The 57,671-nt window shown below is 68.1% G+C and carries 49 protein-coding genes and 1 pseudogene (2 of these 50 running past the window's edge); 39 read left to right on the top strand and 11 right to left on the bottom strand.

Annotated features, from left to right (window positions below; translation table 11 throughout):
- From cobN to ACI2LP_RS10255, 16 genes are all read left to right on the top strand, one after another.
- Positions 1-2,883: the 3' portion of a cobaltochelatase subunit CobN gene (gene cobN / locus ACI2LP_RS10330; protein ID WP_404724081.1), read on the top strand. 705 nt of this gene lie to the left of the window's left edge; 2,883 of the gene's 3,588 nt are visible here — the last part of the coding sequence; its start codon lies off the left edge, out of view; the stop codon is at positions 2,881-2,883.
- 34 nt (positions 2,884-2,917) lie between these two features.
- Positions 2,918-3,625: an RraA family protein gene (locus ACI2LP_RS10325; RefSeq protein ID WP_404724080.1), complete on the top strand. Its 708-nt coding sequence runs from the start codon at positions 2,918-2,920 to the stop codon at positions 3,623-3,625.
- A gap of 848 nt (positions 3,626-4,473) precedes the next feature.
- Complete coding sequence (locus tag ACI2LP_RS10320) at positions 4,474-5,064, top strand: carbonic anhydrase (protein WP_404724079.1); 591 nt, start codon at positions 4,474-4,476, stop codon at positions 5,062-5,064.
- 161 nt (positions 5,065-5,225) lie between these two features.
- Positions 5,226-6,680: a SulP family inorganic anion transporter gene (locus tag ACI2LP_RS10315; protein ID WP_404724439.1), complete on the top strand. Its 1,455-nt coding sequence runs from the start codon at positions 5,226-5,228 to the stop codon at positions 6,678-6,680.
- A gap of 572 nt (positions 6,681-7,252) precedes the next feature.
- Positions 7,253-7,606, top strand: coding sequence for a hypothetical protein (locus ACI2LP_RS10310; protein WP_404724078.1), 354 nt, complete (start codon positions 7,253-7,255; stop codon positions 7,604-7,606).
- On the top strand, positions 7,606-8,637 hold the full coding sequence (gene pstC / locus ACI2LP_RS10305) for a phosphate ABC transporter permease subunit PstC (RefSeq protein WP_404724077.1): 1,032 nt from the start codon (positions 7,606-7,608) through the stop codon (positions 8,635-8,637). The genes ACI2LP_RS10310 and pstC overlap by 1 nt, the downstream gene beginning before the upstream one ends.
- Before the next feature lies 1 nt (position 8,638).
- Positions 8,639-10,018, top strand: a complete 1,380-nt coding sequence (pstA, locus tag ACI2LP_RS10300; protein ID WP_404724076.1) for a phosphate ABC transporter permease PstA — start codon at positions 8,639-8,641, stop codon at positions 10,016-10,018.
- 87 nt (positions 10,019-10,105) lie between these two features.
- Positions 10,106-11,824, top strand: a complete 1,719-nt coding sequence (gene pstS, locus ACI2LP_RS10295) for a phosphate ABC transporter substrate-binding protein PstS (protein WP_404724075.1) — start codon at positions 10,106-10,108, stop codon at positions 11,822-11,824.
- Positions 11,821-14,385: a hypothetical protein gene (locus ACI2LP_RS10290; RefSeq protein WP_404724074.1), complete on the top strand. Its 2,565-nt coding sequence runs from the start codon at positions 11,821-11,823 to the stop codon at positions 14,383-14,385. The genes pstS and ACI2LP_RS10290 overlap by 4 nt, the downstream gene beginning before the upstream one ends.
- Positions 14,386-14,482: 97 nt before the next feature.
- Entirely contained in the window at positions 14,483-15,481 is a 999-nt protein-coding gene (locus ACI2LP_RS10285; protein WP_404724073.1) for a hypothetical protein, read from the top strand.
- A gap of 104 nt (positions 15,482-15,585) precedes the next feature.
- Positions 15,586-17,160: an Ig-like domain repeat protein gene (locus ACI2LP_RS10280; RefSeq protein WP_404724072.1), complete on the top strand. Its 1,575-nt coding sequence runs from the start codon at positions 15,586-15,588 to the stop codon at positions 17,158-17,160.
- Between the two features lie 171 nt (positions 17,161-17,331).
- Positions 17,332-19,215 (top strand): hypothetical protein, encoded by a 1,884-nt coding sequence (locus tag ACI2LP_RS10275; protein WP_404724071.1) that lies wholly within the window; start codon positions 17,332-17,334, stop codon positions 19,213-19,215.
- A gap of 109 nt (positions 19,216-19,324) precedes the next feature.
- Positions 19,325-20,215 (top strand): hypothetical protein, encoded by an 891-nt coding sequence (locus ACI2LP_RS10270; protein WP_404724070.1) that lies wholly within the window; start codon positions 19,325-19,327, stop codon positions 20,213-20,215.
- A 14-nt stretch (positions 20,216-20,229) separates the two neighbouring features.
- Positions 20,230-21,528 carry an Ig-like domain-containing protein gene (locus tag ACI2LP_RS10265; protein ID WP_404724069.1) on the top strand — a complete coding sequence of 433 codons (1,299 nt, stop codon included), beginning with the start codon at positions 20,230-20,232 and terminating at the stop codon, positions 21,526-21,528.
- Positions 21,525-22,472: a sortase gene (locus ACI2LP_RS10260; protein WP_404724068.1), complete on the top strand. Its 948-nt coding sequence runs from the start codon at positions 21,525-21,527 to the stop codon at positions 22,470-22,472. Before ACI2LP_RS10265 ends, ACI2LP_RS10260 begins: the two co-directional genes overlap by 4 nt.
- 209 nt (positions 22,473-22,681) lie before the next feature.
- Positions 22,682-23,431 (top strand): phosphate ABC transporter ATP-binding protein, encoded by a 750-nt coding sequence (locus ACI2LP_RS10255; protein ID WP_404724438.1) that lies wholly within the window; start codon positions 22,682-22,684, stop codon positions 23,429-23,431.
- Between the two features lie 93 nt (positions 23,432-23,524).
- Here ACI2LP_RS10255 and ACI2LP_RS10250 read toward each other — a convergent pair whose 3' ends face one another.
- The 3 genes from ACI2LP_RS10250 to ACI2LP_RS10240 all read right to left on the bottom strand — a co-directional run bounded on the left by ACI2LP_RS10250 (position 23,525) and on the right by ACI2LP_RS10240 (position 26,713).
- The gene (locus tag ACI2LP_RS10250; protein WP_404724067.1) at positions 23,525-24,877 is read right to left on the bottom strand and encodes a rhodanese-like domain-containing protein; all 1,353 of its coding nucleotides are present in this window, start codon (positions 24,875-24,877) and stop codon (positions 23,525-23,527) included.
- A 44-nt stretch (positions 24,878-24,921) separates the two neighbouring features.
- Positions 24,922-26,016, bottom strand: a complete 1,095-nt coding sequence (locus ACI2LP_RS10245; RefSeq protein ID WP_404724066.1) for a sulfite oxidase — start codon at positions 26,014-26,016, stop codon at positions 24,922-24,924.
- Positions 26,017-26,353: 337 nt separating this feature from the next.
- The gene (locus tag ACI2LP_RS10240) at positions 26,354-26,713 is read right to left on the bottom strand and encodes a hypothetical protein (protein ID WP_404724065.1); all 360 of its coding nucleotides are present in this window, start codon (positions 26,711-26,713) and stop codon (positions 26,354-26,356) included.
- Between the two features lie 167 nt (positions 26,714-26,880).
- On the opposite strand from ACI2LP_RS10240, the gene ACI2LP_RS10235 reads away from it, so the two are divergent.
- Both ACI2LP_RS10235 and ACI2LP_RS10230 read left to right on the top strand, forming a co-directional pair.
- Entirely contained in the window at positions 26,881-26,955 is a 75-nt protein-coding gene (locus ACI2LP_RS10235) for a 50S ribosomal protein bL37 (protein ID WP_099504217.1), read from the top strand.
- 2,143 nt (positions 26,956-29,098) lie between these two features.
- Positions 29,099-29,363: pseudogene (locus ACI2LP_RS10230) on the top strand (phosphohydrolase); the annotation flags it as partial.
- A gap of 207 nt (positions 29,364-29,570) precedes the next feature.
- Here the strand turns inward: ACI2LP_RS10230 and ACI2LP_RS10225 are convergent.
- Entirely contained in the window at positions 29,571-30,011 is a 441-nt protein-coding gene (locus ACI2LP_RS10225; RefSeq protein WP_404724064.1) for a VOC family protein, read from the bottom strand.
- 403 nt (positions 30,012-30,414) lie between these two features.
- On the opposite strand from ACI2LP_RS10225, the gene ACI2LP_RS10220 reads away from it, so the two are divergent.
- Together ACI2LP_RS10220 and ACI2LP_RS10215 are read left to right on the top strand one after the other, a co-directional pair.
- Positions 30,415-30,711 carry a GYD domain-containing protein gene (locus tag ACI2LP_RS10220; protein WP_404724063.1) on the top strand — a complete coding sequence of 99 codons (297 nt, stop codon included), beginning with the start codon at positions 30,415-30,417 and terminating at the stop codon, positions 30,709-30,711.
- 834 nt (positions 30,712-31,545) lie between these two features.
- Positions 31,546-32,784: an LPXTG cell wall anchor domain-containing protein gene (locus tag ACI2LP_RS10215; protein WP_404724062.1), complete on the top strand. Its 1,239-nt coding sequence runs from the start codon at positions 31,546-31,548 to the stop codon at positions 32,782-32,784.
- 1,091 nt (positions 32,785-33,875) lie between these two features.
- Here ACI2LP_RS10215 and ACI2LP_RS10210 read toward each other — a convergent pair.
- From ACI2LP_RS10210 to ACI2LP_RS10195, 4 genes are all read right to left on the bottom strand, one after another.
- The gene (locus tag ACI2LP_RS10210) at positions 33,876-35,897 is read right to left on the bottom strand and encodes a hypothetical protein (RefSeq protein WP_404724061.1); all 2,022 of its coding nucleotides are present in this window, start codon (positions 35,895-35,897) and stop codon (positions 33,876-33,878) included.
- Positions 35,898-36,722: 825 nt separating this feature from the next.
- Entirely contained in the window at positions 36,723-36,965 is a 243-nt protein-coding gene (locus ACI2LP_RS10205) for a hypothetical protein (protein WP_404724060.1), read from the bottom strand.
- Positions 36,943-39,099 (bottom strand): tetratricopeptide repeat protein, encoded by a 2,157-nt coding sequence (locus tag ACI2LP_RS10200; protein ID WP_404724059.1) that lies wholly within the window; start codon positions 39,097-39,099, stop codon positions 36,943-36,945. The genes ACI2LP_RS10205 and ACI2LP_RS10200 overlap by 23 nt, the downstream gene beginning before the upstream one ends.
- Positions 39,100-39,119: 20 nt before the next feature.
- Complete coding sequence (locus ACI2LP_RS10195) at positions 39,120-39,596, bottom strand: hypothetical protein (protein ID WP_404724058.1); 477 nt, start codon at positions 39,594-39,596, stop codon at positions 39,120-39,122.
- Between the two features lie 412 nt (positions 39,597-40,008).
- Between ACI2LP_RS10195 and ACI2LP_RS10190 the strand changes: the two genes are divergently transcribed.
- The 4 genes from ACI2LP_RS10190 (at position 40,009) to ACI2LP_RS10175 (ending at position 44,266) form a co-directional block, all read left to right on the top strand.
- A complete protein-coding gene (locus ACI2LP_RS10190; RefSeq protein WP_404724057.1) occupies positions 40,009-41,169 on the top strand; it encodes an ImmA/IrrE family metallo-endopeptidase in 1,161 nt (386 codons plus the stop codon).
- A complete protein-coding gene (locus tag ACI2LP_RS10185) occupies positions 41,169-41,669 on the top strand; it encodes a DUF4411 family protein (protein WP_404724056.1) in 501 nt (166 codons plus the stop codon). The genes ACI2LP_RS10190 and ACI2LP_RS10185 overlap by 1 nt, the downstream gene beginning before the upstream one ends.
- Positions 41,670-42,548: 879 nt before the next feature.
- The gene (locus tag ACI2LP_RS10180) at positions 42,549-43,706 is read left to right on the top strand and encodes a helix-turn-helix domain-containing protein (protein ID WP_404724055.1); all 1,158 of its coding nucleotides are present in this window, start codon (positions 42,549-42,551) and stop codon (positions 43,704-43,706) included.
- On the top strand, positions 43,688-44,266 hold the full coding sequence (locus tag ACI2LP_RS10175) for a flavoprotein (RefSeq protein ID WP_404724054.1): 579 nt from the start codon (positions 43,688-43,690) through the stop codon (positions 44,264-44,266). The genes ACI2LP_RS10180 and ACI2LP_RS10175 overlap by 19 nt, the downstream gene beginning before the upstream one ends.
- A gap of 216 nt (positions 44,267-44,482) precedes the next feature.
- Here the strand turns inward: ACI2LP_RS10175 and ACI2LP_RS10170 are convergent, their stop codons facing one another.
- Positions 44,483-44,866, bottom strand: a complete 384-nt coding sequence (locus tag ACI2LP_RS10170) for a GntR family transcriptional regulator (RefSeq protein WP_351455711.1) — start codon at positions 44,864-44,866, stop codon at positions 44,483-44,485.
- A 348-nt stretch (positions 44,867-45,214) separates the two neighbouring features.
- Between ACI2LP_RS10170 and ACI2LP_RS10165 the strand changes: the two genes are divergently transcribed.
- From ACI2LP_RS10165 to ACI2LP_RS10135, 7 genes are all read left to right on the top strand, one after another.
- Positions 45,215-45,502 (top strand): hypothetical protein, encoded by a 288-nt coding sequence (locus ACI2LP_RS10165; RefSeq protein ID WP_404724053.1) that lies wholly within the window; start codon positions 45,215-45,217, stop codon positions 45,500-45,502.
- Positions 45,499-46,485: a DUF2637 domain-containing protein gene (locus ACI2LP_RS10160; RefSeq protein ID WP_404724052.1), complete on the top strand. Its 987-nt coding sequence runs from the start codon at positions 45,499-45,501 to the stop codon at positions 46,483-46,485. The genes ACI2LP_RS10165 and ACI2LP_RS10160 overlap by 4 nt, the downstream gene beginning before the upstream one ends.
- Positions 46,482-47,195: a hypothetical protein gene (locus ACI2LP_RS10155; RefSeq protein ID WP_404724051.1), complete on the top strand. Its 714-nt coding sequence runs from the start codon at positions 46,482-46,484 to the stop codon at positions 47,193-47,195. The genes ACI2LP_RS10160 and ACI2LP_RS10155 overlap by 4 nt, the downstream gene beginning before the upstream one ends.
- On the top strand, positions 47,192-48,016 hold the full coding sequence (locus ACI2LP_RS10150; protein ID WP_404724050.1) for a phosphoadenosine phosphosulfate reductase: 825 nt from the start codon (positions 47,192-47,194) through the stop codon (positions 48,014-48,016). The genes ACI2LP_RS10155 and ACI2LP_RS10150 overlap by 4 nt, the downstream gene beginning before the upstream one ends.
- Positions 48,017-48,082: 66 nt before the next feature.
- Positions 48,083-48,325 carry a hypothetical protein gene (locus tag ACI2LP_RS10145; RefSeq protein ID WP_404724049.1) on the top strand — a complete coding sequence of 81 codons (243 nt, stop codon included), beginning with the start codon at positions 48,083-48,085 and terminating at the stop codon, positions 48,323-48,325.
- Between the two features lie 94 nt (positions 48,326-48,419).
- Positions 48,420-50,663, top strand: a complete 2,244-nt coding sequence (locus tag ACI2LP_RS10140; protein WP_404724048.1) for a cell division protein FtsK — start codon at positions 48,420-48,422, stop codon at positions 50,661-50,663.
- A gap of 195 nt (positions 50,664-50,858) precedes the next feature.
- Positions 50,859-50,990: a hypothetical protein gene (locus ACI2LP_RS10135; RefSeq protein WP_404724458.1), complete on the top strand. Its 132-nt coding sequence runs from the start codon at positions 50,859-50,861 to the stop codon at positions 50,988-50,990.
- A gap of 16 nt (positions 50,991-51,006) precedes the next feature.
- Here the strand turns inward: ACI2LP_RS10135 and ACI2LP_RS10130 are convergent, their stop codons facing one another.
- Positions 51,007-51,282, bottom strand: coding sequence for a hypothetical protein (locus tag ACI2LP_RS10130; protein WP_404724047.1), 276 nt, complete (start codon positions 51,280-51,282; stop codon positions 51,007-51,009).
- Positions 51,283-51,370: 88 nt separating this feature from the next.
- Here ACI2LP_RS10130 and ACI2LP_RS10125 point away from each other — a divergent pair, with 88 nt between their 5' ends.
- The 8 genes from ACI2LP_RS10125 to ACI2LP_RS10090 all read left to right on the top strand — a co-directional run bounded on the left by ACI2LP_RS10125 (position 51,371) and on the right by ACI2LP_RS10090 (position 56,335).
- Complete coding sequence (locus ACI2LP_RS10125; RefSeq protein WP_404724046.1) at positions 51,371-51,559, top strand: hypothetical protein; 189 nt, start codon at positions 51,371-51,373, stop codon at positions 51,557-51,559.
- A 15-nt stretch (positions 51,560-51,574) separates the two neighbouring features.
- The gene (locus ACI2LP_RS10120) at positions 51,575-51,775 is read left to right on the top strand and encodes a hypothetical protein (RefSeq protein ID WP_404724045.1); all 201 of its coding nucleotides are present in this window, start codon (positions 51,575-51,577) and stop codon (positions 51,773-51,775) included.
- On the top strand, positions 51,772-52,020 hold the full coding sequence (locus ACI2LP_RS10115) for a hypothetical protein (protein WP_404724044.1): 249 nt from the start codon (positions 51,772-51,774) through the stop codon (positions 52,018-52,020). The genes ACI2LP_RS10120 and ACI2LP_RS10115 overlap by 4 nt, the downstream gene beginning before the upstream one ends.
- 16 nt (positions 52,021-52,036) lie before the next feature.
- A complete protein-coding gene (locus ACI2LP_RS10110; protein WP_404724043.1) occupies positions 52,037-52,549 on the top strand; it encodes a hypothetical protein in 513 nt (170 codons plus the stop codon).
- A gap of 90 nt (positions 52,550-52,639) precedes the next feature.
- On the top strand, positions 52,640-53,536 hold the full coding sequence (locus ACI2LP_RS10105) for a bifunctional DNA primase/polymerase (protein WP_404724042.1): 897 nt from the start codon (positions 52,640-52,642) through the stop codon (positions 53,534-53,536).
- Positions 53,533-54,696, top strand: a complete 1,164-nt coding sequence (locus tag ACI2LP_RS10100) for an AAA family ATPase (protein ID WP_404724041.1) — start codon at positions 53,533-53,535, stop codon at positions 54,694-54,696. Before ACI2LP_RS10105 ends, ACI2LP_RS10100 begins: the two co-directional genes overlap by 4 nt.
- The gene (locus tag ACI2LP_RS10095; protein WP_404724040.1) at positions 54,693-54,887 is read left to right on the top strand and encodes a helix-turn-helix transcriptional regulator; all 195 of its coding nucleotides are present in this window, start codon (positions 54,693-54,695) and stop codon (positions 54,885-54,887) included. Before ACI2LP_RS10100 ends, ACI2LP_RS10095 begins: the two co-directional genes overlap by 4 nt.
- On the top strand, positions 54,857-56,335 hold the full coding sequence (locus tag ACI2LP_RS10090; protein WP_404724039.1) for a tyrosine-type recombinase/integrase: 1,479 nt from the start codon (positions 54,857-54,859) through the stop codon (positions 56,333-56,335). Before ACI2LP_RS10095 ends, ACI2LP_RS10090 begins: the two co-directional genes overlap by 31 nt.
- Positions 56,336-56,383: 48 nt before the next feature.
- Here ACI2LP_RS10090 and ACI2LP_RS10085 read toward each other — a convergent pair whose 3' ends face one another.
- Positions 56,384-57,671 carry the 3' portion of a tetratricopeptide repeat protein gene (locus ACI2LP_RS10085; protein ID WP_404724038.1) on the bottom strand. Its footprint extends 1,061 nt past the window's final position, so only the last 1,288 of its 2,349 coding nucleotides appear in the window; its start codon lies beyond the right edge, outside the window; its stop codon occupies positions 56,384-56,386.

Genomic DNA, 57,671 nt, shown 5'->3' with positions numbered 1-57,671 from the left:
GGCGCGCTGAGCGGTCTGGACGTACCGATCCTCCAGGCCCTGTGCCTGACCGGCTCGCGCAGCACCTGGGAGGAGAACGACGAGGGCGTGTCGCCGCTGGACGCGGCGAGCCAGATCGCGGTGCCGGAGTTCGACGGCCGTCTGATCACCGTCCCGTTCTCGTTCAAGGAGATCGACGAGGACGGTCTTCCGGCGTATGTCGCCGACCCCGAGCGGGCCGCCCGGGTGGCCGGAATCGCCGTACGCCACGCGCGTCTTCGCCATATCCCGGCCGCCGAGAAGCGTGTCGCGCTCGTGCTCTCCGCGTATCCCACCAAGCACTCCCGTATCGGCAACGCGGTCGGCCTGGACACCCCCGCCTCCGCGGTCGCCCTGCTGCGCCGGCTGCGGTCGGAGGGCTACGACTTCGGTACTCAGGAGGTCCCCGGCCTTGCGTCGGGCGACGGCGACGAGCTCATTTACGCCCTCATCGAGGCGGGCGGCCACGACCAGGACTGGCTCACCGAGGAGCAGCTGGCGCGCAACCCGGTCCGTATCCCGGCGGCCGACTACAAGCGCTGGTACACCACGCTGCCTCAGGAACTGCGCTCGTCGGTTGAGGAACACTGGGGCCCGCCGCCCGGCGAGATGTTCCTGGACCGCAGCCGCAATCCGGAGGGCGACATAGTCCTCGCGGCCCTGCGCCGCGGGAACCTCCTCATCCTCATCCAGCCGCCCCGCGGCTTCGGCGAGAACCCGATCGCGATCTACCACGATCCCGATCTGCCGCCCTCGCACCACTACTTGGCCGCCTACCGCTGGATCGCGGCCACGCAGTCCGACGGCGGCTTCGGCGCCGACGCCATGATCCACCTGGGCAAGCACGGCAACCTGGAGTGGCTGCCCGGCAAGAACGCGGGCCTGTCCGCCGCCTGTGGCCCCGACGCCGCGCTCGGCGACCTCCCGTTGATCTACCCCTTCCTGGTCAACGACCCGGGCGAGGGCACCCAGGCCAAGCGGCGCGTCCATGCCACCCTCGTCGACCACCTCGTACCGCCGATGGCCCGTGCCGAGAGCTACGGCGACATCGCGCGCCTGGAACAACTCCTGGACGAATACGCCCAGATCTCCTCCATGGACCCGTCGAAGCTCCCGGCGATCCGTGCCCAGATCTGGACCCTCATCCAGGCCGCCAAACTCGACCACGATCTGGGCCTGGAGGACCGCCCGGACGACGACGGCTTCGACGACTTCCTGCTCCATGTCGACGGCTGGTTGTGCGAGGTCAAGGACGCGCAGATCCGCGACGGACTCCATGTACTGGGCAACGCCCCTTCGGGAGCGGACCGCGTCAACCTCGTCCTGGCCATCCTGCGGGCCCGGCAGATCTGGGGCGGCACGGCGTCGCTGCGGGGGCTGCGGGAGGCGCTGGGCCTGGACGAGTCGGCGGCCACGCGTACGACGGCGGACGAGGCGGAGGAAAAGGCCCGCGCCCTGGTCCAGGCAATGGACGACGCCGGGTGGAACCCCGAGGCAGTGCCCACCGAGTACGGGGCGGAGGTCACCGCGATCCTGGACTTCGCCGCTCGGGAGGTCGTCCCCCGCCTGTCCGCCACCAGGGCCGAGCTGGACCACACGGTTCACGCGCTGAACGGCGGCTTTGTGCCGGCCGGCCCCTCCGGCTCCCCGCTGCGCGGCCTGGTCAACGTCCTCCCGACGGGCCGCAACTTCTACTCGGTGGACCCGAAGGCGGTCCCGTCCCGGCTGGCCTGGGAGACGGGGCAGGCCCTGGCCGACTCCCTGCTCCAGCGCTACCGCACGGACAACGGCGACTGGCCGCCCTCCGTCGGTCTCTCCCTCTGGGGTACGAGCGCGATGCGCACGAGCGGCGACGATGTCGCGGAGGCGCTGGCGCTGCTGGGCATCCGCCCGGTCTGGGACGAGGCATCGCGCCGCGTCACGGGCCTGGAGCCGATCCCGGCGGCGGAGTTGGGCCGGCCCCGTATCGACGTGACGCTGCGCATCTCGGGCTTCTTCCGGGACGCGTTCCCGCACACGATCGCCCTGCTGGACGACGCGGTGCGCCTCGCCGCCTCGCTGGACGAGCCCGGCGACATGAACTTCGTACGGGCCCACACGCAGGCGGACCTGGCGTCCCACGGCGACGAACGCCGCGCCACGACCCGTATCTTCGGCTCCCGCCCGGGCACGTACGGCGCGGGGCTGCTCCAGCTGATCGACTCCCGCGACTGGCGCACCGACGCCGACCTCGCCGAGGTCTACTCGGTCTGGGGCGGCTACGCGTACGGCCGTGAGCTCGACGGCCGCCCCGCCCGCGCCGAGATGGAGACGGCGTACAAGCGCATCACGGTCGCGGCGAAGAACACCGACACCCGCGAACACGACATCGCGGACTCGGACGACTACTTCCAGTACCACGGCGGCATGATCGCCACGGTCCGCGCTCTGCGCGGCACGGCCCCCGAGGCCTACATCGGCGACTCCACCCGCCCGGAAACGGTCCGCACCCGCACCCTGGTCGAGGAGACCTCCCGCGTCTTCCGCGCCCGCGTGGTCAACCCCAAGTGGATCGAGGCGATGCGCCGCCACGGCTACAAGGGCGCCTTCGAACTCGCCGCGACAGTGGACTACTTGTTCGGCTACGACGCGACGACGGGCGTGGTCGCCGACTGGATGTACGACAAGCTCACCCAGACATACGTCCTGGACCCGACGAACCGCGCATTCCTCCAGGAGGCCAACCCCTGGGCCCTGCACGGTATCGCGGAGCGGTTGCTGGAGGCCGAGTCGCGCGGCATGTGGGCAAAGCCGGACCCGGAAACCCTCGCGGCCCTGCGCCAGGTCTTCCTGGAGACGGAAGGCGACTTGGAGGGCGAGGACTGAAGGGTGAGGGCCGAAGTGTGAGAGGAAGGACACCATGGATCCTCAAGAGCTTCGGCGGCGGTTCGAGACCCTGACGACCGCCCATCTGGCGGACGCATGCATTCGCGCTCGCATCCCGGTGCGTTGTGCGCCTGCGGCTGTGCACGCCGTGGTGCCCGGGAGCCGCCTGGCCGGCCGTGTGTCCACTGCCCGGCATGTCGGCAGCGTCGACATTTTCCTGGAGGCGTTCGAAGGGGGCGCGCCCGGCGACGTGCTGGTGGTCGACAACGGCGGACGACTCGATGAAGCGTGCGTCGGCGATCTCGTCGTTCTGGAGGCTCAGGCTGCCGGTCTGGCGGGAATCGTGATCTGGGGCCTGCACCGGGACACGGCCGACATTCGGGCAATCGGTCTGCCGGTCTTCAGCCTTGGAGCGATCCCCACCGGCCCGCTGAGCCTGGACGCCCGTCCCGACGTTGCGTTGGAATCCGCCCGCGTGGGCGACTGGACCGTGAGCCGTGAGGACGTCGTCCTGGGCGACGACGATGGCGTGCTCTTTGTGCCGACCGCCCGCGCCGCGGACATCTTCACGCTTGCGGAGTCGATCCGCGACACCGAGCGGCGACAGGCAGAACAGATCCGTGCGGGTGTCTCGCTGCGCAGTCAGGTGCAGTTCGACACCTACCTCGCCCGGCGCCGGCAGACGCCTTCCCTGAGCTTCCGCGAGCATCTGCGAGAAGTGGGCGGGGCGATCGAGGAATAGGGCGGCATCGGGTCCTGCCGGACGCGAACAGCGCCTCAACTGGGGTGACCCCGGGTAGCGTCGGTATGTGTCTGCTGTCAAGTGGTGTGACGCTCACGAATGTTTAACGAATCGCTGACTTTTGCGCCGTCGTGCTGTCACAGTGACTGATGAGACTGGTGTTACTGACCAGTTGGACCAATCGCTGAGATGAAGCCAAGGACGAAGTCGGGGAGGGACCGTGACAAGGCGTACCGCAGCACCGGACGCACTCGCCGCACTGTGCTCCCTGGTGCTCACGGTCCTTCTGCTCTGCCAGTCGGCCGTATCTGCCGCCGGGGGAGTGGAGTTGGGTGCCGGAGGGGCTTCCCGGGAGGCCGACTCCTCACCCGAGTCACCGGACGAACCCGAGTCACCGGGTGACCCCGAGCCGTCCGGTGACCCCGAGTCGACCGGCGCATGGGACCCGCCCGGAAAGCCCAACTCGCCCAACGATCCCGGCTTAGGCGTCTCACCCGTCGACGTGTCCTGGGACGACCCCAATCCTCTGGACAAGCCGCCCCCCTCCCGCAACGGCGGTCGGCCGGGCAGCCTGCCGACCGCCCACGCCCCGCCCACAGGCAATCGCCCCTCATCGGCCACAGCGCGTGAGGACAGCTCCACCGCCTCCCGGGTGCTCCGCCGCCCCCCGACCCATGGGGCCTCACCCCTCGGTCCACCCGGACAACCTCCCGCAGCACGGCTCCCCGTTCTGCAGGTGTTCCGCCTCTGATCGTTTCGTCGCCCGCACGGTTTCCCCCACTCCGTACCTGCGATTCGACATGACGACTCACCACCGCGCGCCCTGGGCGCGCTGGAGGAACACCCCCATGCACATTCTCATGAAGAATGCCCGCGCCTTCCGGGAACGGGCCGCCGCCCGCGCCGACGAGTTCGGCCGCCTCGCGGACGGTCAGTCCCCGCAAGCACTGTTCATCACCTGCTCCGACTCGCGGGTGATCCCCTCGCTGATCACCGGAGCCCGCCCCGGCGAGCTCTTCGAACTCCGCACGGCGGGCAGCATCATCCCCGAACACGACCCCGACCGTCACTCGAGCGAGGCGGCCACCATCGAGTACGCCGTCGAAGTGCTCGGCGTCGCCGACATCGTCGTCTGCGGCCACTCCCACTGCGGTGCCGTCGGTGCGATAGTGCGCGGCGAGGACCTCTCCGCCGTCCCCGCAGTCCGCGGCTGGCTGGAAAGTACGTCACCTCCACCCCTCTTCACCGACTCGTCCCCGGCCATCGCCGAGGCCGTCCAGCACCATGTGCTGCGCCAGCTCGGGCGGTTGCGCGACTACCCATGCGTCGCCCGCCGGGCCGCGGAAGGACGGCTGATGCTGCACGGCTGGTTCTACGAGATAGACACCGGCTCCGTGCTTGCCCACCGGCCGCACGACGACGCGTTCCTTCCGCTGTGAGCGCCGCCGACACCCGCGAACGCGACGCGCGCGAACCCGACGCCCGCGAACGCGATGCCCGCGAATCCGACGCCCGCGAATCCGACGCCCGCGAACGCGGGAACCGCGGACGCCACCGCCGGGCGGCGGCGCAGCGCGCGGAGCGACCCTCCGCCTCGACGCTGCGAACCGATCTCACCGCGTCCGTCGTCGTCTTCCTCGTCGCCCTGCCGCTCTGCGTGGGCGTGGCCGTCGCCTCCGGCGTCCCGGCCGAACTCGGCCTGGTCACCGGCATCGTCGGCGGGCTCGTCACCGGACTGCTCCCCGGGAGCAGCCTCCAGGTCAGCGGACCCGCCGCGGGGCTGACCGTCCTCGTCCTCGAAGCCGTCAACGAATTCGGACTCGGTGCCCTGGGCGTCTTCGTCCTCACGGCGGGCGTGCTCCAGCTGGTCATGGGCGCGCTGCGCCTCGGCCGCTGGTTCCGCGCCATCTCCATCGCCGTGGTGGAAGGGATGCTCGCCGGGATCGGTCTCGTACTGATCGCCGGCCAGCTCTACGCCATGGCCGACGCTAAGGCGCCCGGCTCGGGCCCCGCCAACCTCATGGGTCTGCCCGCGCTGCTCATCCGTACGGCCGGCTCGCCCGAGGCGCTGACCGCCTTCGGTCTCGGCGCGGTCACCGTCGCGATGATGGCCCTCTGGAAGCATCTGCCGCCGAAGGTCCGGCTGGTCCCCGCACCGCTGGCCGCCGTGGCACTGACCACCTCCGTAGTGGCCCTGTTCGGGCTGTCCGTGAAGCGGGTCGAGGTACAGGGGCTGCTGGGCGCGATCCGGCCACCGTCCGCCGACGACCTCGGCAGGATCGCGGACGCCGGAGTGGTCGGGGCGATGGGCACGGTCGTCGCCATCACGCTCATCGCGTCTGCGGAGAGCCTGTTCAGCGCCGCCGCCGTCGACCGGCTGCACACCGGCCCCGGCACCGACTACGACAAGGAGCTGATGGCCCAGGGCGCGGGCAACGCCGTCTGCGGAGCCCTCGGGGCGCTGCCGATGACCGCGGTCATCGTGCGCAGCGCGGCCAATGTGCAGGCGGGTGCCCAGACCAAGGCGTCACGGGTGCTGCACGGCGTATGGCTGCTGCTCTTCGCGGCGCTCGTACCGGCCGCGCTCGGTCTCATCCCGGTCGCCGCGCTCGCCGGCATCCTGGTCTTCTCCGGCTGGAAGCTCATCCCGCTGAAGGAACTCGGGCCGCTGTGGCGCGAGCACCGCGGGGAGGCCCTGATCCTGGTGGCGACCGCGGTCGCCATCGTCGCGACCAACATGTTCGAGGGCGTGCTGGCCGGACTGCTGCTCGCCGTCGCCAAGTCGGCGTGGGAGACGTCGCACGTCCAGGTGCAGGTCGACGAAGGCGCCGACCGGAGCAAGCCCCTCCGCGTGGTCGTCTCGGGCAACGCGACCTTCCTCCGGCTGCCCCGGATCCTCGACACCCTCGAGGGACTGCCGAAGGACCGGCACATCGAGCTCGACCTGCTCGAGCTGCGCCATGTCGATCACGCGTGCAGTACGGCCCTCACCAACTGGGCCGACCGGCACAACAAGGAGGAGGGAGCCACCAAGGTTCTGATGCCCGCGGTCTGACCCACCTCGGCACGGCCCGGTCCGTACGGCGCCCCGACCGGTCGCCGTAAGGACCGGGCCAAGCCCAGGGCACCTCCGCCTCGCCCGTTTTCACGCGGCGAGGCGGAGCCATGTCCGGCCTGTTCGATCCGCCGGGCGACCGGCGTGGCGACGCCGTGGCGACATGAGCGCAGTCCCGAGGGCTCCTACCGGCTCAGGCGCCCCAGCACTCGCCGGAACCGCACAGCGTCACCAGAATCTTGATCACGATTACCTTGGGTTCATCGGAGCTTCCCATTCACCTTCCCTCCGTTCGGCCTTCACCTCGCTGTGCACACAGGCCCTACACAACCCGCCACTGTCAGGGGCGGTTGGGGCGGTCTTTCGGCCAGTGGCGAAAAGCGCAGAGGCGGAAGACGGAGGGGTGGGTGGTTTCGATGGTTCGGCCGCGGTTCTTGTACGCAGTACGAGTATCACCACAGAGACCGGAAGAAGGGGAGAAACCGGTCGGGTGGCGTCTGGTCGGGGCGAACAACCGTGAACTGGGTCGCAGTGCTGAGGCGTTCGGCAGCCTCCCGACGTGTCAGGCCGCGGTGAGTCGGCTCCGGGAGCAGATCGCGGACGCCCGCGGGTTCCTCACCATGTCGGACATGACGGGCAGTTGGACATGGCGACTCGAACTGGAGGGGCGGGCTGTCGCCGTCGCCGGGCGGGCCTACCAGCGCCATCGCGAGTGCCAGTACAACTTCAGCCAGTTCCTGGCCGCGGTCCCGGTGGCCCAGCTGACCGAGGGGATGCCGAACCGGCCCCGGCCGCGCGGGCTGCCGCTGCGCGGTCCCGCGCGGTCCAGGTCCACGCGTGAAGGGCCGGACGGCGAAGGTCACACCTTTTCGCGTACGGCCGGCGGCACGGTCGCGACCGGTATCGGCGCCGGGACGAGTGCGTGATGACAGTTGCCGTACCTGGGCTCGGACGTCCGTCCGAGTCGGGCCCGGACCCCGTGGACGCGCCGCGTGCGCTGCGCGGCAGGGGTGAGCCGGCGGACCGCCTCTTTCGTGGGGCGGCGCGCGGGAGCGGGGCCGTTGTGCTGGCCATCATGCTGCTGGTCGGTGTCTTCCTCACCTACCGTGCGTCTCAGGCCCTCGATGTCGCCAAGGGCTCGTTCCTCACCACGTCCGCGTGGGAGCCGGATGCCCACCGCTTCGGGATCGCCGCGGTGCTCACCGGCACCGTGCTCATCGGCCTCGTGGCGATCAGCATCGCGGTGCCACTTGCGCTCGGCACCGCGCTGTACATCTCGGAGTACGCGCCGCGGCGGCTGAAGCGGACGTTCGTCTCGCTCGTGGACCTCATGGCCGCGGTGCCGAGTGTGGTGTACGGGCTGTGGGGCGCCTTCTTCCTGCAGGGGCATGTGGTGGGGCTCTCCCGCTGGATCGCGACGTACCTCTCCTGGATCCCGGTCTTCAAGGTCGACGGGAGCGATCCGCACGACCCGCTGGAGACGACGACCGTCTACACGTCCTCCACCTTCATCGCGGGCATCGTCGTGGCGCTCATGGTCACGCCGATCGCCTGCTCCGTGATGCGGGAGACGTTCTCCCAGGCGCCTCCGGGAGAGCGCGAGGGCGCGTTCGCGCTCGGGGCGACCCGGTGGGGAATGATCCGCGCGGTCGTGCTGCCGTTCGGCTGGGGCGGCGTGATCGGCGGCACCATGCTCGGGCTCGGCCGGGCGCTGGGCGAGACGATCGCCGTCTACATGATCATCTCGCCGGTCTTCGCCGTACAGCCGCACATCCTCCAGAACGGCGCCAACTCGGTCTCGGCGCTGATCGCACTGCGCTACGGATCCGCGAGCGCCTTCGGGATGTCGGCCCTGATGGCCGCGGGACTCGCTCTGTTCCTGATGACCCTTGTCGTGAACTTCATCGCGTCCTCGATCGCGGCCCGCAGCCGCTCGGGCAGCGGGACGGAGGCCTGAGATGACCGACCTCCTGGACAAACGGCCGGCAGGGACCGTGCGGCCGGCCACCGAAGGACGGGACGAGTCCCCGGAAGTCCGCCGCAACACCTCTTCGGTGCACGGGTCGGATGTGCTCGCCCTGGCGGGCGCCGCCGTCGGGTCCCTCGCCCTGACGGTGCTCCTGTTCACCTGGATCGCTCCGTTCGACTCGATCCTGGGCTTCGCGGTCGTCGCCTACGTGCTCTCCCTCGGCGTCTACGCCGTACTCGTCTCCTTCGACGAGAACAGCGTGGCGGTACGGGACAAGGTCGCGGCGGTGCTGTGGCAGAGCCTCGCCACGCTGCTGCTCGCGGCGCTGGTCCTGGTGGTCGTGTACACCCTGTGGCGCGGCAAGTCCGCTCTGGTGCACCTCAACTTCTTCACCGAGGACATGTCGCGCACCGGTCCGCTGCAGCCGCTCACCGACGGCGGCGTCGTGCACGCGATCGTCGGCACCCTGGAGCAGATCGCCATCTCGCTGGCGATCACTGTGCCGCTCGGGCTGGCGTGCGCGGTGTTCCTCAACGAAGTGCCGGGCCGGTACGCCCGGTTCGTACGGACCATCGTCGAGGCGATGACGGCGCTGCCGTCGATCGTGGCCGGCCTGTTCATCTACGCGACGGTGATCCTCATCCTCGGCGTCGACAAGTCCGGGTCCGCCGCTGCCCTGGCGCTCAGCGTGATGATGCTGCCCATCATCATCCGCGCCTCCGACGTGGTCATCCGGCTGGTGCCGGGCTCGCTGCGCGAGGCGTCCTACGCGCTGGGCGCGAGCCAGTGGCGCACGGTCTGGACCGTGGTGCTGCCCACCGCACGCTCAGGGCTCACCACCGCGGTGATCCTGGGCACGGCGCGGGGGATCGGCGAAACCTCGCCGGTGCTGCTCACCTCCGGCTTCACGGCCGACCTGAACACCAACGCGCTCAGTGGTCCACAGGTCTCGCTGCCGCTGGCGACCTTCCAGTTGGTGGGATCTCCCCAGCCCAGCCTGATCGCCCGCGGGTTCGGCTCCGCGGCCCTGCTGATGGCTCTCGTACTGCTGCTGTTCATCGTGGCCCGGGTGGTCGGCGGACGCGGTCCCGGTGAGCTGACCCGCAACCAGCAGCACCGGCGCGTGGTTGCCTCGCGCCGCGACGTGGAGCGCATGAGCAGGCGCGCACGGCTCGGGCCGGAAACGGCCGTGGTGTCCGGGGGCTTCCCGAACGCCGCACCGGACTCCGCACCGGACTCCGCACCGGACGCGGTGCCGTACGCCGCGCCGGACGCCAGGCCGGCCGCCGGGCCGGATGTCGCGCCGGACCCAGGGTCCGGCCCCGAGCCGGGCGCCCCGTCCGGTGCCCCCGGCCGCCCCTCCGGCTGAGACCCGTCGAGCCCGCACGGCTCCCACCCCGCCCCCGCGGATTCCGCACCGCCCTGTACCGACGACACCGACCAGGAGTCACCAGCCATGCCCGGATCGCCTCCGGCAACGTCCGCACGCTTCCGCCTGAGAGTCGTGACCGCCTTCGCCCTCTTGGCCGCCCTCCTGTTCGGCGCCGCGCTGCCGGGTGCCGAGCCCGCCGCTGCCGCGACGTACGTCCCGATCTCGGGTGCCGGATCCACCTGGAGCCAGAACGCCCTCGACCAGTGGCGGGCCAACGTCAAGCAGTACGGCATGACGGTGAACTACAACGGCACCGGGTCCTCCGACGGCCGTAACCAGTTCCGCAACGGCACCGTGGACTACGGCGTCTCCGAGATCCCGTACGGCATCAAGGACTCGGGCGTCGTCGACCCGCCGCCGTCCCGCAAATACGCGTATATGCCGATCGTGGCCGGCGGTACCTCGTTCATGTACAACCTCACGATCGGCAACCGGCGGGTGACCAACCTCCGGCTGTCCGGAGAGGTCATCGCCAAGATCTTCACCGGGCAGATCAAGACCTGGAACGACCCGGCGATCAAGGCCGACAACCCGGCGCTCGCCTCGGCGCTGCCCGCCCGCCGGGTCGTCCCGGTGGTCCGCTCCGACGGCTCGGGCACCACCGCGCAGTTCACCACCTGGATGAGCAAGCAGTACGGCTCGATGTGGGACGCCTACTGCCGCCGGGCGGGCCGCACCACTCCGTGCGGCGCGACGTCCAACTACCCGCTCGTACCGGGCAGCGGCTTCGTCGGCCAGTCGGGCTCCAACGGCGTGTCCGGCTATGTCGCCCAGGGCGGCAACGTCGGCACGATCACCTACGTCGAGTACTCGTACGCGGTGTACACGACCGGATTCCCGGTGGCCAAGGTGCTCAACGCGGCCGGGTACTACAGCGAACCGACCGCGAAGAACGTGGCCGTGGCCCTCACCAAGGCGCGGATCAACGAGAACAGCTCGTCGCCGGGCTATCTGACGCAGATCCTCGACGACGTCTACAACGACCGGGACCCGCGCGCCTATCCGCTCTCCAGCTACAGCTACATGGTCATCCCGACGGCGCTGGAGTCGAACTTCAACGCCCAGAAGGGCAAGACCCTCGGTGCCTTCGCGTACTACTTCCTCTGCCAGGGGCAGCAGCACGTGGACAATCTCGGCTACTCGCCGCTGCCGGTCAACCTCGTGCAGGCCGGTCTGAAGCAGGTCCGCAGGATTCCCGGGGTCGACGTCGAGAAGATCAACATCAAGGACTGTCACAACCCCACCTTCTCCAGCGACGGCAGCAACACCCTGGCCAAGACCGCCCCGTACCCGCCCGCCTGCGACAAGAAGGGCGGGGCGCAGTGCAACACCGGCACGGGCGGCGCGAAAACCCCGACCAACGTCAACGGCTCCGGCTCCTCGGGCGGTTCGTCCGGGTCCGCCCAGGGGGCCACGGGCAGCGGCAGCACCGGCTCCGGCGGGTCGGCCTCCGGGGCGGGCGGCAAGGGTACGGGCGGGACGACGTCCGGCACCGGCAGCGGTGGCGCCACCGGTGGCCCCGGCGGGGCCACGATCGACCCGGACACCGGACAGGTCATCGGGGACAGCGGCGCCGCGGCCGGAGGCGGCAGCGGTGACGCGTTCGCCATGCCCGTCACGACCGCCCGCAGCATCAGCGGGGGCATGCGGAGCGCGCTGATGGCCGTGGCGGGAGTGATGCTCCTGGTGCTCACGGTCGGGCCCCCGCTGCTCAACAGACGGCTGAAGCGGGGCAGGTCATGATCGCCGCACTCCGCCGGTTCGTCCGGACCACGTCCGCTGTCGCGCTCGTCCTTCTGACGCTGATCGTCGCTGTCGTCCTGGCGACAGCTCCCGGTCCGGCCGACGCCGCCGACCGGAGCAGCTCCGGCGCCGGGTCCGCGGTGACCGTCTCCGGGCGAGGTCCCTACGCGGACCTGAAGGTGACCGTCAGCCAGACCCGGAACCTGGTCAACCAGGTGGTGAAGATCTCCTGGAAGGGCGGCGCCCCCACGGTCTCGGACACCACCTATGCGGCCAACTACCTCCAGGTCATGCAGTGCTGGGGGGACAGGGCCGGCGGACCCGACCCCGAGCAGTGCCAGTTCGGCGGCTCGTCCGCGCTCGGGGCCGGCTCGGGCAGCCAGGCCGCCGGCGCGTACACCAACACCCGGCAGCTGACCTACGGCGCACTGAAGGACCCCGACCAGCAGCTTCCGCCGGCGACCGGCAGCGGCATCTCGTACGTCCCGTTCAAGTCGGCGACCGGCGATGTGATCACGAAGGGGAACTGGAACGAGTTCTACGACGTGAACACCACGAACGAAGCCCCCTACGCCCGCAGCGGTCCCGACGGCAGGGGCGAGGTGTACTTCGAGGCCCAGACGGCAGTGGAGGCACCCGGCCTGGGCTGCGGCGAGGTGCCGGCCGGGGCCTCGAACGCGACCGCCGGCCGGCCCTGCTGGCTGGTCATCGTGCCGCGCGGCGAGAGTGAGGTGGACGGCAGCTCGTACCGCTCCCAGCCGAGCGGGCTCCTGCAGTCCTCACCGCTCACCGCGAGCAACTGGAAGCACCGTCTCGTCGTGCCGCTGCGCTTCGAACCGATGGGCCGCTTCTGCCCGCTCGGCGCCGACGAGCGGAGCACGCTCGGCGACGAGATCGTCGCCGAGGCCATCGCCCGCTGGCAGCCGGCCCTGTGCCAGTCCGCGAGCAGGACGATCTACGGCTACGCACAGGTGACCGACGACACCGCCCGCGCCAAGCTGGTCTCCGGCAAGCCCGGACTGGTCTTTCTGGGCCGCCCGGCCACCGGCGGCCAGGTGCCGGCCGGCCTGCGTCCTGTCTACGCACCCCTGGCACTGTCCGGGCTGACCATCGGCTTCTTCATCGAGAGCCAGGCCGGCTTCAACGCGCCCGACGCGGTCACAGCGCGCGACGGAGCACGGCTGAGCGGGCTCAACCTCACCCCGAGGCTGGTCGCCAAGCTGCTCACCGAGTCGTACCAGGACGGAAATTCACGCTTCGCGCCGAGCACCGCCGACAACCCGTTCAACCTCGCCCGCGACCCGGAGTTCCGGAAGTTCAACCCCGCCTACAAGGACCTGGACTTCGGCGGCAGCCTGGGCGACGCGCTCGTACCCGAGGCGCTCTCCGACGCGGCCTGGCAGCTGTGGAACTGGGTGGAGAAGGACCCGGCCGCCCGGGAGTTCCTGAGCGGCACCGCCGACAACAAGGGACGGTACGGCGACGCGGCCTTCTCGGGCATGAAGATCAACCCGCACTACAAGAACCTCAAGCTGCCGCTGAACGACTTCCCGAAGAGCGACCCGTACTGCCAGCAGTTCGAGGACCACCAGGACCACCCCCTGTGCATCCAGGACAAGCATCCGTACGCCTCCGACATGCACGCGGCCGCCCGCGCCGCCGCCCGTGGTGACACGCTGGCCCGGGCAAGCTGGGACAACACCACCACGCCGCCCGGCTACAAGAAGAACCCTCCGCAGCCCATGGGACGGCGGGCGGTCCTGGCCGTGACCGACACGGCGACGGCGAGCCGCTACGGGCTGGTGACGGCGAAACTCCAGAACGCCGCGGGCCACTTCGTGGGCCCGGACACGGTCGGTCTGCTCGCCGGCCAGGCGGCGATGAAGCCCAGTGGCGTCACCGGGGTGGTGAGCCCGAACCCGGCCACCACCGACAGGAACGCCTACCCGCTCACCCTCCTCAGCTACGCCGCCACCGTGCCCGAACAGCTGACCAAGAAGGAGGGCCAGGACTACGCGGCCCTCCTGAAGTACGCGGCGGGCAACGGACAGCGGCCGGGTGTGGCGGCCGGAACCCTCCCGGAGGGGTACGCGCCGCTGCCCAAGACCGTGCGCGCACAGACCCTCGCCGCCGCCGACGCCATCGCGTCCCGGGCGGGCACCTCGCCGTCAACTCCCGGCCCCGGCGATGACCTTGGCAGCTCCACCGCGGGCTCGGGCTCGTCCGGCGGCGGCACGGCAGGCAGCGGCGGTGACGCAAGCACCGGAGGCAGGTCGGCAGGCGGGCAGTCGAGCGCGGCCGGCGCGGCCGGGTCGTCCCCGTCCGCGACCACAAAGCCGTCCGGTTCACCGTCCGCGGCGACAGCCGCCGCCTCCGACGGCCCGATCCTCCGCACTCCGGCCTGGGCACTCGGCGCCGTGCGCTACGCCCTGCTGATCGCCCTCATCGTCGGGCTCGCCGCCGCGGTCGGCGGCCCTCTCCTGCCGAGGGTGGTGCCGCGGCTGTCGGCAGGCCTGTCGGCCTGGCGACAGGCCAAGAAGCCGGGCGCCGAAGGGAGGTGATGCCCGAACCCGAACCAGCGACAGGTCCGCGCCAACGAACTGTCTGAACATCGCGCCGGGCACCACCCGGCGAAAGCCTATCCGAGAGGTAACGCACGTGAACAAGAGAAAGATAGCCGTCGCCGCCGTCGGCATCACCGGTCTCCTCACCGGCACCGTCTGCGCCAGCCAGGCCGTCGCCGACCCCTCCGGGCCGCCGCCCTACCGCCAGCTCTCCGGCGTGGGCTCCGACACCACGCAGGGCGTGATGAACGGCCTCGCCAACGTCATCACCATCAACGGCACCAAGGTCATCGGCTCGTACGACGCCGTCGGCTCGGCGCAGGTCACCACGAAGGACCCCGCGACCACCCCGGGCTGCACCATCAACCGCCCGAACGGTTCCGGCGCGGGCCGCACTGCCCTGCTGAACTCGCTGCAGGCGGGCAACGGCTGTCTGGACTTCGCGCGCTCCTCCAGCCTCAACCTGGGCGCCGCGAACCCCGGCCTGACCTACGTCCCGTTCGCCGTGGATGCGGTGAGCTATGCGATCACGCCCACCAGCACCGTGCCGCGCAAGCTCGCCCTGGCCGACCTCAAGGCCATCTACCACTGCGACCCCAACTACGTGGGAACCGCTCCCAACTTCAGCCTCACCGTGTACCTGCCGCAGGCCGGCTCCGGTACGCGCAGCTTCTGGGAGTCCACGATGGGCATCACCGACGCCGACGTGGTCGCGGGCGTCTATCCCTGCATCAAGGACACCAAGGGCGGCGCGCCCGTCGAGGAGCACGACGGCCGTGTCCTCGACGACAAGTCGATCACCCCGTTCTCCATCGCGCAGTACAACGCCCAGAGTTCGCAGACCATCGCCGACCTCCGCGGCCGGGCGATCCTGGGCACCATCGACAACCTCTCGCCGAACACACTCAACAGCAGCTTTGCCGTGAAGCGCGACGTCTACAACGTCATCCCGACCAGCAAGATCGGGACCGCGCCCTACAGCACCGTCTTCGTCGGCTCGAACTCCCTCGTCTGCCAGCAGTCGGGCCTGATCAACACCTACGGCTTCGCGACCAACGCGAACTGCGGCGACACCAGCAAGCAGACCCCCTGAGGCTGCCTCCTGACCTCGCACCACAGCACCTCAAGCACCTCAACCCCCCATGCCTGACTTCGCTTTCGTCACTTTCGAATCCTTCCGAGAAGGAGAGCACGACTGTGTGGAAGAACAAGCTCTCGCGGACCCTGGCGGGCGGTCTCGCGAGCCTGGTCGCCGCGCTGGCCGGCGGCCTGATCCTGGCCCCCTCGGCGCACGCCGCCGACATCGGCACCGCGGTGGTCACTCCGGCCACCGGCTCCGACACCTCCAGCATGACGCTGACCACGTCGGGCGCCTGCCCGGCCAACGCCACCAACATCATCGTCTCGGTGACCGGTTCGGGCTTCCCGGCCGGCGGCCAGAACGTGGTCGGCAACTCGCCGATCGACACCTACGGATCGACCGCGGACGGCGGGCTCGTCATCCCGCTGTCCCAGACGATGCGTGACTACGCCAACACGGCCGGCTTCACCAACCTGACGGGCAAGTACAGCTTCCTCGTCACCTGCCGTACGGCCTTCAACGGCACCAGCCTCGGCGACTTCCCCGGCGCGGTCTGGTTCACCTCCAACACGGCGTACCAGAACACCGATCCCGCCGTGAAGACCGACACCACCACCTCCCTCGCGGTGTCCCCGGCCAGCCCGGCCACCGCGGGCACGCCCGTGACCCTGACCGCGACCGTCGGCCCCGCCGGCGCGGCCGGCTCGGTGCAGTTCCGCGACAACGGCGCGGCGCTGGGCAACCCGGTGACCGTGTCCGGCGGCCAGGCGCAGCTCACCACGAGCAGCCTGAGCACGGGCAACCACTCGCTGACGGCCGCCTTCACGCCGAGCGGCACCTCCTACAACCCGTCCACGTCCGCCGCGGTTTCGTACACGGTCAACGCCGCTGCGGCGACCGCGACGACCACCGCGCTGGCCGTATCGCCGGCCGGCACCGCGGCACAGTACAGCCCGGTCAGCATGACGGCCACGGTGGCGCCCGCCTCGGCGGCCGGTTCCGTGAAGTTCCAGGACACCGTGGGCGGCACCACCACCACGCTGGCCACGGTGCCGGTCGCCGCGGGTCAGGCCGCCTACACCACCAGCAGCCTGGCTGCCGGTGACCACTCCTTCTCGGCGGTCTTCGTCCCGACGAACCCGGCCGCGTACCTCGGCTCGGACTCCGGCGCCGTCCCGTACGTGATCGGCGCCTTCGCCGGTGTCACCGCCTCGCAGGACATCACCACGACCGTCCAGTCGGGTGCGCTGGTCATCAGCGTCGACAACCCGCATGTCACCCTGCCGTCCCCGCAGCTGAACGCCAACGGTGACCTGCTGGCCACCACCGGCGCGATCAACCCGGTCACGCTCACCGACACCCGGGCCGGCAACCCCGGCTGGTCCGTCAGCGGCCAGCTGACCGACTTCTCCGACGGCGGTACGCACCAGATCAACGGTCAGAACCTCGGCTGGACGCCGAAGGTGATCGACAAGGGCGCGTCCCAGACCGTCACCGCCGGTGGGGCCGTCGCCGCGGCCAATGGCGTCGCCCCCGCCGACGCGGGCACGGCCGGACTCAAGTCCTCCCGTTCCCTCGCCAACGGAACCGGCCTGGGCACCGCCCACGTCGGGGCGGACCTGGCCCTCAACGCGCCGACGTCGACCGTCGCCGGCACCTACACCGCAACGCTCACCCTGACGGCCATCTGACCCGGTCGGATGTTCGCGGGGCGGCCCCCACTTCCCCAAGCAGCCGCCCCGGTCGGGACGGGCAGCGATGCCCGTCCCGACCTCCGCCCCCCGCTCCTCCCTCACCCCCCGCTCCTCCCACCCCCACACCATCCCGCTCCGCCCGTCCCGCGCCCGATCGGACGACCCGACATGATCACGACCTCAGCCCGCCGCACGGCCGCCGTCCTGGCCGCCTGCCTCCTCGCCGTCCTCCCGGCCGCAGCCGGAGCCGCGTCGGCCGCCGCCACGGTTCCGGCCACCCGGCCGGGCGACGGCGGACAGGGGCGTACGACCTTCGGTGTCCAGCCGTCGGCCGCGAAGAAGCCGGACGCGCGGCCAAACTTCTCGTACGGGGCGACCCCGGGCGCCGCCGTCAAGGACCACATCGCCGTCTTCAACTACGGCAAGGAGCCGCTCACCCTGCGGGTGTACGCCGGCGACGCCTTCACCACCGCCGACGGGGGCTTCGACCTGTTCGCGGCGGACCACAAGTCGACCGACGTGGGCTCCTGGGTGAAGCTGGGCAAGAACCTCCTGAGCGTGCCCGGCCGGTCCCACGTCGTCGTGCCCTTCACCCTGGCCGTTCCGCGGAATGTGACCCCCGGGGACCACACCGGCGGCATCGTCGCGTCGCTGTCGGCGGTACACAGCGACAAGAAGGGCAGCAAGGTCGCCGTCGACCAGCGCGTCGGGGCGCGGATCTATCTGCGCGTGGCCGGTGAACTGGCCCCCCGGCTCACCGTCGAGGACCTGCACACGACCTACCACGGCACGGCCAATCCCTTCGGCACCGGCTCCGCGACAGTCACGTACACCGTCCGCAACACCGGGAACGTCCGGCTGGCGGCCCGCCAAGCGGTGGGCGTGCGCGATCTGTTCGGCGGCGGTGCGAAGGTGGCGAACCCTCGTGACATCACCGAGCTGCTGCCCGGCGCCGCCGTGAAGATCACGGCCTCGGCCACGGGCGTCCTCCCGGCCGTGCGCGACACCACCACGGTCAGGGTCGACCCCAAGCCCGTGCGCGGTGACATCAAGCACCGCGTGCTGCCGCGCGTCACGCGTACCGAAAACTTCTGGGCCGTGCCGTGGGCGCTGCTGTCCCTGCTACTGGTCGCCACGGGAGCGTTGACGCTGCTGCTTGTCCGCAGACGTCGGCGGCGCGGGGCGGGCCCGGGCGCCCCGGACCAGGGTCGCGTCGTCGGCCGGTCGAAGCAGGCCGTAGGGCTGGCGGCGATCCTGCTGACCGCCGGAACGGTCGTGGCGGGCGCACCGACCGACGCGCAGGCGGCCCAGGCCGGCGGACAGTCGGCGGAGGCCGACAGGCTCGCGGTCAGCCCGGCGCGGGGGAGCGACACCCAGCCCATCACCCTGCGCGCCGCCGCGCCCTGCCCGGCGAAGACCTCCAATGTCATCGCCCGCGTGACCGGCGCCGGATTCCCCCGCGGGGGCCAGATCGTCGTCGGCAACGCCCCGCTCGCCACCTATCCGAAAGCGCCGGGCGGCGGCCTGACGATTCCGCTGACGTACACGATGCGGGACTACGCCAGCACGGCAGGCTTCACCACTCTGCGCGGCACCTACACCTTTACGGTCAGCTGCCTCAAGGGCGCTTTCGACCTGAGGAGTCTGCGGGACTTCACGGGGTCCCTTCGGTTCACCGCGAAGGACGCGTATCAGGACGGTACGCGGGTCGCGGTCAAGGCCCCGGGCGCGAAGGCGCCGGGGCAATCGGAGCAGCCCGTACCGCCGGATGTTTCGGGCGGAGGTACGGGCGCCGGCACCGGGAGCCCGGCGGGCGGAGCGGGCACGCCGGGCGGAGCGGGCGCGGCGGCACCTTCCGCGCCCGCGAACGGATCCGGCACCCCCGGTGTGCCCGTCACGGCGGCCGATGCCGCCACCGATGACTCCAACACCTCGCTCGTCGCCTGGTCGGTGGGCGGGTTCGCCGTCGGCCTTCTGGCGCTCCTCACGGGCGTCGTCCACTGGGCGCGAGGCCGCCGGAGGCGCGCCGCCGAGCCCGCTTCCAGCGACTGAGCGACTGAGGGACTGAGCGACTGAACGCCGGAACGACTGAACGACCGAACACACCCAGCACCACCAGCACCACCAGCACTTGATCCATCAGCCACAGGGAGAGAACACCGTGTCCTTCACACTCACGTCCCGCACTCTGATATCCCGGCCGACCGCCGTCCTCCTCGGATCGCTGATCGTGGCGTCCGGCGCGGCCAGCCTGCTCGCCGCGACGGCAGCGTATGCCGATGCCGCCGGTTCGATGGAGGTGACCCCGGCCACCGGCACGGACACCAGCGGGATTTCGCTGACCACGGCGAAGGCGTGCCCGGACGCGGCCACCAACCTCATCGTCGCGGTGAAGGGTTCGGGCTTCCCGGCCGCGGGACAGAACGTGGTGAGCAACTCGCCGATCAGTACGTACGCGACCACGCCGGGCGGCGGCATCGTTGTGCCGCTGACGCAGACGATGCGGGACTACGCCAGCACGGCCGGTTTCACCACCCTGCAGGGCCGTTACGACTTCACCCTGACCTGCCGCACCGCCTTCAACGGCACCAGCCTCGGCGACTTCGCCGCGCCGATCTGGTTCACGTCCAACACCGCGTACCGCAACACCGACCCCGCCGGGCCGACGGCCACACCGTCCTCGTCGCCCTCCAACACCGGCTCCCCGTCGCCGACGGAGACCGCGTCCCCTACCGACACGGCGAGTCCGACCGACACCGCCTCGCCGACGGACACCGCCTCGCCCACCGACAGCGCCTCGCCCACCGACACGGCGTCGCCGACCGACACGGCCCTGCCGACGGACACCGCGACCCCGGGCGGCGGCTCCCAGGGCATCTCCACCGACGTCAACGGCGGTTCCTCGGGCGGCAAGGGATCCCTGGCGGCCACCGGCACCGACGTGGCCATGGTCGGCGTGGCTTCCGTCCTCCTCCTCGCCGGGGGCATCACCGTCGTCCGCCGGACCCGCACGCGCGAAGAGTTCTCCGTCACCGACACCCCGAACGTCTGAGACGGAGAGAGACCATGAAGTTCTCGACTGCACGCCGACCTCTGTCGGTCGCTCTCGCATCGCTCCTCGCCGCCGGCGCGCTCGCGTTCGGCACCGCCGGAGCCAGGGCGGATGTCCTCGGTTCGATGGAGGTGACCCCGGCCACCGGTACGGACACCAGCGGGATCACGCTGACCACCGCGGGCCCGTGCCCGGCGGAGGCGACCAACCTCATCGTCGCGGTGAAGGGTTCGGGCTTCCCGGCCGAGGGCCAGAACGTGGTGAGCAACTCACCGATCGAGACGTACGGCTCCACGGGCAGCGGTGGCATCGTGGTGCCACTGACGCAGACGATGCGGGACTACGCCAGCACGGCCGGTTTCACCACCCTGCAGGGCCGTTACGACTTCACCCTGACCTGCCGGGCCGCGTTCGGCTCGACGACGTACGGCGATTTCACCGCCCCCGTCTGGTTCACCTCCAACACCGCGTACCAGAGCACCGCGCCCGCCGCCGCGACCACGACCACCCTCGCGGCAGCGCCTGCGAGCCCGGTCGTCGTGGGCACGGCCGTGAAGCTGACGGCGACGGTCGCCCCGGCCGAGGCGGCCGGTTCGGTGCGTTTCCTTGACGGAGCGGCTGAGCTCGGCGCCTCTGTCCCCGTGTCCGCGGGAACGGCCACCCTGACCACCAGCGGCCTGGCCGTCGGCACCCACTCGCTGAAGGCGGAGTTCACGCCGTCCGACCCGGCGGCGTACGGCACTTCGGCCTCCGCCGCCCTGACCTACACGGTCAAGATCAAGCCCCCGGCGGTCACGACGCCCGCGAAGGTGACCGGCACCGCGAAGGTCGGCTCGACGGTGACCTGCACCGTGGCGTTCGGCGGCGCGACCTCCGTCACGTACGCCTGGCTCCGCGATTCCGCCGTGATCAGCGGCGCGACCACGCGTACCCGCCCGCTCCTCGCCGCCGACTACCCGCACAAGACCTCCTGCCGGGCGGTCGCCACCAACAGCACGGGCAGCACCACGGCGACCAGCCCGGCCGTGACCGTGGGCCTCGGCCCGGCCCTCAGGAACGTGACCAGGCCCTCGATCACCGGTACGGCCAAGGTGGGTTACCGGCAGACCGCCAAGCCGGGGACATGGACCCCCGCGGCCACCACGTACAGCTACGTCTGGAAGCGCGACGGGCGGGTGATCAGCGGTGCCACGCGGGTGACGTACTACCCCACCAAGGCCGACCGTGGGCATCTGATCACCGTCACCATCACGGCGAAGCGCCCCGGATACGCCTGGGGTTACGCCACCTCGGCGCAGCGGAGGATCGGATGACGGCACCGGTTGCCCTGGCCGACGCCGCGCCCCGGCACGCCCCGTCGCCGGTCGACAGCAGGCCACCTGCCCCCTCGTCACCCCGCCGCCCGGCCGCCGGCCCCGGACTGCGCGTCGTCGGCGCCGCGCTGAGCATCCTCGCCGCGCTGCTGCTCGGATTCGTCGTCGACGTCGGCCTCGTGGGCGACCTCCGGCACGCCCGCGACCGGCAGGTCGACTACGCGGACTTCCGGTCCGCACTTGCCAACGGGGTCGCCCCCGTTGGCAGATCGGCCGGCGGCGGTACGGCGCCGGCGCCCGGCGAGCCGGTGGCGCTGCTGGAGATCCCCGTGCTCCATCTGCGCGAGGTGGTCCGTGAGGGCACCACGGCGGGGGACCTGGCCCGGGGCGCGGGCCACCGCCGGGACACCACGCTGCCGGGCCAGGCCGGAGTCAGCGTCATCATGGGCCGCCAGGCGACCTACGGGGGGTCCTTCCGGCACCTGGGCGACCTGACCGAGGGGGACCGGTTCACGGTGACCACGGGCCAGGGGAAACACACGTACAAGGTCATCGGCGCGCGCCGGGCCGGCGACCCCCAGCCGCCGGCACTCACCGCGGGCCGGGGCCGCCTCACGCTCACCACCGCCGATGGGACCCCGTTCATGCCCCGGGGCATTCTGCGCGTGGACGCGGACCTGGTCTCGGACGTGCAGCCCACACCGTCGGCTTCGGTCCCGCCGGGCGCCCTGCCGGAGGACGAGAAGCCGATGGCCATGCAGCAAACGGCCTGGCTGCCGCTGGTGCTGTGGGGCCAGGCGCTGGTGCTGGCGGCCGCGGCCGTCGCCTGGGCGCATGCGCGCTGGGGCCGGCCGCACACATGGGTGGTCGGCGTTCCGCTGCTGGGCGCCCTCGGCCTCGCGGTCGCCGACCAGGCGGCGCTGCTCCTCCCCAACCTTCTGTAACCGAGTCTCCGACCAGTCCCCAACCGGGTCTCCAACCGACACCGACCGAGTCCCCAACCGACACCGACCGAGTCTCCGCCGAACAAGGATGTGCCGTGACCGACCAGACCACCCAGATCGAGACGACCCTCCCGCTTCCGGCGCACACCGACGGGTCCCGGAGCAGCGGGGCGGGCGGGGCGAGTGGGGCGACCCTTGAGGCCCGCCGGATCTCGGCCTGGTTCAGCGACCACAAAGTCCTCGACCGCGTCTCGCTGACCATGCCGACGAGCCTGGTCACGGCCCTCATCGGCCCCTCCGGATGCGGCAAGTCGACCTTCCTGCGCATCCTCAACCGCATGCACGAACTCGTCCCGTCCGCCTCACTGGCCGGCGAGGTGCTGATCGACGGCCAGGACATCTACGCGACCGGCCAACGGCTGACCGAGGCGCGGCGCCGGATCGGCATGGTGTTCCAGAAGCCGAACCCGTTCCCGGCGATGTCGATTTACGACAACGTCACCGCCGGCCTGAAACTCACCGGCATCCGGGTGGGCGGGGCCGCCAAGGACGATCTCGTCGAGGAGTGCCTGACCAAGGCGGGCCTGTGGAAGGAGGTCCGCAACCGCCTCCGCCAACCAGGCGGCGCACTCTCCGGCGGCCAGCAGCAACGCCTGTGCATCGCCCGCTCCCTGGCCGTGCGCCCCAAGGTGCTGCTGATGGACGAACCGTGCTCGGCGCTCGACCCGACGTCCACCCGCCGCATCGAGGAAACGATCCGCGAACTGGTCCACGAGGTCACGATCGTGATCGTCACCCACAACATGCAGCAGGCGGCGCGGGTCTCCGACCAGTGCGCCTTCTTCCTCGCGGAACAGGGCACGCCGGGCGCGATCGTCGAACACGGCCCCACGTCGGCGATGTTCTCGGCGCCGTCGGACCCGCGGACGGCGGACTATGTGGAGGGCCGCTTCGGGTAGCTCTCCGGTGCGTCACCCCACTTCGACAGGAGCGCGCACCAGCGAGCCGTACTCAGTCAGCCGTCGTGCGTGTGTGTGTCAGGCATGTCTGTGTCAGGCGTGAGCCATCAGGTCCCCCACGCCACCGCTGACCACCGCCGTCACGGGGATGCCCACCCGGTCGAGCAGACTCGCCGCGATGGTGGCCCGTCGCCCGCTCCCACAGACCGTCCAGATCTCGCGCTCCCTGGGCAACTCGCCGAGCCGCCTGGGCAGTTCGGTGAGTGGCACGGCGAGCGTTCCCGGAATGCCGCCCTCGGGGCGCTCCGGCCGTACGTCGAGCACCCGCCGTTCGGCAATGTGCCCGGCCAGTTCGGGTGCGTCCGCGGTACGGAAGGAACGCAGCGGCCGACCGGCCGCCTGCCAGGCGCCGACGCCACCCGCCAGATACCCCGCGATGTTCTCGTAACCGATCCGCAGCAGCTGCATCAACGCCTCCTCGGCCGCTTCCCCCTCCGGCTCCGGCAGCACCAGCACCAGGCGCGCACCGAACGGCACGACCTCGCCGACCAGGCTCGCGAACCGGTCGTCCAGCTCGTCGCAGAGCGCTCCGGGCAGATGGCCTGCGGCAAAGGTTCTGCGGTCGCGCCCGTCGATGACGTGCGCACCGCCCCCGACCAGCCCCTCCACGATGCTCGGTGTGAGCGGCCGGAGTGTGGGCGGGCCACCGAGCACCTGCGGACCGGACCGGTTGATCGGCGCCATGTAGCGGTAGTAAGCGGGGTACGGCGGCAGACCCGACAACCGCCGGCTGACGAATCCCTCCTCGTCCTGAATGGTCAGCGAGGGATTGGTACGCCGCTCGGCGCCCACGGTGGTGGTCCTGTCCCCCGACACCGGCCCGGCCGCGCAGGAGCTGCCTGCTCCGTGTGTCGGCAGCACCCGGGTGGCGTCCGGCAGCAGCGAAAGTCGCCTCAGCGAACGGAACTGCGCCCGGGCCAGCTCCTCCGTACGGTCGTCGCCGGACAGGTCGGTACGGCCCGCGCTCCCGACGAGCATGCTGCCTCCGGTGAAGACGGCCGTCGGCGCCATGCGTGTGTCGTCGAAAACGAGGTACGAGGTGTGCTCCGCCGTGTGCCCGGGCGTCTCCATCGCCCGCACGGTGACATCGCCGACGACGATCTCGTCGTCCTCCGCCAGCGGCAGATGCGCGAAGGCGTACGGCGCGCGGGCCGGTCCGGCCACCGTGGCACCGGTCGCCGCGCGGACCTCCAGCGCCCCGGAGACGTAGTCGTTGTGCACATGCGTCTCCAGGACGTACCGGATCCCCACCCCCCTGGACGTACAGGACTCCATCAGCCCCCAGCTGTCCCGCTGCGGGTCGACCAGCGCGGCCTCGTCGCCGCTGACGAGGAGATAGCTGGTGTCACCGAGTGATGGGGTGGTGATGATCTCGATCTCGCTCATACCGTCACCTCCGGTATCTGTTCGGGGCTGCTGTCCCGGGGCCCTCATACGACGACCACTTCCACCGATGCCACTGGGTTGCAGCCGTAGCCCTGGGCGTTCCAGGGCGCCCGTGGCGGCTGGGTGTCGCCGTGCTCGTCGGTCGCGCGGGCCAGCAGCCGGTACTGACCGGGCCGCCGCGGCGTCCACAGGTACGACCACCCCGTCCAGGCGTACGGCCCGGCCGGCACTTCGAGCACGGCGTCGCGCCAGTCCCGGTCACCGGCTCCCTCTTCGTCCTCGCACTCGACGCGCACCTCGACCTGACGCACGGCCACCCCGGCCCCCGACCAGGCCCGACCACGTACGAGGGTCTCCGTGCCGCGGCGGACTGCCGAATCCGGCTCGGGTGTGGTGATCAGCGACTTGACCCGTACGGTCGTCACGGGCCCGTCGGTGGTGCCTCGCGACGCCACATAGACGTACTCCTCGGCCTGAAAGACACCGACGAACGGCTCCGTGACGGCCCGCGCGCCGACCAGCCACTTCACGTCGGCGACCGCATACCGGCCGGGAACCACCAGACGCACGGGCGCCCCGTGCTCGGGGGCGAGGGGTTCGCCGTTCATGTGCGTGGCGAGGAGCGTGTCCGGGTGCAGGGCCACGCCGAGCGGAAGGCTGCGCTCGAAGACCACCGGTCGACCGTGCACGGTGCCGGAGTCGGCTCCGGTGAAGACGACTTCCACGGCATCCGGCGCGATCCGAGCCCGTTCGGCCAGCGAGCGGAACGGCACGCCCGCGAAATGTGCGCAGCCGACGGCCCGTTGGTCCCACTGGAGACCCGGCGGGCGGGGAGTCATCAGGCTGCGGCCATTGCCCGCGCATTCCAGTACGACGTCGAGTTCCAGCCGCGCCATCGCAAGCAGCTCGTCATAGCCGATGTCGAAGGGCGCATCCACGGCGCCGCCGAGCCGCAGCCGCCACCGCTGGGGTGTGGTCCGCGGAACCCCGAAGTGGTCGCGTACGAAGAAGGCACCCACGGGTGTCATCGGCTCGGCCAGCGCGGCCCACGGTGTCTGGGCGTTGTAGGGCTCGTCCGTGACTGTCTCGGGTGCCCAGGCCGTGGCACCCGGCCCGCGTGGAATAGCGGATGCGGTCATTGGCGGCACCTTCGGCCAGGCTCATGGCGAACGCGACGAGGGTTGTTTCCAGCGTACGACCGGGATCCCGCGGGAGATATCCGCAGATATCAGAACAAAAACCTTGACTCGTGCGAAATATAGAGGAGACTCATTAATACACCGGACAACCGGAAAGAGCCGCACCGCCCGAGGAGACGTCCGAAGGCCCGAGTGACCCTTGTCCCGGCTCTGGCCAGGCCCCCGGCAGATTCTGTCGGTGCAGGAGCGTCTAGCGACGACTGAGACGCTTCGCATTGACAAGAACCGCCGGGGACTGTCGTGTCCGCACCTGTTCTTGGCGCCCCCTTCTCCTCCATCAACGGCAGGACGCCGGAGCATGCACGGCAACCACGTGCCCGTGCGCATCGACTGTGAGGGCCACCCGCTCGACCCTGTTCGTCACGCTGAGAGCGACCCACACGAAGGCCCACAGAAAACAGGTGACGAGGCTGAGGATGGCGTGCAGCACATGGTTCAGCGGCTCGCCACGTACCAGGATTGCCTGCGTCTCCGAGCGGGACTCCACCCGCCATCCGCTCGCGATCCGCTGATTCACCGCCCAGTCGAGGATGAGGCGCCGCTGCGTTTCATCGGGTACGCGGCCTTCGAATCCGAAGTAGCCGGGTGGCGGCTGGAGAGGCTCCCCCCACCCGGGTGGCACCTTGCGGAGCTTCATCAGCCCACCTCCAGATGCGCGGCCATGTGTCCAGGGTGCGTCGCGTGGCCGGACACAGCACCCCGAGATCGACACGGCCGCACGGCTGATGCGGACCCCGTGGGCCGACTCTAGACTGACGAAAACGTGGAAAGTCAGGAAAGTCCTGAATTAGGGAGATGCGCACCATGGCCAAACGAGGCAACAAGCGACGCGGACGCAAGAAGAAGAAGGCCAACCACGGCAAGCGCCCCAACGCCTGAGCGGCCGGAGCGCACCGCCCCTGAATTGCGCGTGCGTACGAGATGAGAGCCGGACCCGGTGGGACTGGGTCCGGCTCTTGATGTCTGGCGCCGCTGCGCGGTCGCGAGGCACGGCCTTGGCCGGCCCTTCCCTGTCGAGAACCAAAGCGTGCCGCCACGGCAAGGCAGCCCTTTGCGTGTTGCGTGGCCGGACGCCCGTACCCTGACCAGGGAATTCATCGGTACGGAGGGGCCGCCCCGACCCGCCGGAGGACGCGGGCGGGGCGGCGGATCTGTACCGAGCAGTGGGCAAACAACTGAAGCTCCTGCGAGAGCGGGCCGGCCTCACCCAGAAGGAGCCGAACTGCTGGGTGCGGGCGGCCTGTTGAAGACAGCCAAGGAGGACGTGGCACGGGCGAAGGCCAAGGCGCGAGTGCGGCATCCGGCTTGGTTCCGCGACTATGTCCGGCTCGAGGCAGACGCAGTCGAGGTCAACAACCCATTTTGTCTGCCGCGTCCGCAGACAGCGCGCCGCTCCTGTGTGCGTGACCTACTTTGAGGACCTGACACCGTACAGCTACGCCAACGAGCGGATGACGGGGGAGCCATGCCAGTGCTCAACGTCGGCCGGCTCTCACGCCGCAGGCGGTTCTGGAGGGGCGCTCCCTCGCAAGGCTTGGTCGATGCTTTGGAAGTACCTGGCGCGCAATCGGAGGGTGCACCAGACGCGCGGCTACCACTTCTGCCCTTGGTGCACCGGATGGCCTTTTGCGTTCCAGTGATCCAGACAGTCGTCCCGTTGAGCGAGGTGCAAGGGGCTGCAACACCCTTGGTGTTGCAGCCCCCGGACACAGTGTGCGGACGCGATTACGTTGCCTTGGCGATCACATTCGCCTTGTCTTCCGAAACCGGCAGATCGTAAGGCACAATCCACGGCGTAAATTTAGGTGGAGCTTCCGGAGTTGATCCGAGCCACTTCAGCTCGCACGTCCGCCTCGTTTTGATACAGCCGAAGCATCGTCTCTGTAGGAATGACTCGTGCCTCACAGCTGTTTGAGTGATTGAAGAAATGTGCATGGCGGCTCCTGAATTTCATGAAGCCTCCTTTTTCTTCCTCCATATACACTCCGGCGCACAATGGGCAGAATTTACGCGCCCTAAGGAAAAGGTCTAGATCGGGTTCCCATCCGCTCACGATGACCTCGCTAGTTTGTTCGATTCCTTCGCCAAACACTTACCGTCGTGATCGAGACATGAATTGTGGCGATACCGACGATGATGCACGCGCTCCAGCGGAATGCCGCATGCTTGATGGAGGCGCCCTCGGGGGGTGCGAGCGCGATTGTTGCGCCCAATCCGAGGGTGGTCACCCCTAGGTTATAGAGGTGAACTGCCTTAACGGACCCCCGTTCCCACGTTCGGAGACTCTGCTGTTGAATCTGCATCAAAATAGTATCCGGGGGTCGTTGCATGTTTCCGTACCAAGTATCTAGATCTGCTGGGCTCATGAGGTGGGACACCGCATTGAAGCTGCACTGTATGCATGAAACAAGCAATACGGCGCAGAGCGTCATCACTAGAATGGCGGGACCAGGCCAACGAAATTTATCTGCATCGGCAGCCATTATTCCGGAAGTTGATATGGCGGCAGCCGCTAGGAGTGGTGCTGCGACGAAGTGGGCATACTGTGCGGCTGACACGTAGCCGATTTTCCGGGGAATTGCCCAGCGGTCTCGTGGTATTTGAGGGGGGTCCTGCATCCCGCTCCTTAAGCAGCGCACGTCTATTTTGTGCAAGCATGCTCGCTTCTGAAGATATTTAAGCTTCGGCCTCAGTCGAAAACTTGGACGATTGCCGCAGGTTGACTCGACGGCATGGCGCGGTCTGCACTGTCGTGCCCATCGTGCGCCAGCCTTCAAGGACCGGACACCGGGACACTGACGCCGACGAGGTGTCCGGTTCATATGAACAGGTCAGGAGCCCAACCGGACGGTCGGACACATGGGACACTCCCCCATGGGCCCTGCGTCGGCTGTGGTTCACCGTGGTGGAAGCAGCGAGTCGCTGCTGAGCGAGGTCGTGCGCGCTCTCCCGACGCCACCGTCCGGCCGTAGTCCTGACCGCCATGGGACTGACTGAGTAGGCGTACTCGCTCTCCGAATCGCTGCTGTCCGATCCGCTTCCGTGTCGGTGGACACGCTCGCTGGGGGTCGCAAAGCGCGCTCGCTCCTTGGGCCCATCATGGGTGACGATGCCGAGTTGCTGGACGGCGCGCGGTTCCTCCGGGACCAGGAACGGGCAGACGAGCGGGTCGTTCGTTCAGTAGCTCACCACTCCTGCGCCCTGCTGGAAGCCGAAAGGAACGCGGACTGAGGCAGGAGCTAGAGGGGAAGTTCGAGCTAGAGCACGCAGAACGGCTGGACGAGATCGTGCAGCGGTACGGCACGACCTGGGTGGGCCAACCATACGAAGGGCTCGCCCGGTCCCGTAGAAGAACGTAGGGAGGTTCGCGTGGCACGGGGTGCCTGGTCGTCAGGGGGGGAGCTCGCGGGTGCGTACGCGACCGGCGGTCCGGCGCAGCTCCCGGGCGCGGGTGCCCGGAAGATTCTTTGGGTGCACGGCCCCTTCGGCAGCCTTCAGTTGAGCTGCTCGGCCAGTCCGACGATGATGCCCTCGGGGCCGCGGACGTAGCAGAGCCGATAGCTGTCCTCGTACTGCGCCAGCTCGCCGACGAGTTCGGCGCCGTGGGTGCGCAGGCGGGCAACGACGTCCTCGATGTCGTCGACGGCGAACATGATGCGACGAATGCCCAGCGTGTTCGCCGGCGCGTCCTTCGGCTCGGCGCTGATCGCCTTCGGCGTGTGGAACATCGCCAGCTCTACTCGGCCGTGGCCGTCCGGGGTCCGCAGCATTGCGATGTCCTGTCGGACGTCGTCGAGCCCGACGACACGCTCCACCCAACGTCCCTCGATTGGCGCCTGGCCCTCCAGCTCCACGCCAAGTTCGACGAAGAACGCAATGACAGCGTCAAGGTCGTCGACAACGATGAGGACGTTGTCCATCCGCTGGATCGTCATGCTGGGCCTCCTTGGTGTGGCACGGCCACGATGGCCGCATCTGCCCCTGAGACGGAGCCGCCAGGCCGTTCTCGACATCCTCCGCCGCATCTTCTTCGAGAAACCTCTTGACGCAGCGGTGCCCGTCACACGCCAGCTGTACCGCTTCGGACGAAACACCGCAGGTCAGAGACCCTCTCGCTATCCGTCTTGCGGGTGTGTGCCTCGGCTGTTGCCATGTCTGTGGGGCGACAGAGTACTCAGATGGTTCGTGCTGGGGAGCTGGCCACCGCTTGAGGGGTTCGATCGCTCATCGCTCATCGCTCGTATCACTCGTCCGGCCTGCTTCCAAATGCGCATTGCGCGCATGGTGCTCAGAATTGATCGACGATGTGTTGCGTCTCCTTCATAGGGGTGAAAGACCATGCCGACATATGTCTCGTTGCTGAACTGGACCGATCAGGGGATCCGGGGCTACAAGGACACCTCGCAGCGCTCAGAGGCCTTCGCCGCAGCGGCACAGAAGCTGGGGGTGAAGGTCCTGAACCTCTACTGGACCGTCGGTCCGTACGACATCGTGGCCGTTGTAGAGGCGCCCGACGACGAGACCGCCACTGCGGTACTCCTGCAGGTCGCCGGGTTGGGCAACGTCCGCAGCACCACCCTGCGGGCCTTCGGCCGGGAGGAGATGGACCGCATCATCGCCAAAGCCTCTGGCTGAGGCCTTTCAGATCGAGGACCTGTTTCGCGAGTACGAGTGACCCGCCAGGGCGGGACACTCCGGAGCCCCTGGATCTGTCCCGGGGCTCCGCCATGTTGTGGGCCGACCTGCGCCGATGACCGGCTTCCCTGTCCACGAATAGTCCACGGACGCCGGCATAGGGCGGCCCAGCGTGGCATACCGCTGCACATACGCGAAGACCCCGTTCTCAGCTAAAGCGCTGATGGCGCGGTCTTTGGGCACCTCAAACAGGGTGCCCCCGGCTGGATTCGAACCTGCGCAAAGCTCCATACGTGGGCATCGCCGCAGAACTTCGCCGCAGCGCCCGTGACCCGCAGCGCCCACTCGCACTCCTCGGCCTCACATGATCACGAACCGGACATCAGCAGACTCCGCCGAAGCCTTGGCCGCAACCAAGGACCTCACAGATCCCGCCACTGGGACGGTCACCCGGCCTTACCCACGCCGTCCCCGAGACGCGCTGCCTCCGGATGCGCGCGGCCCGGCCAACGTCCAGGTCAACGGTGAGTTCTGGCGAACGGGCGCTGTTGCAGAGTGGTGACAGTACGGGGATTGTCCGGCCGATCTTGGTGGGTGAGGATGAGCACACGCCGCACAGCCGGAACCGAACAGGGCCGGACGGAAGGCGAGTTCACGCACCATCCGGTAAGCCTCTCCGCGCTGCCCGATCAGTTCCACCCCGAACTGCCTCGTACCACCTCTCATCTGCTTCACCGTGCCGCGGCACTTCGCCGCGCTGCTCCTGTGTTCGGCCGACACCCGCCCATCCAGCGGAAGCCCGGCCCCTAGTCGATTCCTTGGGGGGAGTCCACCATGTCCGCTCGCTTCGCCTCCGCCGCTGCTCTCACCGTCGCCGCTGCCGTCGGCACCACCCTCGTCCCGCTCGCCGCGTATGCGGCGCCGGTGGCCTCCGGCAAGCCCCTCACGATCGAGCTGGGCACCCCGGCGCCGGCCGGGCCGCTGACCCGTGGCGGGGCTACCGAGACGTTCACGTTCACCGTGAAGAACTCCTCGGACAAGGCGGTCGACTTCCTGCCGTGGATGGTCGCCGACTCGGACGGTGCGAGCCCCGTGGCCTCCTCCCACATCGTCTTCGACGTGGAACCGGTGAACGCCCCGGCGACGGACGACTACGTCATGCAGCAGGACGGCTCTGCGCAGGGCCTCTTCTACCCGGCCGGAAAGCCCAAGGGCGACCCGTTCTCGGTGCCCGCCAAGGGCGAGCTGAGCTGGAAGGTGTCCGTCGGCCTCGGCAAGAAGTACCCCTCAAACAACGGCAACCTGAAGCTGGACGCGGCCGACCTGCTCAACCATGCCCAGCGCGAGAAGGACGACACCCTCGTCTTCGAGACCAGCCCGAAGGTCGAGTCCGGTCCGGCCAGTCTGCGCCTTCTGTCCGACCCGAAGACGCCCATCAAGCCCGGCACGTACGGCCAGGTCTCCCTGATCCACCAGCTCAAGGGCACGGCGACGTTCGACTCCGACCTGGCGACGACGCTGGAGGTCGAGCAGGGCCCCGACGACACGCAGTTCGTCCCCCAGCTCGTGGTCGAGGAGCTCGCGGCCGACGGCAGCTACATCAGGGCCACCCGGATCGATGGCCAGAACAAGTGGCAGCTGTCGGACATCGGCAAGAACTTCATCATGCACCGCACCACCCTTCGCGTGAGCGTGGTCGACTTCAAGGGCATCCAGAAGCCGCTCAAGCTGAAGCTGCACGCGTCGAGCTCGCTGACCGAGGGCAACATAACGCCGTTCCTGGGCGCGGACGGCGCGATCACCATCGCCCCCGAGCGCGGCACCACGACGCCGGGCGGAACGCCGTCGGCGACCCCGTCCGCCACGCCGTCGCCCACGGCCTCGGCGTCCGCGTCCCCGGCTCCGTCCGCCTCGGCCACGGACACGGCGACGACCGGCGCGAACACCCCCGGCACCACCACCGGTGCGCTGGCCTCCACGGGCTCCTCCGACACCACCTGGTACGCGGCCCTGGCCGCCGCTTTGATCGGCTCCGGCGGTGTGCTCATCGCGTTGCGTCTGCGCCGCCGCTGAGGCAGTGCGGACGATGCGTCGATTTCAGCCGTGGGCACGGGGGAGGGTCTGAGCCGGGCGATCAACCGTCGCTGTCACGAGACAGCCCGAGGTTGAAGAACAAGCTGTGAGCGAGCGGCAACGCTTGGGGCCTTTGGACTAGTCCGGGGGCCTCGTCATTTTCAGGGACTGACCTCGGCAAACGCTCCATGATCCATCCCGCAAATAGGCCGCAGCCTTTGTCATACGACCGCTCACGGTGGCATACGGCTGCACATACGCGAAGACCCCGTTCTCAGCTAAAGCGCTGATGGCGGGGTCTTTGGGCACCTCATCAAGGGTGCCCCCGGCAGGATTCGAACCTGCGCACACGGCTCCGGAGAGATTGCGCCATTCTAGATTAAAAGCTCTCTGACCTGCGGTTAAGTCGGCCTGGGGCGTGCTGGGACACGCCGTGTGTCGTAGGTGTGTCGGGCGGGGCCGGACGGCGGCCCACGCTGACCCGCCGTCCGGCCCCGCCGGGCGCCCCGAGTCGTACACAGATCCGGAGGGAAGGACTGCGGCGCTACAGGGGGAGGCAGGGAGGCATCCGAAAGGTGCTTGTCGCACCCACGGTCCCGGTACCTACACCAGCGGGGTAGGAGACAAAGCCCCTATTGGGTCCCAGACTTGCTCCATGGCAATCGACCCGAAGACTAACCCCGTCGTAGCCGCTCTCCCCGGCGGAGGCTGGCGAGTCGAGTACAAGCAGGATGGAGGGGCCGTTGCATGGAGCGGGTGACGGGAATCGAACCCGCGCTCTGAGCTTGGGAATCCTGAGAATGATGTGGCGCTGAAGTGGGCCTGACCTGCACGGACGCCCTCTGATGGTGTTGAATTCAGGCGCTCGGGCTCGCCGACGTTGACCGTTGTGAGTGGTGCGGAGTGGTGTGGCACTTTGAGAAGGAAGCTGCCTCCGGCGCCTACGACTTCCAGGGTCGGCTTCACCGACGGGCTGCAACTTTTTTCGGGTGTTGCAGCCGGCTGTAACCGGACAGCCCGGACAGCTGCTGCTTGAACAGACAGCGGGCTGGCCCGGCTGCCGAGTAACCGAGTCAACTGCACGGCTAATCTCACTTGACCTTACCCCAGGTTTTCCCGCCTACAACAACACTCATCACCCATTCGACGATCCCCTTACCCCATTCAGTGAGATCTTTTAGGAACTTCTTCAAATCGCCGTATGACTGCCGCCTAAACCCAACATAGGTCATTGTGGCAATCGCCCAAGGAAGGATGAGCAGCATGGCACGCTTACTATCGAAACTCATGTCGATTTCGGCGGCGCCAGTCATGGCCGCCAGCAGGAGGACTACAACAGTAATCTGCCAGGCTTTCGCGAGACCAATGAATCCTACAGTAGCTGCAAATATTGCACTCAAGACTACAATTCCCAGGGAAGGGAGCTCACCTCCAGAAAGGCGCGCACCAAGAAAGACTCCACCGATAGACGCTGCAAAGTAAGCCAGATTCCATGGAGCCCACAACTTCGAGGCGCCCCTCTGTTCCAAAACTGATATATGCTTACGATCTCCAAAAGATGGCGCGCCCGGCTTTACCTCGAATTGTACTTTCGGGCTGGACAGAAATGACAACAAAAGCACCAGATGAGGCTTCGCGCGCAATGATTCGTCATCGACCACGTACCAGAGCAAGTCCGATTCCTTTCGGCAGTAGCTTGCGGCTTCGAGCACCCACGTGAGCAGAACGAACATGATTCCGAAGCAGAATGCGAAGGCGGCACCAGGGAAGGTCAGCGGACCTAAGGGAGGGATGTTGGCTGCATCGAGGCCCGCAAGAAAACGAATGACGTATCCGAGTCCCACAAGGAGCCACAATCCTGCCGCGATTGCATAGTGTGCCAGATTCGGATTTCGCCTGACGTAGTGATGGGATTCGATAGCTCGCAGGGTTTCGTATACCGCAGCTATCATGAAAACGCCTGCGATCAAGCGTAGTGTCGGCGTCGTAGCACCTATGGCCGATCCCAAGATGACGGCACTGATGACTCTGGCAGTCGCGGTAATGAGGCTGCTGTATACCACGACACGCAACTGGGACACGTCCTTCATGAACGGAAGGCGTCTTCTTTCCCGGGCCGCAGGATGCCCAGAGTCTTCCTCAATGCCTCGGACATCGTTCCATTGATAGCGGGCAGAATAAACGAGGAATTCGACGATTAGTAGAGTAAAGAACATCCTATCCCAATAGTAAGGTCCCCCCCTCGACCACGAGGCCAGGATAAAGACGATAGGAATGAAAAGCCACTTGATGCAGTCTTCGGGTCTCGGCAAGATCAGGTAGGAGGCCAGGGAGCGCCCCTCTGCACTTGGCCTCTGCACTAGCGTCGAACCAGACCTTAGGTGTCGTGCGACAAATCTGTCTGCAATCTTCACGAACGTACTCCGCGCCCCCAGAGTCGCGGCCCAAACATCGGCTATCAGCAACCCGAAAGCAAGCCCGTAGAAGACGAACATGGCTTTTCCGTAGGCCCCACCGAGGTGAATCGCTATGTAGCAGGTCAGGCCACCGAAGAAGCCCAGCGCGATAAGCATGATCATAACGGACAAGATCCGGTACCCTGCTCTACCCCTACGCATTGTGGTGACTTCAGTCATTAGCCCCATATACGATCCTGGCCGGATAGGCCCAATCTTGATGAGGTCCGAGAGGGAGGATTTGGTATAACCCCGAAGTTCTCGCTCTATGGCACGCAGATAATAACTACGCAAAGCCGCTACGACTCCGAGTAGCTGCAAGAAGGCGAGCGTCGCCAATGGGATCGAAGGCGCACCGGCGAGGAAAAGGGGGGGTAGATGCTTGCAGCCCTTCTCTTCCTCATGCTGCAGTTCGCAAGCGTCGCTAACTATGGTTGCAACAGCCGCCAAGAGGGCAACCGTTAGACCAACCACCGCCGCCTGTATATTCTGAAATGTACGTTCATCTTCTCGTGCCATTTCGTAATCCAGCGCAAGCACCTCGAAATGCTTTTCGTCGTCTGCGGATGGGCCTTCTTCCACCACAAATGTCCTCAATATAGGTTGCAATCTCATGTCCATATAATGCTTTTCAAATGGATTGATGGGCCAGTTCACCTAGGCCATTGCAGTGATCACGACTAGGCTGCATTTCTGCTCGAGTGCCGTCCCTGAGGCAGCCACTCAGCACGGGCTACCGCTGTTGGATGGTGGGTGGCGGGCGCAAGTGCAGCCTTGACTAGAGCCGTTGGCGCTGGCACGCCGAGGGCGCCGGCTACAGCGTCGCCGTGCTGCTTCAGGAGTACGCAGGTGCCTCAGGGGGGCGCGAGGGCGGCGAACACCAAGGATTCAGCCCGACGTACCAGGGCTAGCCCGTCCACAGCACCTGGTAGAGAGCGTGAGAGCGACAACGGCCCCTGATCCGCGTTTCCGCAGATCAGGGGCCCTCTTTATCGCGTGGCGGCGCCAGGATTCGAACCTGGGTAGGCTAAGCGGACGGATTTACAGTCGTCTGGCGTTCGCACCCCGGCAGTGCTGTTGGCCTGCGAGGGAACACGCCGGGATAGCGGTCAGTGCGCCATCCGTCCACGTGTCGTCCAGATCTTGTCCGGGATTTAGACGGAGTCGCCTGCGGCGCGACGGCCCATGACAGGTCGGCTCCGCCGACGGGCTGCAACACCCCGGGTGTTGCAGCCTCTGTGACCGGACAGCCCGGACAGTCGCACTTTGAGCTGTCCGGTTCGTTTCCGCAGGTCACAGCCTTAGCCGGACAGTCGGACAGCTGGGACACCTGTAGATCGAGCTGCGCAGACGGCTCCGGAGAGGTTGCGCCTTTCAAGATTTAAGACCCTCTGACGCGTAATAGAGCCTGGTCAGGGTGGGTGTGGGCAGGGCTGGGTGCCCGGTGGTCGAGGTGGGCCGCCGGGTATCCGGGTCTGCTGGTCAGGCGGCGTTCTCCATCGGGTTGAGGGTGACGGTGTAGCCGAGCTGGTTGAGTGCGGTGATCGCGCGGCGGGTGGCGCGTTCGGGGTCGCGCTGGGCGAAGTAGGTGCCGCCGAGTCGCTGACCTGCACAAACTGGGCTCGTGGGCGACCACTGCCGTTGGTGTTCTGCCCCTTGTTGACCGAGGCTGTCCGTCCTGGGTGGTGCATAGGTGGTGCGGTTACAGCGAAGCCAACCATGCACGAGTCGCCTCGGTGTGCGGGTGGGTGTCGCCGAGGGTTTCGCGTTGGATGGCGAGGATGGCTTCGAACTCGGTTCGGGGCTGCGCCAGCTCGCCCTGGTCGTGCAGCGTCCTCGCGAGGTTGTGCCGGGTGAGGAGGGTGTGCGGGTGAGTGTCGCCGAGGGTTTCGCGTTGGATGGCGAGGACGGTTTCGAACTCGGTTCGGGCCTGTGTCAGCTCGCCCTGGTCGTGCAGCGTCCTCGCGAGGTTGCGCCGGGTGATGAGGGTGTGCGGGTGAGTGTCGCCGAGGGTCTCGTGTCGGATGGCGAGGATGGCTTCGAACTCGGTTCGGGCCTGTGTCAGCTCGCCCTGGTCGTGCAGCGTCCTCGCGAGTTCGTGCCTGGTGGATAAGGTGTGCGGGTGGGTGTCGCCGAGGGTTTCGCGCTCGATGGCGAGGATGGCTTCGTATTCGGTTCGGGCCTGTGTCAGTTCGCCCTGGTCGTGCAGCACCGCGGCGAGGTTGTGCCGGGTGACGAGGGTCTCCGGGTGGGTGTCGCCGAGGGTCTCGCGCTCGATGGCGAGGACGGTTTCGAACTCGGTTCGGGCCTGTGCCAGCTCGCCCTGGGCATGCAGCGCCCTCGCGAGTTCGTGCCGGGTGAAAAGGGTCTCCGGGTGGGTGTCGCCGAGGGTCTCGCGCTCGATGGCGAGGACGGTTTCGAACTCGGTTCGGGCCTGCTGGTAGAGACCGCGGGCTAACAGCTGTCGGGCCGCGAGGCCACCTGCGCTCGCGGCGTCCTGCATGACATCGTCGGGCAGGCTGGCGGCAGTAGCCCGGTGGAAGAGGTCCGAGGCATGTGGTTGGAGTAGCCGCCAGTGGTCCCAGTAGGCAGGTTCCTCCGGCACCCCGGTTTCGTCGGCGAACGCCGCGCTGTGCATCGCAGAGACGGCCGTGCTGAGGGCCGTGTCGCTGCGGCTGGCGTCGCGGACCAGCGGATGTACCCGCACCGTGGCCAGTGAACCGGAGCCGGTGGTCGTGGGCGAGAGGTCGATCAGGCCGAGGCCGGCCAGGGCGGTCAGCAGCCTCCACAGGCCCGGGCCATCGAGGTCGCCGAGTTGCCCGGCGTTGGCCAGCCTGTCCGGAGTGAGGAGCAGGGTGTAGGGCAGGGGAGCGTCGGCGAAGGTCGCGATCAGCTCCAGCAGGGGCCTGGCGAGGGGTTCACCACGTTTGGTCAGCAGGTCGACGGACATGGCCCAGGTCTGGCTGATGACGTTCCCGGGGTCCACGTGGCGCAGGCCATTGTCCAGGGCCGTCTGGTAGGAGGCGAAGTCCGCGGGCATATCTGGGTCCCGGTACGCGGAAGGCCTGTCGTTCACCTCGGCCAGGTAGGTACCGGCCAGGATCAGCGCCAGAGGGAGTCCGCCTAGGCGTTCCGCCAGGCGGCGTGCATCGTCTGCGGTACCGGCCCGTGCGGGTACGTGGTCCAGCAGGATTTGCGCGGCGTCCCCGATGTCGTCGCCGGTCAGCGTGCGCACTGGATGCAGGGCGCAGCCGCTGCCCCAGGTCCCGGCGGTGCTGTCACGGGTGGTGACCAGGACACCGCCGAAGCTGTTGGTGTGGGGGCGGACCCAGCCGGTGCCGCTCCTAAGCTGTCCGGGACCGTCCAGCAGGGCGGGGTCGTCGGCGTTATCCACCACCAGCAGCCAGGGGCGCCCGTACTGCGACAGGCGCGCCCACAGCACGTCCGCCACATCCCCGGCACGCAACTGCTCATCGGCAGCGCCGATGTGACGGGCCACCGCCCGCAGACCCGACTGCAGCGTCGTGGCCTGCCGTGCATCAACCCACCACACCTCATGGCCCATCCGCATCCGGCGATAGGCCAGTTCCAGGGCCATGGACGTCTTGCCACACCCGCCCATCCCGGCCAGCACATGTGCACGCCAGTCCCCAGGGGTGGACAGCGCCGACTCCACTTGCTCCAGCAGAGCATCGCGGCCCCGCAACGGATGCTGCGGGGCACGCAGGCCCAGAGGCGGCGCCACCGTGACCGGGACGTTCAGTGGGTCGGGCCGGGCGCCATTGAGGTAGATGTTGTCGGCATGGAGGTGCCGGGTGGCCACCGCACCGTTGCTGGCCTGTACGACTGAGTGCGGCACGGCTTCGTTACCGGGTTCGGTCAGGGCTGGTCCGGACCCGGCTGCTGAGGGTTTTCGAGCTGCACCCCGCCCTGGATGTTGGCCACGCCCGCGGCGAAGGAGCCCTTCTCAGCCTGCACCGACAGGTCACCACCCACCGCCAGCCCGTAGCTCCCGGCAACCGCGCTGCCCGCTGCTCGCGCGGCCTCCTGGACCGCGGTCACCGCCGCCTCAAGCTCCCGGGCGAAGCCCGGATCCTCCTCCACCGCCGCCGACACGACCTGCCCCACCCGGTGCCGGGTCAGCGCGCTCGGCTCGTCCTGGCCGGCCGCGGCCTCCGCCTCCAGCCGCTCCAGCTCTGCGTCATCCCCCAGCCGTCGGACGACGACCCCATGCACCCGGTCCATGGCCCCATCCAGCGCCAGGTCCACCTCGGCATCCGCCCGTCCCGCCACCCGGCGGGCCTTGCGCACCGCCCAAGCGAACACATAGCCGATCGCGATCTCTACACCCGTCATACCTTGCCCCCTCGCTCACGCTCGACCGTAGCGGCGCAGCGATCGCAAGAGGCCTTGATTTGCAGAACAAGTAGTCAGCTGGCCAAGCGACTTGGCAGCAGGCGGGAACTGACCCCGGGCACTCAGCTTGGGAATCCGGAGAAAGACCAAACCCGCAGCAGCCTGATCTGCACGGATCCCCTTAACCAGTGACTGCGTCATCCCGTGCACTCGCCGCTGTTGACCGCTGCTATCCGCAGCAGGTGGTGCGCTCAGGCGATGCACCCTGGGATGCTCGGTGTCGGCTTGGCCGCATGCTCCGTACAACCTCTGGGAAGAGAGACAGCTACATCAGTAACTGATCCGTGACTGGCAGTGGGGGTTCAGCAGCGCCGCTGGGGCGCCTAACCTAAGGTCAAGGGGGAGGTGAGTCGTGGTGATTGTCCGTGTCCGAGTAGAACCCGACCTCTTGCAGTGGGCTGTAGAGCGGGCCGGGTGGTCTGAGGAGACGATCGCCCAGCGCGTACCCCACCTTGAGGAGTGGCTCGCCGGAAGCGCGCGGCCGACGCTCAAACAGCTTGAGCGGTTCGCTCACGCCACGCATGCACCGCTCGGGCTGTTGTTCTTGCCTGAGCCTCCTGAGGAACCAGTGCCAATCCCCGACATGCGGACCTTGGGTAACCGAGCTATCACTCGTCCCTCCGTTGATCTTCTTGAAACCATCTACTCCTGCCAATCCCGGCAGGAGTGGTATCGCAGTTATGCGACGACTCACGGCTTGCCTGAGGTTGACTTTGTGGGTTCTGCCGATACCTCCGTTACCCCCGAGCGTGTAGCTGCGCAGATAAGGCAGATGCTGAATTTCGAACTTGGGGATCGTTCGGCGTTCAACTCCTGGGACGACGCCCGAAGGAAACTCATCGACCGTATTGAGAAGATCGGCGTTCTCGTCATGGTCAGCGGAATCGTGGGTACTGATACCCATCGCAGGCTAAAGCCGGAGGAGTTTCGGGGCTTCGCACTTGTTGAGCCAGCCGCGCCACTGATTTTCATCAACGGTGCAGACACAAAGGCTGCCCAAATCTTCACTATGGTCCATGAGCTTGCTCACGTCTGGCTCGGCGAAAGCGCCCTGTCCGATGCCGCCATGGCGCGCCCCTCCGACAATGACGCTGAACTTTGGTGTAACCGTGTAGCCGCAGAAGTCCTCGTTCCCTTGGCCGAGATTCGCACTGAGTACCGGGGGGAACCTGCAATAACGGAGTTGGAGCGGCTGGCGCGAAAGTACCGCGTCAGTACTCTAGTGATTCTCAAAAGGCTCTACGATGCTCGTTTCTTTCTCAGTTGGGACGACTATCAAGAACACTACGATGGCGAGCTTCATCGAGTAATCGCGTTGAAGGCAGGGCGAGGCGATTCGGAAGGTGGCGACTTCTACAACAGCCAGCCCATCCGACTGAGCCGCCAGTTCGCGCGCGCGGTCATCGCCGATACCTTCGAGGGAAGAACTCCCTATCGAGACGCGTATCACCTGCTTGGTACAAAGAAGCATCAGACGTTCCAAACCCTGGTCGAGAAGATCGGAGCCGCCTGATGTACTTAGTCGATTCCAACGTGCTAATCGAGGCTAAGAACAGATACTACGCATTCGACATAGCGCCTGGATTCTGGGCGTGGCTTGAGCACGCCCAGAATAACCTTATCGCGTGCAGTATCGAGCCCGTCCGCGACGAACTCGTTCGGGGTGGCGATGAACTTGCTGATTGGGCGCGAGCTAACCACGCATTCTTCCGCCCGATTGATGCCATAACTACCATGCACTTCGCTGCGCTGACTAACTGGACAAACCAGCGCAACTATACGCTTGCCGCGGTCACGGAATTTCTGACCAACACGGCAGACTTTTACCTCGTTGCCTACGCGAGGGCACACAACCACACCCTTGTCACTCACGAGCAGCCTCGCCCAGAGGCCCGTAAGCGCGTTTTAATTCCTGATGCCTGCGGCGGTATGGGGGTAGCCTACGCCAACACATTTGCTATGCTGCGAAGCACAAATGCTCGGCTTAACCTCCAATTCTCCGCAGCCGCCTGACCAAGTACCTGAATGGGATGCCCAACGCGGGCTCAGACTGAACAGGTGGTGAAGAGGTGGGCACCGTTTGTGTGAACAACTTCTCGGGTGGTGCTAGGTACGGGACATGGTGCGGCGCTTCTTGAGAAGGAAGTCGCCTTCGGCTCCTACGGCCCTACAGAGGTCGGCTGCGTCGACGGGCTGCAACACCCCGTGTGTTGCAGCCGTCTGTAGCGGGAGCTCCAGACAGGTGACACTTTTCCGTCTTCGTCCGATGTGACCAGCCATCTGGTCCCGTGCCTTCAGACAGCAACTGGTCTACCTGCTGCATGGCCAGGGCATGCTGACGCCAAGGCGTTTTCGCTCAGCAGCTTGGCCATGAGTTCATGTGCTTTCTCAAGGGGAAGAGTGGCGCTCACTACCTTCGTGTTGTCCCCAAGTGCCTGCGGGCCTGTCGCAGTCGATATACAACTCGATCCGCCCGCCCTTGGGTCTTCCTGACGCCAATGGTTGCCCCACGGGTCGTGAAGTCACCATCAATGCGGAGCAAGGTGTACCTCCTCGTCGCGGGCGACCGGACAGCCCGGACAGCGCCCATGTGAGCTGTCCGGGGCTGTCTCTCCAGGTCAGTGCCTTAACCGGACAGTCGGACAGCTGGGACACCATCGCGCGCAGTCCCCCAGGCCCGGACATTCCGTCCGGGCATTCCCCTATGCAGAGCTACACGCTGTCCGTGGCCTGGTGGCTCCGATCCGCTACCCGTTCACCACCACGTCGGTACCTTGAGAGACGCCCCTACACAGCAGCGGGAGGCAACACCCCATGCGTGGTCTTGGAGATCACCTCAGCATCGGCGAACGAATCGCGTTCTACCGGAAACGCCGCGGATACACGCAAGAGGTGCTGGCCGGACTGGTCGGCCGCAGCACGGACTGGTTGGCGAAGGCTGAGTCCGGGCGACGGAAGCCGCCGCGGATCGACATGCTCGCGGAGCTCGCGCGCATCCTTCGGGTTCCCCTCGGGGACCTCGTGGGTCAGTCCATGCTCGTAGAGGACGAGAAGCAGCAGGACGATGTGCCCGCTGTGCGTGACGCGCTCATGAGCCCACGGCGGCTCTCGCGTCTCCTGTTCGGGCCGGAGGTAGATGCACAGCTCCCGACACCCGCCCCGGCCGCGGTGCATGTCGAGAAGGCGTGGAACGACTACCAGGGCGGTCGGCTCGGCAGCGTGATTTCTGCTCTCCCCGCGCTCCTCCAGACCGCTCAAGAGTTGGAGGACCGCGCAGCACGTCGCGAAGAGGACGGCCACGACTGCTGGGCAGTGTCGGCCCGTACGCACCACCTTGCGGCCACGACGCTCGCGAAGATTGGGGAGTCTGACATCTCATGGCTCGCTGCCGAACGAGCCATGCAGGCGGCAGATGCGTCCGACGACCCCTTGGTACTGGCCTCGGCTGCGCGCTCCGGCACGCACGCCCTGCTCGCCAACGGCCGTTATGAGGCCGCGATGCAGCTGGGCGACGCTACGGCCCACTGGCTGTCTCCCCGAATAGCGGAGAGTGATCCTGCCGCCTTGAGCTTGCTCGGCATGATTCACCTGCGGGCTGCCGTCGCAGCAGCGCGACACCAGGACCGTCCCACGGCTACTCGCCTCTTGAACCAGGCCGAAGAGCTTGCGGACGATCTCGGATCGGATGAGAACTACTGGCAGACCGGGTTCGGTCCGACGAACGTGCTGCTGCACCGGCTATCCATCGAGCTGGACCTCGATAACGTCGCATACGTGGTGGAGAACGGCCGGATCAACGTGGACCACATGCCTCAGGAGCGCAGCGTTTCGCACCGTATCGACTTCGCCCGCGCGCTGTCGCTGGCGGGGCACGGTGACGACGCTTTCGCGGAGCTGCGCAAGGCCGAACGGACATCTCCTCAGCTCGTACGCAACAATCCCAGGGTCCGCGAGACACTGCGAGATCTGACCAAGCAGTCCCCGGTGACTGCGGGCTCCCGATCGTCCGAGGTGTTCGTGATGGCCCAACGATGCAAGGCGGTGCAGTGAGTACGGGCAAGCGCGGGGTTCTGGGAGTCGTCGGCTCGGGGGCCGGCGGAGTTGAAGCGCTCCGTATCGGGTTGGTCGAGCCCGCAATGGACCGGGGCTGGCAGGTAGCCGTGACGCTGACGCCGACCGCAGGCAACTGGCTACAGATGAGCGGTGAAGTGGAGCGGCTGGAGAGGCTGACAGGCCTCCCGGTAAGAGCGGAGCCGCGGCTCCCTGGAGACGACCGGCCGCACCCGCCCGTGGACTGCTACGCGGTCGCCCCGGCAAGCTCCAATATGGTCGCGAAGCTCGCGACAGGCATCGCGGACAATCAGGCGCTGACTCAGGTTGGCGAAGCCATCGGAACCCTCGGACTTCCTGTCGTCGTCTTCCCCCGGGTGAATGCCGCGCACGCGCGGCATCCTGCGTGGCAACGACACCTCGACGCGCTCCGAGAGGCAGGCGTGCGCCTCGTGTACGGGCCGGACGTCTGGCCGCTGTACGAGCCGCGCGATGCGCCCCCGGATAGAGAGCTGCCCTGGTCGGCTGTCCTCGATACTGTGGACGAAGTGACTAAGTGATGGATCGTCAACCTGCCTGACCTGCAAGGAAAGAGGACCCGGACATTATGTCCGGGTCCTCTGCTGTTCGCGGCCACATGCTCGTTGGCATGCCAGGGATCAATGAGCAAGCGAACGAGCAGGGGGGCCTCACTCCCGATGAACTCGCAGTGATCAAAGCGAGTTTGAGGGAAGCGCGCTCCTCGGTCGAACGGCTGCTGAGGCGCGCGGACGAAGTCACCGCGAGGCTGGAGAGTCGTTGCCAGCCAACTGCTCAAGGCGGTCGAGACGCTCGCCGAGTTGACGGAGAGCGTCATGAATCGAGCTGAGCTCTTCCGCCAGGGCAGCGAAAGCGGGACTGCTGCCCGGCTCGGTGCCGAGGGGCGCCGAAGGGTCGCGGACAAACGTCCCGCGTCCCTGCTGGGTGAGCACCAGGCCCTCATCGCGGAGCTGGCCGTAAGCGCTCTGCACCGTCATGAGTTGCACGCCGAGATCCTTGGCGAGCTTCCGCGCTGCGGGCAGCTGGGAGCCAGGTTCTCGCTTGCCGTCTGCGATCTCTCCGCGGTACTTCGCGGCGATCTCCTTGGCCGTCGGCTTCGGTGCGTCAGGGCTGGATTCCATAGCTCCGAGCGTAACCGGACCTAGGTCAATCTCAGATCTCCGGCCGAACGTCTTGACAGTCAGATTGACCTAGGTCAATCTGACTGCACCGCCCCGAGCGCCCCGTGAAACGGGCTCGAAGGAAGCGACTGATCTTTGAGAACTCCATATGACCACCGCCTCCACTGAAAAGGCGGCTCGCGCGGACACCGGTCCGCGCACTGCTCGAAACCGACGGCTCAGCGGCCGAACGTGCCGCTGCCAATGCACGGACCCTTACGCACGACCCTGCCGCGGCGGCGGGACTCCCCAGCAAGGTCGCCTGCCGCCGCGGTTCTCCCTGCCCATCCGACTTCAGGAGAGACCCACATGCGCACCTACGTTGGCGGCCATCAGGCCGTCTCGCACGATGACTTCATTGAACTGGCCCTGGGTACCCCGCTGGAGCTGTGGCTCGGGGTGGAGGGCGAAACCACTGAGGAACAGGCCGCGCGGCTCGATGCGGCGCGCGACATCCTCGCCTCGTACCCCGACCTGTACGACACGGTGACACGGCTTGCGGTCGAGACGATCCAGGCTCACGCGCCGGATCTGCTGAACGTCATCCAGCTGACCGGCCCGGGCAAGCCCAAGCGCCGCAAGGCGGTGGCGGCATGAGCACCGCAACCGAGACGCGGCCCACGGTGCCGCCGCTGACCCGGCCCGAGCTGTGGCTGTTGGGCACGGTCGCCGTGCTGGCGGCCGGGGTGGGTGGTCTGGGGCTGGCTTCCTCGTTCGAGGCCGTGTCGGCTGCTGGGGCCCGGTGGGGTTTCGTCTCCCCGTGGATGCTGCCGGTCGGTATCGACGTGGCGATCCCGGTGTTCACTGCGGCGTTCCTGCTGCTGATCCGCACCGATATGCCGTTGGGCTGGGTGCGGTTCGTGCCGTGGGCGCTGACCGGGGTGACGTGCTGGCTGAACGTCGCGGCCGGGCTGTCGCTGTCGGCGAAGCTCGCGCACGGCACGATGCCGCTGCTGTGGGTGGTCCTCTCCGAGGTCGCCGCGCACGTCTACGCGTCGCGGATCGGCGCGGTCACGGGACGGCGGATGGAGAAGATCCGCCGCTCCCGGTGGCTGCTCGCGCCGCTGTCCACGTTCGCGCTGTGGCGCCGGATGACGCTGTGGGAGATCACCTCCTACAGCGACGCACTCGGGCGTGAGCGTGAGCGGCAGCTCGCTCGTGCGGAGCTGCGCGAGCGGCACGGCCGGCGCTGGCGCTCGAAGACCCCGCGCCCGGAGCGAGTACTGCTCAAGCTCGGAGAGCTGAGCCCCGCGAGCGGGGACCTGCCGCCCATTACCCCCGAGGCAGCTAAGCCGCCGATGCGTGAGGCACCAAAGCCGTCGCGTAAACGCGCCGCGAAGGCCAAGCCGACCAAGCAGCGGACCCCGGCAGAGCTGCTTGCCGGGGCGCGCGAAGCCACAGCCGAATGGGCCGACGACGCGATCAACGCGGAAGCGATCCGTACGACGCTGCACTGCTCGGCAGCCAACTCCCGCATCCTGCGGGACGCGCTGTTGACCGAGCGGGCGGATGGCAAGCGGCTGCACCCCATCAATGCACCCATGGACAGGTCCAACGACAGTGAGGGAGAGGCAGCATGATTGGCCCCATCACCGACTTCCCGTACCTGCTGGAGCAGGTCAGCGGGCACATGTACCCCACCGGTGATCTTCCCGAGCTCAACGGCGTGTTCTTTGAGGCGCGCGGTAGCTCCTTGTATTCGGTGGCGACCGACCGGCACACCCTGGCCGTGGCGCGCCGTCGACTGGAGTCCGGCCCGTCCGAGCCGTGGGGCGTGCTGGTGGGCGGGCAGGCGCTGAAGTCGCTGCGCGCGTTTGCCCGCTTCAACCGCCGTATCCCGCTGATGCTGGAGCACCGCGCGGGGATGTGCGCCGACGCCCTTGCGGTGCGAGCCGACGGGCAGACGCTGGAGGTGCCAGGTGGCGACCTTCCGCTGACGAAGCCGTGGGCGGGTGGAATGTGGCGCAGGCTGCTGACCGACGCCCTGGGGACCACGCCCGACCTGCGGCAGGAGGTATGCCTCAACCCCACGCTGCTGGCCCGTTGGGGCAAGTCCGGCGGTGCCGCACGTAACGAGCCGCTGACCGTGTGGGGCTCTGGAGTTGGCAAGCCGCTGGTGGTGGCCTGCGGGGAGGACTTCCTCGGCATGCAGATGCCCATCCGGCCGGGCCAGGGCGCCAGTCCGCGGCGCGACGTGCTCGCCCACTGGGACGACCTCACGCCGCACCCCGTGGCGGGCGGCTCGCGCATTGCGGCGAACGTCGGCCGGATCGCAGCGGGGGCGGCATGACCACCACGGGTAGGGAGGCGGTCAAGGCGTTCAGCTTCGGGGGTGGCTGGCAGTCCACCGCCGCCCTGGTGCTGGCCGCGCGCGGGGAGCTGGACTACCAGCACTTCATCTTCGCCAACGTCGGTGACGACTCCGAGAAGCCCGCGACCCTGCGGTATGTCGAGAAGCACGCGCGGCCCTTCGCCGCCGCCCACGGGCTCGACCTGACCACGGTGGGGCGGGTCCGGCGGGACGGCACGGCCGAGACCCTGTATGGGCGCATCACTCGGGAGGGTTCACGCTCGCTGCCTATCCCGGTGCGACTGTCCCCGAGCGGTGCCCCGGGAACCAGGGCTTGTACCGGCGACTTCAAGATCAAGGTGATTGGTAAGGAGTTGAAGCGGCGGGGCGCGTCCCGGACCAACCCGGCCACGGTCGGTATCGGCATCAGCGTGGACGAGATCGGCCGGGCGAATGCCCGGCGCTGCGAGCCGCACGAGCGCATCGAATACCCGCTGCTGGACCTCGGGATCCGTCGGGCGGACTGCCCGCGCATCATCCGCAGCGCCGGTCTGCCCGTGCCGCCCAAGTCGGCCTGCTGGTTCTGCCCCTTCCACCGGCCGGAGAACTGGCACGACATGCGGCGCAGTGAACCCGACCTGTTCGCCAAGGCATGCGACCTCGAAGCACTGCTCAACCGGCGCCGCGACGACCTCGGGAAGGACCACGTGTACCTGACCCGACTGCTCAGGCCGCTGGCTGACGCCATCCCCGAGGGCGTCGACACCCTGCCGTTCGACGACACAGACACCGGCTGTGACTCCGGCTGGTGCATGACCTGAGACCCGCCCGCACTGAGGGAACAGCGCGCCGCCTGACCCAATCCACTTCTGTCGAGGAGTTCTGCTGTGTCCAGCCAGCCCATCACGACCGCCTGGCCCTATGAGGTGCTGTACCGGTTCCTGACGATCGTGGGAGCCACCGTTGATGTCATCCCGCAGTCGACCGCGGTCCTGCCGGAGCGCCACGCGGCCGTCTGCCGCGGCTGCGACGCCAGCTACACCTACGCAGTCGGCGTGAGCCACGACCTCAAGAAGTGGGCTCAGGCCCATTCCGAGACGTGCCGCGCCCTACCGCGCCCCACCGCGTGACCGCGTACCACTTCGCCAAGGGGGGCCCGGACGCCTGCCGTCCAAAGCGCCGTCCGGGCCCCTTCCAACCCCGTGTCCCAGGGAGGGACGTTCAGTGAATCACGACGACGAAAGCGAACTGTTCCACCGACTCGAAGCCGACATGGCCACCGATCCCGGAGCCGACTCCGGCGCGGATGTGGTCGATCTCGACAAGGCGCGGTCGGCCCGCAGCGAGTCGGCCGACCCCGGATCGAGCGAGTCGGGCAGCCGGTCGGCCGACCCGACCCGAGGGAAGTCGGGTGCGGAGTCGGGCGGGCAGTTCGACATGGACGACGACGAGACGCCCGTGGCGCGGCCGGTGGATTCACCGGCGCTGCCCTCTCCTGGGGTCACTACCTACAAGCGCCGGCCGATCGTGCCGAGTTGGCTGACCTCGAAATTCGGGTTCGTCTCCACGGTGCAGCGCGCCGTCGGCAACGCCGCGTACGCCACCGCTTATCACGGCATCCGCACCCCCTGGTACGCCTTGCAGCTCGGCGTGCTCGCCCCGCGCGGCACGGCCCGTCTGGTGCGGGAGACCGGCCGGTGGGTGTGGGACGCGGAGGGTGCCCCGCTGCGCGCCTATGAGGTGCGGCAGGAGAACACGGCCGAGTACCTGAAGCTGTCGAGGCAGCGGGATGGGCGGGTGCGGCTGCGGGTCCTGGTCGCCACGGTCGGCATCGTGTTCGGCGCTGGCTTCGCCCTCACTCTGTACATCATGGCCCCGGGCTGGCTCGCGGTATTCGCATCCGCCGCCGTGCTGGTGGCCGGGTTCTGGGGTGCTCCGCAGGACCAGCCCGTCATCGGCCCCGCGGTGCTCAAGACCGAACTTCAGAAACTGACGGGCCCGATCGTGCTGCGGGCGCTGGACAACATCGGCAGCGCGAAGCTGTCGGCCGCCATCAAGAAGGGCGGCGACATGAACGGCATGCGGTTCACCTCCGAGATCACACGGGACGGGCCCGGCTACCGTGCCGATCTCGACCTTCCCTGGGGTGTCACTCCGGAGGACATTATGGAGGCCCGTAAGCCGCTGGCTTCCGGTCTGCGCCGCAAGGTCGGTTGCGTGTGGCCCTCACCCGATCCGACCGAGCACGAGGGACGCCTGATCCTATGGGTGGGCGACAAGCCCATGAACGAGACCACGAAGCCTGCCTGGCCGCTGCTCAAGTCCGGGACTGTGGACCTGTTCAAGCCGGTCGTGTTCGGCAACGACCAGCGCATGAGCGACGTCGCCGTCACGTTGATGTTCGCGAGCGTGGTGGTCGGCTCCATCCCGCGGATGGGCAAGACGTTCCTGATGCGGCTGTTCCTGCTCATCGCCGCCCTGGACCCGCGCGCGGCGCTGTACGCGTTCGACTTCAAGGGCACCGGCGACTTCGGCGCGCTGGAGCCGGTGTGCCACCGCTACCGGGCCGGGGAGGAAGACGAGGACATTGAGTACGTCGTCCGGGCCCTGCGGGAGCTGAAGGACGAACTGCGCAGGCGGGCGAAGGTCATCAAGTCCCTTCCGCGTACGCGCTGCCCCGAATCAAAGGTCACACCCGAGCTGGCCAGTGACAAGAGCCTCGGTCTGCACCCGATCGTCGCCGGGTTCGATGAGTGCCAGATCCCCTTCGAGCACGAGAAGTACGGGGCGGAGATCGAGTCCATCTGCACCGACCTGGGCAAGCGCGGTCCCGCGCTCGGCATGGTGACCCTGTTCGGCACGCAGCGCCCGGACGCCAAGTCCCTTCCCACCGGGATCAGTTCCAACGCGGTGCTCAGGTTCTGCCTCAAGGTCATGGGACAGCCCGCCAACGACATGGTGCTGGGCACCTCGATGTACAAGGCCGGGTACCGGGCCACCATGTTCTCCCGCTCCGACCGGGGCATCTGCTGGATGGCCGGCGAAGGGGACGACCCGCGCATCGTCGCCTCCGCTTTCGTGGACGCGGTCGCAGCCGAACAGGTCGTGGCCCGCGCCCGGACGATGCGCGAGGAGTACGGCAACCTCACCGGCCACGCCATCGGCCAGCAGCCCGAGGCCGGCGAAGCCACCTTCGACCTGCTCGCCGACATCCTGCGCGTCGTCCCGGCGGACGAGGACAAGGTGTGGAACGAGAAGGTCGCCGCCCGCCTCGCCACCCTGCGCCCCGAGGTCTACGGCGGCTGGAAGGCCGAGACCGTGACCACCAACCTGCGCCCGCACGGCATCACCGCCCAGGACGTCTGGGGCACCACCGACCGCGGCAAGGGCACCACCCGCCGCGGTATCGCCCGCGCCGACATCACCAAGGCCATTACGGAGCGTGACGGAAAGCGGTCGGCGGGCTGAGCTCGCACCGGCGCTAGACCTAGCAGCCGCCGCTGCTAGGTCTAGCACCCCCGCTAGCACCCCGCACTGGCTCTGATCAGGAACCTCGCACCTAGCACCCCACCTGCCAGAACCCCGGAAAACCCGCCTGGAAGGCATCCCATGACCCTCTTCCTCCTTGCTAGCGCCTGCCTACTTATAGTCACTCTTGGTTACATGGGTCTGTGTGCGGGATCGCCGTTCGGTAACTGCCGCAAGTGCCGCGGGCTCGGCTTCGCCCTCACCTACGACCGCAAGGGCAGGCCCAAGCGCGGCAAGCACTGCCGCCGCCGCGACGGCATCCGCTGACCACCCGAACCCTGGCCTACACCGGACCGAGCGCGGCATCCATGCGTTCTCTCCAGTCCTCGTCGGCGAAGCCGGTGTCCATCAGCACGTCGCGCCAGTCGACGTAGGCCAACTCGACCAGCGCCAACAGCCTGTCCACGTCGCCCGCCGCGCCGAGCACGATCGCCGTCTGTACGCGGCCCTCGTCCCCCGGCCAGGCCCGGCTCCACTCCTCAAGCAGCTCGATCACCACTGCTGCGACCTCCGGGTCCGCGAAGTCCCGGCGCACCCGCGACTCCGCTCGTGCGTTCAACCGAACCGGCTTCCCCACAGCGCCATCCCTCCCCGTTCCGCCCGGATGGACGGGCCCCATCCCGATCCCACGTGAAGGAGATCGTTCCATGGCCGTGACCGTGTCGCTGGTCCTGCTGTTCGGACTGGTCCTGTTCTTCCTCCTGCGCTCCAACTCCCTCGGCTACGGCTCCGCGTTCGTCGCCGCAGCGTTCGGGTTCTTCCTCGCCTCCACCGGCGCCGCCGGACCCATCAACGAACTCGCCACCGCCGTCATCACCGCCATCCAAGACCTGTGAAAGGGCGGACCGACCATGCCTGACCCGATCACGCTCATGGCCGCGGGCGAACTGCGCACCGCCCTCGAAGCACAGGCCCGAGGCGACCTTCCCGCGGCGGCCGCAGCCCTGATGAGCATCGACCGCACCTCCTGGCAGGCCATCGAACACCGCCTGGCCACCCTCGGCGGCACGCTCCCCGAGCTGCTGGCAGCCGTCAGGAGTGATGCCGCATGAGCGCCGAACTCATCGCCGCCGCGGTGCTGTTCGCCCCGGCCGCCGTCATCGGCCCGGTCTGCCTCGCGGGACACCTGCTCAGCCGCCGGCACGACAACACCCTGGCCGCTGTCTGCGCAGAGTTCCGCCCCACTACACCCGAGGCTCCCTTGCCGCCGCCGAAGGGCCGCATGAAGGCGCCCCGGCAGCCCGCGCCCGCACCGCTCGCCAACGTCATCGACTTTCCCCACCGCAACGCAGCCTGAAGAGAGAGGGACTGCCGTGTTCGAGATCCGCATCATCTGCCAGCCCACCGAAATTGAACCTGTCACCAAGACCCTGACCGAGGCCTTCACCATCGGCCCGGTCCGCCGCTACCACTCCCGCGACGGCAAGAGCCTGCGGCTGTACATCACCGCCGAGCACCGCCCCACCCTCGAAGCTTGGCCCACACCGGAGCAGGCGTACGCGAAGGCCCCGAGCATCATCAGCGAGATCGGATGGGCCGCGAACCAGGCCGCCTCCGGCTCGTTCGGCGACCCGCTGGGACGTGACTTCTGGCTGCGCAAGGCCGCCGTCCTGGACCGCCTCGCACTGCCGGACGAAGCCGAGCACACCGAGAGCGACGCCACCGAGGCAGCCACCACGGCGGCCTGGCGCTTGCTGGACCGGGACCGGGACAACTGCCTCGCGCAGACCGGCCAGAGCCTCGACCCGGATCTCGTCACCCGCGCGAGCGCCGATCCCCGCGGCTACGTCCGCCACCAGTACGCCCTGTGGGCCACGAACAAGTAGCAACGCCGCGGCGGCGGGACTCCCCAGCAAGGTCGCCCGCCGCCGCGGTTCTCCCCGCTCCGTCCAAAGACAGAACAGGAGGCCCCCAGAATGCCCCACCCCGAACTCTCCGCGCTGCTACAGGCTGCGCAGGATGCCGCCGTGCGCGGCTGGCACGTCTTCCCCCTCATCCCCGGCGACAAGCGGCCCGCCCTCCGCTATTGGGAAGCGCGCGCCACCACCGACCCGGAGCGCATCGCCTGGTGCTGGGCGCACGAGCCCTACAACGTCGGCATTGCCACCGGCCCGTCCGGTCTGCTCGTTGTCGACCTCGACACCGCCAAAGGCCCAGAGGACATGCCCCCGGCCGAGTGGGACCGCCCCGAGATCCACGACGGGCATGACGTCTTCCGCACCCTGTGCGAACGCTACGACGACGAGCCCCGGCTCGCGCCCGCCACGTACGACGTCCTCACCCCCAGCAAGGGGCTGCACGAATACTTCGCCGCCCCGGACGGGATCGAGCTGCGCAACACCGCGGGCAAGCTGGGATGGAAGATCGACACCCGCGCGCACGGCGGCTACGTCGTCGGCGCGGGCAGCTTCCTCACCGGCAGGCAGCGCCCCTACAACGCGCGCAGTAACCACCCGGTGCAGCCTTTGCCGGGCTGGCTGCTGGAACTGCTGCATCCCGCTCCGCTGCCGCCGCAACAGCCCATCACCATCACGCTCGCATCCGACCGGCGCGGCAAATGGCTGCGGGCCGCCATCGATGGCGAGCTGGAGCGCGTCACCCGCGCCCAGGAAGGGGAGCGCAACACCGCGCTCTACCGCGCGTCCATCGCCCTCGGACAGCTCGTCGCCGGGGGAGAGCTGGGCGAAGCCGAGGTGACCGAATGGCTCGCCGCCGCAGCCCTCCGCACCGGGCAGGGCGAGCGTGAGGCACGGCGCACCATCGCCTCGGGTCTGCGGGCCGGAGCCAAGCGCCCCAGGACGGTCGCGGCATGAGCACCAGCCCGAACCCGATTCCGCCCCTGCACCTGTACTCCGTGCCCAGCGACCCGCAGACCCCCGCCGCGGCCCCGGCTGCGCGGGAGCGGCCGCGGACCGCGTGGACCGCGGATCAGCTCATGGCCGCGCACTTCCCCGAGCCGAAATGGGCCGTGCCCGGCATCCTCGCCGAAGGCGTGAGCCTGCTGGCCGGACCGCCCAAGGTCGGCAAGTCCTGGCTCTCCCTCGGACTCGGTCTCGCGGTCGCAGCCGGAGGCAACGCCTTCGACTCGGTACCCGTCCAGGGCGGACCGGTGCTCTACCTCGCGCTGGAAGACACCCCGCGCCGTCTTCAGACCCGCATGGGCAAGCTGCTGGGCGGGCAGCAGGCACCGGCCGGGCTGACCCTGGTGACCGAGTGCCCGCCCTTCCCTCAGGGCGGAAGCGAGGCCATCGCCCAGTGGCTGGAGCGCAATCCCGATGCGCGCATGGTCGTTATCGACGTGTTCGCCAAGATGCGCGGGCAGGCCCCCCAAGGGGTGTCCGCCTATGACGCCGACTACGTCTCCGTCAGCTACGCCAAGCGGCTCGCGGACCACTACGGCATCGCCGTCGTCCTGGTCCACCACGTCCGCAAGATGGCCTCCGACGACTTCCTCACCGAGGTATCCGGCACCAACGGCATCGCCGGAGCCGCTGACGCCACCCTCGTACTCAAGCGGGCCCGCGGGCAGGCCGACGGCATCCTGCACGTCACCGGACGCGACGTGAACGAAGCCGAATACGCGCTCCAGTTCCAAGACACCTCAGGAGCCTGGCACTTGCTCGACGGCCCGGTCACAGACCACACCGTCGGCGACACCCGCGCAGCCATCCTGCGCTACGTCCGCGCCAACCCCGGAACCCGGCCCAAGGACATCGCCGAAGCGCTCCCCGACACCGACGCGGACACCGTGCGGCGCACCTGCTCCCGCATGGCCGCAGACGGCCAGCTCGCCAAGGACGCGGGCGGCCGGTACTACCCGGACACCGACACCCGGACACAGGCCACACAAGAGGTGTCCCAGCTGTCCGACTGTCCGGTTACCCCGCCTGACCAGCACGAACGACCCGGACAGTCAGAACTGGAACTGTCCGGGCTGTCCGGCTCGATCGATGCCGAAAGGACGGCGAAATGAGCGTCCGCACGTTGGACGAGAAGATGACCATTCCGGAGGTCATCGCTGATCTCAAGGTCGCCCCGTCGACTTTCTATCGGTGGCGCCAACTCGGGAAGGCGCCCCGCGCGATCAAGCTGCCGAACGGTGACGTGCGCATTCGGCGGTCCGAGTACGAGCGATGGCTTGCGGCGCGGGAGGACGCTGCGTGAGCAAGACAGATGAGACTCCGGCTGGGCGCCCTCGGGGGTCGGCCCGGCCGGGGTACTCCCTTGATATCAGGCTGTGGAAGGTTACGAAGACGGGCCGGAAGTCCCGTCCCTACCGCCTGCGTTGGGTTGTCGCCGGGCGCGTGCACGGCGACACCTTCGCCGCGTCCGCTCTCGCCGAGAGTCGACGCTCGGAGCTGTGGCAAGCCATGAGGCGCGGCGACGCCTTCGAGATCGACTCAGGCCTGCCTGAGACCGAAGTCCGCGCGGCGGCCCAAGCTGCTGAAGCCAAGCCGCCGTTGCGGTGGTTCGAGTTCTGCCGGAAGTACGTCGCCGGGCGGTGGCGCACCAGCGCAGCGAAGACGCGCGAGAGCATGGCGGACGGGCTTGCTGCCGTGGCGCTCGCCATGGTGCAGCGAGGGGAGGGCGTCCCCCAAGACACGGATCTCCGGCTCGCGTTCCGGTGGGGCATCGTGCCCGCGAACGCCGGGGAGGAAGCGCCGGCGCATTTGAAAGCCGCGCACGAATGGCTGACCACGTCGGACCGGCCGGTCGTCGACCTGACCGATGCGGAAGTGTTCGAAGACGTCCAGTACCGCCTCAGCTACCGGCTCGACGGCACCCGTGCGGCAGGCGAGACATACAAGCGCCGCCGCCGTTCCCTGAACACCGCGCTCGAACACGCGGTGGACCTCGGGGAACTCCCCGAGAACCCGCTTCAACGGGCCCGCAGGAAGCGCGTGGGCTCCTGCGACGTGGTGGACCGGCGCGTCCTCGTGAACGCCATGCAGGGGCGGCAGTTGCTCACTGCGGTCTCGTACGTCGGGTCATGGGACCGCAACCGTGGGCGGCGTCTGGTGGCGTTCTACGCGGTCCTCTACTACGCGGGGCTCAGGCCCGCTGAGGCGGTCGGACTGCGGGTGTCTGACTGCCACCTGCCCGAGACCGGTTGGGGCACTCTGACGCTGAGGGAGACGCGCCCCGTCTCTGGCAAGCAGTGGACGGACTCCGGGGAGCGACACGACCGCCGGGGCCTGAAGGCGCGGGAGGCAGCGGCGGACCGGCCAGTCCCCATCCCTCTCGTGTTGGTCACCATCCTCCGTGCTCATCTCACGGAGTTTGGGACCGCAAAGGAGGGGCGAGTGTTCGGAAACGAGCGCGGGGGAGTGGTCGGCTCATCGACGTACTGGCGTGCGTGGGAGGAAGCGAGGCGGTACGCGTTGCCGCCGGACCGCGTCGAATCGCCCCTTGCCGGGCGCCCGTATGACCTGCGACATGCGTGCATCACGCGGTGGTTGAACGCGGGGGTGCCCATCGCTGAAGTGGCCCGCCGGGTGGGCAACTCCCCCGAGGTGATCCACCGCCGCTACCACGGCTGTATTGACGGCCATGAGGAAGCCGCCAACGCGAAGATTGCGAAATCACTGGAGGAGGACGGCGACGCGGCCTAGCGACGCGACTTCCGAGGGCGGTCCAGGAGCTCCGGGACCGCCCTCTTTCTATTCAGTTCGAGAACTAGGCTGGGCGGCCAGAAACTCCCTTACGTGCGTCAGCGGCTCGGCCGCACCCTCGACACCTCTTTCCACTGCTTTGACCAGCCACGACTCTGCCTCCGTTAATTGTCCCCGACTTGCGAGGAGAGTGCCGAGCGTGTTCGCGGCCCAGGGATGTCCGCCCTCGGCTGCTTTGCGGCACCATGCCTCTGCCTGCTCCTCGTAGCCTCGTTCGGCGAGGTGGGCCGCAAAGTCATAAGCAGCGTCGTTGTCACCTTCCTCCGCGGCCCGCTGCCACCAGTACTCGGCCTCTGTGTGGTCGCCAGGCTTGTCGAAGAGCAAAGAACCCAAAATGTAGGCCGCCTCTGGAAGTTGTCCGGCCAGGTTTCGGAGCCTTGTCTCCGCTTCTCCCAACTTCCCGGACTCGATGAGCCAGGCGGCGAGTTTGAGGCCCGCGCGTTGGTGTCCTTCGTCGGCAGCCTTGCGCCACCAAGAGGCCGCCTCCTCGTTGTTACCGCGTTCAGACAGCAAGACACCGAGGTTGTAGGCGGAAAAGGAGATTTCGGTGGCAGCGACGCGCCACCAACGTTCCGCTTCCTCGGGCATCCCTTCCACGAAGTACTGCGTTGCCAGGTTGTGGGCAGCGTCGAGGCGACCTGTATCGGCGGCCCAATGCAGGATGATCCGGGCCACATGCGGACGGCCTGCCTGCCGGATTGCGTCGGCGAACACGATGGTGTCGTCCGCATCGTCTGGGTCACCAAGCAGCTCAAGGAGCAGAATTTTGGCTTCTTGAGATCGTCCTTCACTGATCAGTAGGTCGATCAGGTTGCGGCAACCCTTCGCATCGCCGGCTTCCGCAGCCCGGCGTAGAGCCGCCTCGGCGGCGACGAAGTCACCCTCTGCGCGAAGGAGGATCCCAAGGTTATTGAAGGCTTGAGCGTGGCCAGCATTGCCCGCCCGCTGGTGCCATTCCTTGGCCCTTTCAACCTCGCCCTTCTTGGACAGCCACTCGGCGAGGTTGAACATGGCGACTTCGTGACCGTTCTCGGCCGCCTTGGCGTACCAGGTCGCGCCTTCGGCCCGCTCACCCCGCGTGCTGAGAAGAACACCGAGTTCGTTGGCAGCCTCCATGTCTCCTGCCTCGGCAGCAACACGCCACCACCTCTCTGCTTCGGTAAGATCGCCTCGCTCGTCGGCGGACTGGGCCAGTACCACTGCGGCTCGGTCATGGCCCCGCTCGGCGGCACGACGCAGCCACAACTTGGCCTGGTCGTCATCACGGAGAAAAAGT

Origin of the sequence: Streptomyces sp. NPDC019890, assembly GCF_044903445.1 — a bacterium.
Taxonomy (GTDB): domain Bacteria; phylum Actinomycetota; class Actinomycetes; order Streptomycetales; family Streptomycetaceae; genus Streptomyces.
Note: the sequence above shows the minus strand (reverse complement) of the source record. Positions and strands in the feature narration are given on the sequence as shown.

Excerpts from the sequence above, each read along its gene's own strand:
- ACI2LP_RS10260 (WP_404724068.1), top strand. The coding sequence starts at position 21,525 with ATGACGGCACCGGTTGCCCTGGCCGACGCCGCGCCCCGGCACGCCCCG.
- ACI2LP_RS10115 (WP_404724044.1), top strand. The coding sequence starts at position 51,772 with ATGAGCGCCGAACTCATCGCCGCCGCGGTGCTGTTCGCCCCGGCCGCC.
- ACI2LP_RS10225 (WP_404724064.1), bottom strand. The coding sequence starts at position 30,011 with ATGACGATCCAGCGGATGGACAACGTCCTCATCGTTGTCGACGACCTT.
- pstA (WP_404724076.1), top strand. The coding sequence starts at position 8,639 with ATGACCGACCTCCTGGACAAACGGCCGGCAGGGACCGTGCGGCCGGCC.
- ACI2LP_RS10170 (WP_351455711.1), bottom strand. The coding sequence starts at position 44,866 with ATGGAATCCAGCCCTGACGCACCGAAGCCGACGGCCAAGGAGATCGCC.
- ACI2LP_RS10240 (WP_404724065.1), bottom strand. The coding sequence starts at position 26,713 with ATGAAGCTCCGCAAGGTGCCACCCGGGTGGGGGGAGCCTCTCCAGCCG.
- ACI2LP_RS10105 (WP_404724042.1), top strand. The coding sequence starts at position 52,640 with ATGCCCCACCCCGAACTCTCCGCGCTGCTACAGGCTGCGCAGGATGCC.
- ACI2LP_RS10250 (WP_404724067.1), bottom strand. The coding sequence starts at position 24,877 with ATGAGCGAGATCGAGATCATCACCACCCCATCACTCGGTGACACCAGC.
- ACI2LP_RS10120 (WP_404724045.1), top strand. The coding sequence starts at position 51,575 with ATGCCTGACCCGATCACGCTCATGGCCGCGGGCGAACTGCGCACCGCC.
- ACI2LP_RS10125 (WP_404724046.1), top strand. The coding sequence starts at position 51,371 with ATGGCCGTGACCGTGTCGCTGGTCCTGCTGTTCGGACTGGTCCTGTTC.
- ACI2LP_RS10245 (WP_404724066.1), bottom strand. The coding sequence starts at position 26,016 with ATGACCGCATCCGCTATTCCACGCGGGCCGGGTGCCACGGCCTGGGCA.
- ACI2LP_RS10195 (WP_404724058.1), bottom strand. The coding sequence starts at position 39,596 with ATGACGGGTGTAGAGATCGCGATCGGCTATGTGTTCGCTTGGGCGGTG.
- ACI2LP_RS10155 (WP_404724051.1), top strand. The coding sequence starts at position 46,482 with ATGATTGGCCCCATCACCGACTTCCCGTACCTGCTGGAGCAGGTCAGC.
- ACI2LP_RS10165 (WP_404724053.1), top strand. The coding sequence starts at position 45,215 with ATGCGCACCTACGTTGGCGGCCATCAGGCCGTCTCGCACGATGACTTC.
- ACI2LP_RS10185 (WP_404724056.1), top strand. The coding sequence starts at position 41,169 with ATGTACTTAGTCGATTCCAACGTGCTAATCGAGGCTAAGAACAGATAC.
- ACI2LP_RS10325 (WP_404724080.1), top strand. The coding sequence starts at position 2,918 with ATGGATCCTCAAGAGCTTCGGCGGCGGTTCGAGACCCTGACGACCGCC.
- ACI2LP_RS10290 (WP_404724074.1), top strand. The coding sequence starts at position 11,821 with ATGATCGCCGCACTCCGCCGGTTCGTCCGGACCACGTCCGCTGTCGCG.
- ACI2LP_RS10215 (WP_404724062.1), top strand. The coding sequence starts at position 31,546 with ATGTCCGCTCGCTTCGCCTCCGCCGCTGCTCTCACCGTCGCCGCTGCC.
- ACI2LP_RS10150 (WP_404724050.1), top strand. The coding sequence starts at position 47,192 with ATGACCACCACGGGTAGGGAGGCGGTCAAGGCGTTCAGCTTCGGGGGT.
- ACI2LP_RS10135 (WP_404724458.1), top strand. The coding sequence starts at position 50,859 with ATGGGTCTGTGTGCGGGATCGCCGTTCGGTAACTGCCGCAAGTGCCGC.
- ACI2LP_RS10265 (WP_404724069.1), top strand. The coding sequence starts at position 20,230 with ATGAAGTTCTCGACTGCACGCCGACCTCTGTCGGTCGCTCTCGCATCG.
- ACI2LP_RS10100 (WP_404724041.1), top strand. The coding sequence starts at position 53,533 with ATGAGCACCAGCCCGAACCCGATTCCGCCCCTGCACCTGTACTCCGTG.
- ACI2LP_RS10095 (WP_404724040.1), top strand. The coding sequence starts at position 54,693 with ATGAGCGTCCGCACGTTGGACGAGAAGATGACCATTCCGGAGGTCATC.
- ACI2LP_RS10160 (WP_404724052.1), top strand. The coding sequence starts at position 45,499 with ATGAGCACCGCAACCGAGACGCGGCCCACGGTGCCGCCGCTGACCCGG.
- ACI2LP_RS10320 (WP_404724079.1), top strand. The coding sequence starts at position 4,474 with ATGCACATTCTCATGAAGAATGCCCGCGCCTTCCGGGAACGGGCCGCC.
- ACI2LP_RS10275 (WP_404724071.1), top strand. The coding sequence starts at position 17,332 with ATGATCACGACCTCAGCCCGCCGCACGGCCGCCGTCCTGGCCGCCTGC.
- pstC (WP_404724077.1), top strand. The coding sequence starts at position 7,606 with ATGACAGTTGCCGTACCTGGGCTCGGACGTCCGTCCGAGTCGGGCCCG.
- ACI2LP_RS10175 (WP_404724054.1), top strand. The coding sequence starts at position 43,688 with ATGCAAGGCGGTGCAGTGAGTACGGGCAAGCGCGGGGTTCTGGGAGTC.
- ACI2LP_RS10220 (WP_404724063.1), top strand. The coding sequence starts at position 30,415 with ATGCCGACATATGTCTCGTTGCTGAACTGGACCGATCAGGGGATCCGG.
- ACI2LP_RS10090 (WP_404724039.1), top strand. The coding sequence starts at position 54,857 with ATGGCTTGCGGCGCGGGAGGACGCTGCGTGAGCAAGACAGATGAGACT.
- pstS (WP_404724075.1), top strand. The coding sequence starts at position 10,106 with ATGCCCGGATCGCCTCCGGCAACGTCCGCACGCTTCCGCCTGAGAGTC.